This is a genomic window from Microbacterium sp. 4-7, assembly GCF_014332665.1.
Taxonomy (GTDB): Bacteria; Actinomycetota; Actinomycetes; order Actinomycetales; family Microbacteriaceae; genus Microbacterium.
Map to the genome: position 1 here is coordinate 167,980 of NZ_MCRH01000003.1, position 57,671 is coordinate 225,650.

Annotated in this window: 46 protein-coding genes and 1 tRNA gene (2 of these 47 only partly in view); 26 read left to right on the forward strand and 21 right to left on the reverse strand. The window is 68.4% G+C overall.

Annotated features, from left to right (window positions below; genetic code table 11):
* Positions 1–1,218, reverse strand: partial view of an aminopeptidase P family protein gene (locus BEP68_RS04920; RefSeq protein WP_072591008.1) — the 5' portion only. 204 nt of this gene lie to the left of the window's left edge; the window shows 1,218 of its 1,422 coding nt (coding positions 1–1,218); its start codon is at positions 1,216–1,218; its stop codon lies off the left edge, out of view.
* Between the two features lie 37 nt (positions 1,219–1,255).
* Positions 1,256–2,275, reverse strand: coding sequence for an endonuclease/exonuclease/phosphatase family protein (locus tag BEP68_RS04925; RefSeq protein WP_187249397.1), 1,020 nt, complete (start codon positions 2,273–2,275; stop codon positions 1,256–1,258).
* A gap of 88 nt (positions 2,276–2,363) precedes the next feature.
* On the opposite strand from BEP68_RS04925, the gene BEP68_RS04930 reads away from it, so the two are divergent.
* Positions 2,364–3,239: a PHP domain-containing protein gene (locus tag BEP68_RS04930; RefSeq protein WP_187249398.1), complete on the forward strand. Its 876-nt coding sequence runs from the start codon at positions 2,364–2,366 to the stop codon at positions 3,237–3,239.
* 73 nt (positions 3,240–3,312) lie between these two features.
* Here the strand turns inward: BEP68_RS04930 and BEP68_RS04935 are convergent, their stop codons facing one another.
* Positions 3,313–4,836, reverse strand: coding sequence for a DEAD/DEAH box helicase (locus BEP68_RS04935; RefSeq protein ID WP_053095593.1), 1,524 nt, complete (start codon positions 4,834–4,836; stop codon positions 3,313–3,315).
* Between the two features lie 167 nt (positions 4,837–5,003).
* On the opposite strand from BEP68_RS04935, the gene BEP68_RS04940 reads away from it, so the two are divergent.
* Complete coding sequence (locus BEP68_RS04940; RefSeq protein ID WP_187249399.1) at positions 5,004–5,717, forward strand: ferritin-like fold-containing protein; 714 nt, start codon at positions 5,004–5,006, stop codon at positions 5,715–5,717.
* 22 nt (positions 5,718–5,739) lie between these two features.
* On the opposite strand, the gene BEP68_RS04945 is transcribed toward BEP68_RS04940, so the two are convergent.
* Positions 5,740–6,027: a hypothetical protein gene (locus BEP68_RS04945; protein ID WP_187249400.1), complete on the reverse strand. Its 288-nt coding sequence runs from the start codon at positions 6,025–6,027 to the stop codon at positions 5,740–5,742.
* Positions 6,028–6,034: 7 nt separating this feature from the next.
* Positions 6,035–6,259, reverse strand: a complete 225-nt coding sequence (locus tag BEP68_RS18350) for a DUF3107 domain-containing protein (protein ID WP_053095596.1) — start codon at positions 6,257–6,259, stop codon at positions 6,035–6,037.
* Positions 6,260–6,445: 186 nt separating this feature from the next.
* Between BEP68_RS18350 and BEP68_RS04955 the strand changes: the two genes are divergently transcribed.
* Together BEP68_RS04955 and BEP68_RS04960 are read left to right on the forward strand one after the other, a co-directional pair.
* Positions 6,446–9,679, forward strand: a complete 3,234-nt coding sequence (locus tag BEP68_RS04955; protein ID WP_187249401.1) for an ATP-dependent helicase — start codon at positions 6,446–6,448, stop codon at positions 9,677–9,679.
* Positions 9,628–13,122, forward strand: coding sequence for an ATP-dependent DNA helicase (locus BEP68_RS04960; RefSeq protein ID WP_187249402.1), 3,495 nt, complete (start codon positions 9,628–9,630; stop codon positions 13,120–13,122). The genes BEP68_RS04955 and BEP68_RS04960 overlap by 52 nt, the downstream gene beginning before the upstream one ends.
* On the opposite strand, the gene BEP68_RS04965 is transcribed toward BEP68_RS04960, so the two are convergent.
* Positions 13,068–14,417, reverse strand: a complete 1,350-nt coding sequence (locus BEP68_RS04965) for a phosphotransferase (protein WP_222839156.1) — start codon at positions 14,415–14,417, stop codon at positions 13,068–13,070. The genes BEP68_RS04960 and BEP68_RS04965 overlap by 55 nt on opposite strands.
* 64 nt (positions 14,418–14,481) lie before the next feature.
* Between BEP68_RS04965 and nudC the strand changes: the two genes are divergently transcribed.
* Positions 14,482–15,381 carry an NAD(+) diphosphatase gene (nudC, locus tag BEP68_RS04970; protein WP_056278120.1) on the forward strand — a complete coding sequence of 300 codons (900 nt, stop codon included), beginning with the start codon at positions 14,482–14,484 and terminating at the stop codon, positions 15,379–15,381.
* A complete protein-coding gene (locus tag BEP68_RS04975) occupies positions 15,378–17,099 on the forward strand; it encodes an ATP-dependent helicase (RefSeq protein WP_053095601.1) in 1,722 nt (573 codons plus the stop codon). Before nudC ends, BEP68_RS04975 begins: the two co-directional genes overlap by 4 nt.
* A 789-nt stretch (positions 17,100–17,888) precedes the next feature.
* Here the strand turns inward: BEP68_RS04975 and BEP68_RS04980 are convergent.
* Complete coding sequence (locus tag BEP68_RS04980; protein ID WP_187249403.1) at positions 17,889–19,295, reverse strand: zinc-dependent metalloprotease; 1,407 nt, start codon at positions 19,293–19,295, stop codon at positions 17,889–17,891.
* Between the two features lie 117 nt (positions 19,296–19,412).
* Here BEP68_RS04980 and BEP68_RS04985 point away from each other — a divergent pair, with 117 nt between their 5' ends.
* A complete protein-coding gene (locus BEP68_RS04985; protein WP_082586550.1) occupies positions 19,413–20,507 on the forward strand; it encodes a PDZ domain-containing protein in 1,095 nt (364 codons plus the stop codon).
* A 46-nt stretch (positions 20,508–20,553) separates the two neighbouring features.
* Complete coding sequence (locus BEP68_RS04990; RefSeq protein ID WP_053095604.1) at positions 20,554–23,448, forward strand: UPF0182 family protein; 2,895 nt, start codon at positions 20,554–20,556, stop codon at positions 23,446–23,448.
* A 151-nt stretch (positions 23,449–23,599) separates the two neighbouring features.
* Here BEP68_RS04990 and BEP68_RS04995 read toward each other — a convergent pair whose 3' ends face one another.
* The gene (locus BEP68_RS04995) at positions 23,600–24,193 is read right to left on the reverse strand and encodes a hypothetical protein (RefSeq protein WP_187249404.1); all 594 of its coding nucleotides are present in this window, start codon (positions 24,191–24,193) and stop codon (positions 23,600–23,602) included.
* 218 nt (positions 24,194–24,411) lie between these two features.
* On the opposite strand from BEP68_RS04995, the gene BEP68_RS05000 reads away from it, so the two are divergent.
* On the forward strand, positions 24,412–25,731 hold the full coding sequence (locus BEP68_RS05000; RefSeq protein ID WP_053095606.1) for a hypothetical protein: 1,320 nt from the start codon (positions 24,412–24,414) through the stop codon (positions 25,729–25,731).
* A 4-nt stretch (positions 25,732–25,735) separates the two neighbouring features.
* Complete coding sequence (locus BEP68_RS05005) at positions 25,736–26,203, forward strand: hypothetical protein (protein ID WP_053095607.1); 468 nt, start codon at positions 25,736–25,738, stop codon at positions 26,201–26,203.
* Positions 26,204–26,323: 120 nt separating this feature from the next.
* Here BEP68_RS05005 and BEP68_RS05010 read toward each other — a convergent pair.
* A tRNA-Met gene (locus BEP68_RS05010) sits at positions 26,324–26,397 on the reverse strand.
* A 79-nt stretch (positions 26,398–26,476) separates the two neighbouring features.
* Between BEP68_RS05010 and BEP68_RS05015 the strand changes: the two genes are divergently transcribed.
* Entirely contained in the window at positions 26,477–27,298 is an 822-nt protein-coding gene (locus tag BEP68_RS05015; RefSeq protein ID WP_187249405.1) for a carbon-nitrogen hydrolase family protein, read from the forward strand.
* A gap of 10 nt (positions 27,299–27,308) precedes the next feature.
* Here the strand turns inward: BEP68_RS05015 and BEP68_RS05020 are convergent, their stop codons facing one another.
* Positions 27,309–28,508, reverse strand: coding sequence for an aminotransferase class I/II-fold pyridoxal phosphate-dependent enzyme (locus BEP68_RS05020; protein WP_187249406.1), 1,200 nt, complete (start codon positions 28,506–28,508; stop codon positions 27,309–27,311).
* 100 nt (positions 28,509–28,608) lie between these two features.
* Between BEP68_RS05020 and BEP68_RS05025 the strand changes: the two genes are divergently transcribed.
* Genes BEP68_RS05025 through BEP68_RS05035 form a run of 3 tightly spaced genes read left to right on the forward strand, consistent with a single transcriptional unit; the run spans position 28,609 to position 32,941 of the window.
* Positions 28,609–30,201 (forward strand): S1C family serine protease, encoded by a 1,593-nt coding sequence (locus tag BEP68_RS05025; RefSeq protein WP_072591023.1) that lies wholly within the window; start codon positions 28,609–28,611, stop codon positions 30,199–30,201.
* A gap of 53 nt (positions 30,202–30,254) precedes the next feature.
* Positions 30,255–31,508 (forward strand): CDP-glycerol glycerophosphotransferase family protein, encoded by a 1,254-nt coding sequence (locus BEP68_RS05030; RefSeq protein WP_187249407.1) that lies wholly within the window; start codon positions 30,255–30,257, stop codon positions 31,506–31,508.
* Positions 31,505–32,941 carry a CDP-glycerol glycerophosphotransferase family protein gene (locus BEP68_RS05035; RefSeq protein ID WP_187249408.1) on the forward strand — a complete coding sequence of 479 codons (1,437 nt, stop codon included), beginning with the start codon at positions 31,505–31,507 and terminating at the stop codon, positions 32,939–32,941. The genes BEP68_RS05030 and BEP68_RS05035 overlap by 4 nt, the downstream gene beginning before the upstream one ends.
* A 21-nt stretch (positions 32,942–32,962) precedes the next feature.
* On the opposite strand, the gene BEP68_RS05040 is transcribed toward BEP68_RS05035, so the two are convergent.
* Entirely contained in the window at positions 32,963–33,988 is a 1,026-nt protein-coding gene (locus tag BEP68_RS05040) for a glycosyltransferase family 2 protein (protein WP_187249597.1), read from the reverse strand.
* Positions 33,989–34,141: 153 nt separating this feature from the next.
* Here BEP68_RS05040 and BEP68_RS05045 point away from each other — a divergent pair, with 153 nt between their 5' ends.
* The 6 genes from BEP68_RS05045 to BEP68_RS05070 all read left to right on the forward strand — a co-directional run bounded on the left by BEP68_RS05045 (position 34,142) and on the right by BEP68_RS05070 (position 40,038).
* The gene (locus BEP68_RS05045) at positions 34,142–35,425 is read left to right on the forward strand and encodes a CDP-glycerol glycerophosphotransferase family protein (protein ID WP_072591026.1); all 1,284 of its coding nucleotides are present in this window, start codon (positions 34,142–34,144) and stop codon (positions 35,423–35,425) included.
* Position 35,426: 1 nt separating this feature from the next.
* Positions 35,427–36,191 (forward strand): biotin--[acetyl-CoA-carboxylase] ligase, encoded by a 765-nt coding sequence (locus BEP68_RS05050; protein ID WP_315985271.1) that lies wholly within the window; start codon positions 35,427–35,429, stop codon positions 36,189–36,191.
* 57 nt (positions 36,192–36,248) lie between these two features.
* Entirely contained in the window at positions 36,249–36,803 is a 555-nt protein-coding gene (locus BEP68_RS05055; RefSeq protein ID WP_056278146.1) for a PH domain-containing protein, read from the forward strand.
* 82 nt (positions 36,804–36,885) lie between these two features.
* Positions 36,886–38,010, forward strand: coding sequence for a 5-(carboxyamino)imidazole ribonucleotide synthase (locus tag BEP68_RS05060; protein WP_187249410.1), 1,125 nt, complete (start codon positions 36,886–36,888; stop codon positions 38,008–38,010).
* Positions 38,011–38,119: 109 nt separating this feature from the next.
* On the forward strand, positions 38,120–38,587 hold the full coding sequence (gene purE, locus BEP68_RS05065) for a 5-(carboxyamino)imidazole ribonucleotide mutase (protein WP_053099056.1): 468 nt from the start codon (positions 38,120–38,122) through the stop codon (positions 38,585–38,587).
* Between the two features lie 80 nt (positions 38,588–38,667).
* Positions 38,668–40,038 (forward strand): LCP family protein, encoded by a 1,371-nt coding sequence (locus tag BEP68_RS05070; RefSeq protein ID WP_222839157.1) that lies wholly within the window; start codon positions 38,668–38,670, stop codon positions 40,036–40,038.
* Between the two features lie 189 nt (positions 40,039–40,227).
* Here the strand turns inward: BEP68_RS05070 and BEP68_RS05075 are convergent, their stop codons facing one another.
* On the reverse strand, positions 40,228–40,809 hold the full coding sequence (locus BEP68_RS05075) for a hypothetical protein (protein WP_072591030.1): 582 nt from the start codon (positions 40,807–40,809) through the stop codon (positions 40,228–40,230).
* A 143-nt stretch (positions 40,810–40,952) separates the two neighbouring features.
* On the reverse strand, positions 40,953–42,713 hold the full coding sequence (locus tag BEP68_RS05080; protein ID WP_187249411.1) for a DUF4012 domain-containing protein: 1,761 nt from the start codon (positions 42,711–42,713) through the stop codon (positions 40,953–40,955).
* Positions 42,714–42,822: 109 nt separating this feature from the next.
* Between BEP68_RS05080 and BEP68_RS05085 the strand changes: the two genes are divergently transcribed.
* Entirely contained in the window at positions 42,823–43,896 is a 1,074-nt protein-coding gene (locus BEP68_RS05085) for a glycosyltransferase (protein WP_187249412.1), read from the forward strand.
* 49 nt (positions 43,897–43,945) lie between these two features.
* Here BEP68_RS05085 and BEP68_RS05090 read toward each other — a convergent pair whose 3' ends face one another.
* Positions 43,946–44,689: an ABC transporter ATP-binding protein gene (locus BEP68_RS05090; protein ID WP_053095621.1), complete on the reverse strand. Its 744-nt coding sequence runs from the start codon at positions 44,687–44,689 to the stop codon at positions 43,946–43,948.
* A complete protein-coding gene (locus BEP68_RS05095) occupies positions 44,673–45,593 on the reverse strand; it encodes an ABC transporter permease (RefSeq protein ID WP_082297772.1) in 921 nt (306 codons plus the stop codon). The genes BEP68_RS05090 and BEP68_RS05095 overlap by 17 nt, the downstream gene beginning before the upstream one ends.
* A 144-nt stretch (positions 45,594–45,737) precedes the next feature.
* Between BEP68_RS05095 and BEP68_RS18355 the strand changes: the two genes are divergently transcribed.
* The 4 genes from BEP68_RS18355 to BEP68_RS05115 are packed head-to-tail and all read left to right on the forward strand — an operon-like array spanning position 45,738 to position 51,143.
* On the forward strand, positions 45,738–47,423 hold the full coding sequence (locus tag BEP68_RS18355) for a glycosyltransferase (protein ID WP_187249413.1): 1,686 nt from the start codon (positions 45,738–45,740) through the stop codon (positions 47,421–47,423).
* A complete protein-coding gene (locus BEP68_RS05105; protein ID WP_187249414.1) occupies positions 47,417–48,319 on the forward strand; it encodes a glycosyltransferase family 2 protein in 903 nt (300 codons plus the stop codon). The genes BEP68_RS18355 and BEP68_RS05105 overlap by 7 nt, the downstream gene beginning before the upstream one ends.
* Positions 48,316–50,256, forward strand: a complete 1,941-nt coding sequence (locus tag BEP68_RS05110) for a DUF6541 family protein (protein ID WP_187249415.1) — start codon at positions 48,316–48,318, stop codon at positions 50,254–50,256. Before BEP68_RS05105 ends, BEP68_RS05110 begins: the two co-directional genes overlap by 4 nt.
* Complete coding sequence (locus BEP68_RS05115; RefSeq protein ID WP_187249416.1) at positions 50,253–51,143, forward strand: glycosyltransferase; 891 nt, start codon at positions 50,253–50,255, stop codon at positions 51,141–51,143. Before BEP68_RS05110 ends, BEP68_RS05115 begins: the two co-directional genes overlap by 4 nt.
* A 31-nt stretch (positions 51,144–51,174) precedes the next feature.
* Here BEP68_RS05115 and BEP68_RS05120 read toward each other — a convergent pair whose 3' ends face one another.
* Complete coding sequence (locus tag BEP68_RS05120; RefSeq protein ID WP_261987725.1) at positions 51,175–51,948, reverse strand: glycosyltransferase; 774 nt, start codon at positions 51,946–51,948, stop codon at positions 51,175–51,177.
* A complete protein-coding gene (locus BEP68_RS05125; protein WP_072591035.1) occupies positions 51,941–53,203 on the reverse strand; it encodes a lipopolysaccharide biosynthesis protein in 1,263 nt (420 codons plus the stop codon). Before BEP68_RS05125 ends, BEP68_RS05120 begins: the two co-directional genes overlap by 8 nt.
* Positions 53,204–53,313: 110 nt before the next feature.
* Between BEP68_RS05125 and BEP68_RS05130 the strand changes: the two genes are divergently transcribed.
* Complete coding sequence (locus tag BEP68_RS05130; RefSeq protein ID WP_187249417.1) at positions 53,314–54,315, forward strand: glycosyltransferase; 1,002 nt, start codon at positions 53,314–53,316, stop codon at positions 54,313–54,315.
* Positions 54,316–54,342: 27 nt separating this feature from the next.
* Here the strand turns inward: BEP68_RS05130 and BEP68_RS05135 are convergent, their stop codons facing one another.
* The 4 genes in view from BEP68_RS05135 to BEP68_RS05150 are tightly spaced (at most 37 nt apart) and all read right to left on the reverse strand, a layout consistent with a single transcriptional unit that may run on beyond the window.
* The gene (locus BEP68_RS05135) at positions 54,343–55,272 is read right to left on the reverse strand and encodes a glycosyltransferase (RefSeq protein WP_187249418.1); all 930 of its coding nucleotides are present in this window, start codon (positions 55,270–55,272) and stop codon (positions 54,343–54,345) included.
* Positions 55,269–55,667: a DUF2304 domain-containing protein gene (locus BEP68_RS05140; protein WP_053095630.1), complete on the reverse strand. Its 399-nt coding sequence runs from the start codon at positions 55,665–55,667 to the stop codon at positions 55,269–55,271. Before BEP68_RS05140 ends, BEP68_RS05135 begins: the two co-directional genes overlap by 4 nt.
* Positions 55,664–56,419 carry a glycosyltransferase family 2 protein gene (locus tag BEP68_RS05145; protein ID WP_053095631.1) on the reverse strand — a complete coding sequence of 252 codons (756 nt, stop codon included), beginning with the start codon at positions 56,417–56,419 and terminating at the stop codon, positions 55,664–55,666. Before BEP68_RS05145 ends, BEP68_RS05140 begins: the two co-directional genes overlap by 4 nt.
* Before the next feature lie 37 nt (positions 56,420–56,456).
* Positions 56,457–57,671: the 3' portion of a hypothetical protein gene (locus BEP68_RS05150; RefSeq protein ID WP_187249419.1), read on the reverse strand. The gene runs 1,071 nt beyond the window's last position; the window shows 1,215 of its 2,286 coding nt (coding positions 1,072–2,286); the start codon falls outside the window, past its right edge; it ends in the stop codon at positions 56,457–56,459.

Here is a 57,671-nt window from a genome sequence, read left to right on the forward strand (position 1 = left end):
GATGCCGTCGTAGTACATCTCCCGCCGGGCCTGCGCGCAGTCATGGACGTCGATGCCGAGGTGGTGCGATGTGCCGTGCACCATGTAGCGGCGGTGCTGCCCGCCGGTGTCGCCGTCCAGCGCCTCCTGCGCGGTCACGGGGAGCATTCCCCACTCGGCGACGCGCGCGGCGATGACGCGCATGGCCGCCTCGTGGACCTCGCGGAAGCGCACCCCGATGCGAGCCGCGGCGAACGCGGCATCAGCGGCCTCGCGCACCGTCTCGTACACCCGGCGCTGGACCTCGGTGAAGGTTCCGGAGACGGGGAGCGTGCGGGTGATGTCCGCGGTGTACAGGCTGTCCGCTTCGACGCCCGCGTCGACGAGGATGAGGTCTCCCGGCACAACCGTGCCGTCGTTGCGGGTCCAGTGCAGGTAGCAGGCATGGGGACCCGATGCGGCGATCGTGTCGTAGCCCTCGCCGTTGCCGTCCTCGCGCGCGCGGCGGTGGAAGACGCCCTCGACGACGCGCTCGCCGCGAGCATGAGCGATCGCGTCGGGAAGCGAACGGATGACGTCCTCGAATCCCTGCGCGGTGATGTCCACCGCTCGGCGCATCTCGGCGATCTCGTACTCGTCCTTCACGAGCCGCAGCTCCGAGACGAAGCGGGTGAGGTCGTCGTCCTCGTCGAGCACGAGCTCTCCCTCGGCGGCCGAGAACCTCTCGAGGTGGTCGGTCGCGATGTCGAGGTCTGCCGCGACGCCGGCGAGAGACGGGCGAGGGCCGATCCAGAATTCACCGACCGTGGCGTCCGCATAGAACTCCGTGGTGGTGCGATCGGCGCGCTCCCGGAAGTACAGCGTCACATCGTGGCCGGACTCGGCCGGCTCGAACACGAGGATCGAGTCGGGCTCGGCATCCGAAGCCCATCCCGTGAGGTGTGCGAAGGCCGAATGCGCACGGTACGGGTAGTCGGTGTCGTTGCTGCGCTGCTTGAGCGAGCCGGCAGGGATGACGAGTCGCTTGCCGGGGAAGGCAGCGGACAGGGCGGCGCGACGCACGGCGGCGAACGGCGCCTGCGCTCGCGGCGCGGGGATCGACTCGGGGCGCTCCGCCCATCCGGTCGAGATCGTGTCGAGGAATCCGCGGGGGAAGGGCTGCTTCCGATTCGTGGTGGTCGTCTCGGCGGGAGTCTCGGTCGTGGGCTCTGCGATCGTGTCGCGCTCAGCGGTGCTCATCCCTCCAGTCTGTCACCTGAGCGACGGCCACGGCATGTCAGCCTGCGGGTTCGAGCTGCACCACGAGACCGCGGTGGTCGCTTCCCGAGCCGCCGATCACGACGGAACCCGTCGTGGACCAGCTCGGCGACGCCATGACGTGGTCGATCGGGGTGCTCAGCAGCGCCGGCAGCGAGCTCGGCCATGTGCCGCTGAATCCGTTGCCGGAGCGGCTCGCGCCGTCGCGGCAGTACCCCATGTCGCCGCCGTCGACGCCGAGCCCCGCCATGTGGTCGATCGTCGCGTTGAAGTCACCCGCGAGGATGAAGTTCCCCTCGGGGCACTGGTCGGCGATCCAGCGCAGGTCGCTCTGCCACTGCGCCATGTCCTCCATCCGGGGCGCGACGGCGTGCACCGCGACGATCGTCGGACCCTCGCCATCGACCGGCATCAGCACCGCGCTGGGCACCGAGCCGGTGTTGTTGGAGCCGTCCTCGGACGACTCGATCACGGAGTACTCGCCGAGGTCGGGGGAGACGAGGACGGTCGTGTGCCAGGACTTGGGGCCGTCGACGACGTCGGGCTTGAACTGCACATGGTGCACCCACATGGGGTGATCCTGATCGCGAAGCAGCACGGCGATCTGCTCGCCCACCTCTTCGGTGGTCTCGGGCAATGCGACGACGTCAGCGCCACGCTCGAGGATCTCCCGCGCGATCTCCTCGGCGGACACCTCGTCGCCGGCGGTGTTCCAGGTGAGCACCCGGATGCTCGAATCGGTGGCGGCGGGGAGCGTGTCCGCGCCGAACCCGCGCATGAAGCCGATGGCTCCCGTCGCACCGGCGCCGAGCAGGGCGACGATCAGCACGGATGCCGCGAAGCCGCGCAACGGCTTCGCGAACAGGAGCAGCAGCGAAACGGCCGCGACGAGGAGGAATGCCGCCAGGACCACGCCGCGGGCGGCGACGATCTGCGCGAACGGATAGGTCTGCTCGAGATGGAAGAACTGCGGCCAGACGACGACGGCCGTCGCGATCGCGAGCAGCACGGTGACGAGGATCCCCAGTAGTCGAAACATCCTCTTCAGCCTAGAAGTCCTCTCTGTGAAGTCCCTAGAGCGACAGGCGTGCGCGGCCGACGTCCACGGTCGTCGGTACGCTCGGAGCATGGCCACCGCTCGATCCCGCCGTTTCGCCGGTCCGTCCGACCTGCACATGCACTCGAACCACTCGGACGGAACGGAGTCGCCCGGCGATGTCGTGCGCCAGGCACACCGGTTCGGGGTGCGCACGATGGCGCTGACCGATCACGATCGCACGACGGGGTGGGACGAGGCGGCGGCGGCGACGGCCGAGCTCGGGATGACGTTCATCCCCGGCATGGAACTCTCCGCGAAACACGAGTGGCGCAGTGTGCACGTGCTGGGCTACCTCTTCGATCCGCTCGACGAGGCGCTCGGATCCGAGACCGATCGCATCAGAGGCGACCGGATCGGTCGTGCCGAGCGGATCGTCCGCAGCATCGGTCGTGACTACGACCTCGACTGGGACGATGTCCTCGCCCAGACCACTCTCGACGCGACGGTCGGCCGTCCGCACATCGCCGATGCCCTTGTGGCCCGCGGAATCGTGCGCGACCGCACCGAGGCGTTCGACGGGATTCTGCACCCCAGAGAGGGTTACTACGAGCCCCACTACGCGCCCGACCCGCTCACGGCAGTGCGTCTGATCACCGAAGCCGGAGGGGTGGCGATCATCGCGCACCCTGCCACGATCGGCCGCGACCACATGATGCCGGTGCCGTTCATCGAGCAGCTCATCGCCGCAGGCCTGGGCGGTTTCGAGATCGATCATCGGGAGAACACCGCGGCAGGCCGGAAGACGCTGCACGCGATCGCCGCGAAGCACGATCTCATCGTCACCGGCTCGAGCGACTATCACGGCACCGGGAAACCCAATCTGCCGGGCGAGAACACCACATCCGACGAGATGGTGGAGCGACTGATCGAGCGCGCGACCGGCTCCGCGCCCCGCTACGCCTGACGCCGGGACGGCAGAGGGGCGGATGCCGCAGCTGCAGCATCCGCCCCTCTGTGAGTCCCTGAGGTGGAGTCGATCAGGCTCCGACGACCGGAGCCGCTCCCGCGCCGCCCGAACCCCCGCGGCGACGACGGCGACGACGGGCCGGGGCCGGCTTGCCGTCGTGGTGCTCCTTGCCTGCGCCGTCGTGGGTGCCGGCGCCCTCGGCGCCGCGGTCCGCTGACGGCGAGGACTGAGAGTCTCCGGGTGATGCGTCGGCAGCGCCCTCGGCGAACGTCGAGCCCACCGGGGTCGAGCCGCCCCGACGACGCCGACGACGGCGGGTGCCGCCCTCATCCGTGCCCTCGGCCGCGGCATCGGCCGCACGCTCGGGGCGCGGTGCGCGCTCGGTCTTCACCGACTGGGTCTTGGGAGCCGAGACGAGACGGCCCTTGGTGCCTGCGGGGATGTCGAGGTCACTGAACAGGTGCGGGCTCGAGGAGTAGGTCTCGACCGGGTCGGGCTGCCCGAATTCGAGGGCGCGGTTGATCAGCGCCCACTTGTGCAGGTCCTCCCAGTCGACGAAGGTCACGGCGATGCCGGTCTTGCCCGCACGGCCGGTGCGACCGGCGCGGTGCAGGTACGTCTTGTCCTCGTCGGGGATGGTGTGGTTGATGACGTGCGTGACATCGTCGACGTCGATGCCGCGGGCGGCGACATCGGTCGCGACGAGGACGTCGCGCTTGCCGGCCTTGAACGCGGCCATCGACCGCTCGCGCTGGTCCTGTCCCATGTCGCCGTGCACGCCGCCGACGTTGAAGCCGCGGTCGCTGAGCTCGTCGACGAGGCGCTGCGCGGCGCGCTTGGTACGGGTGAAGATCACCGTCTTGCCGCGACCCTCCGCCTGGAGGATGCGGGCGATGATCTCGTCCTTGTCGAGCGAGTGGGCGCGGTACACCAGGTGCTTGATGTTCGCCTGCGTGAGACCCTCGTCGGGGTCGGTCGCGCGGATGTGGATCGGGTTCGTCATGAACCGACGAGCCAGCGCGACGATCGGTCCGGGCATGGTCGCGGAGAACAGCTGGGTGTGACGGACGGCCGGGACCTTCTGGAAGATCTTCTCGATGTCCGCGAGGAATCCGAGGTCGAGCATCTTGTCGGCCTCGTCGAGCACGACCTCGGTCGCGTTGGAGAGGTCGAGCAGACGCTGGCCGGCGAGGTCGATCAGGCGACCGGGCGTGCCGACGACGATCTGGGCGCCCGCCTTGAGCTGGTCGATCTGGCCCTCGTATGCCTTGCCGCCGTAGATCGCGACGACGCTGGTGGAGCGGTTGCTCGTCAACAGGTCGATGTCCTCGTACACCTGCACCGCGAGCTCGCGCGTCGGCACCACGATGAGCGCCTTGACGCCGTGCTCGGGGTCGAGGCCGAGCCGCTGCACCACGGGGATGCCGAAGCCGAACGTCTTGCCTGTTCCGGTCTTGGCCTGGCCGATGATGTCCTGGCCCGGAAGGCCGAGGGGGATGGTCTGCTCCTGGATCGGGAATGCGTCGACGATGCCCTTGGAGGCGAGAGCGTCGATGATGTCCTGATCGATTCCGAGATCAGCGAAGGTTGTCAATGTTCAGATGCCTGTCCGGCGACCTGCGAGGATCGCCATGTTCACGGATCCACGCCGTCTCTTGTGCCACAGGCGCGGGCCCCGCTCCGACGGCGGGGACAGGGACAGCCTACCCGAGGGGGTGGCGACGCCCGGGAATATCGCGTCCCCCGGGTAGTGTGAACCCCGTGGTGAACTGGTTCTGGAAGCGTAGGACGCCCCGGCGCACGATGACGTTGCGCAGTCGGGGCGATCAAGGAGCGGCGACGCGGGTCGACTTCGCCGAACTCGCGCCGGAGCTGCCGCGATTCCTGGGACAGGCGGCGTACCTCCAGCTGGGGTACTTCGAGACGCTCACGCGGCTGATCAGGGCGACTCCGGAGCTCTCCGAGAAGGAGGCGCTCTCCCGGGCAGCCGGTGCTGCGCTCACCAAGCATCGGGCGATAGTCGAACTCATCGCGGAGCGCGGAGACGATCCGACGCAGCTCATGCTCCCGTTCCGGGAGAACCTCGACGCCTTCCGGCGCAAGACCATCGGCGCGCGTCCGCGGGAGACTCTCCTCGCCGTCTACATCACGGCAGGGATGCTCGACGACTTCTACTTCGCACTCGCCTCGAGCTACGGCGACACGGGGGAGAGGGTCGCGGAGATCCTCTCCGAGGACGATGCGCGACACGAGATCGTCGCCATCATCCAGGAGACGATCGACGGCGACGGCGAGTGGCGGTCGCTGCTCTCGATGTGGGCGCGCCGGCTCGTGGGGGACACGATCCTGGTGTGCCGGTCGGCGCTGCGTCAGCCCGAGCTCGTCGCGATGAGCGAGGACCGCGTCGAATTGGTCTACACCGAGCTGATGGGCGCGCACGCACGCCGCATGGATGCGATGGGCCTCGCGTCCTAGTCGACGGACCCGGCCGACGGCATCAGATGCCGAGTGCCGCCTTGGCCGCGGCATCGCTGCGTCGGCGCGACGCGACGATCGCGACGGTGACGACTGCCGCGATGCCGACGGAGCCCACGACGCTCGCGAGCCATAGCCAGATGCTGTCCTCGCCCACGCCGAGCCACTGCAGGCCGGTGTAGACGACGGCCGCGAGGGCCGTGGCGACAGCGGGGGTGAGAGCGACCCCGCGCAACTCCCGCCCACCGATCATGTAGTGGGCCGCGATGCCGAGCGCGCACGCCCCGACGAGAGCGAGGAGGATGTACATCGTGGGGTCAGGCGAAGAAGCCGACGCGACGAGACTCCTCGGTGCCGAGCTCGATGTACGCGAGGTTCGCGGTCGGAACCAGGTAGGAGTTGCCCTTGACATCGGCGAAGCTCAGGTGAGAAGTGTTCTGCTCGAGAGCCGAGGAGACCTGCGTGCGGACCTCGTCCGCGCTCGATGCGGTCTCGAAGCTGAGCTCACGGCCGGTGTTGATGATGCCGATGCGGATTTCCACGCGTACTCCTGTTTTCCAGTCGACGATGCTGTGGTCGAGTCGACCTCGGAGGTCGACGACTGAGCCCAACTCTACCGGGCGGCGAGGTGACGGGATCCGCGGATCGGGCCGGTTTCGCCCTGAGCGCACACCGTCGCGAGACGCCGACGCCCGGTGATGTCGGCGCGCCGCAGTAGCGTGGAGGACATGACAGAGGATGCCGCGCAGAACGCCGTGATCGGTGCAGACGCCTCGGCATCCGGCGTCATCATCGGGGCGCCCGGCACAGGCAAGACCCGCACTCTCACCGAGCGCGTCGTCCATCTGCTCGACACAGCGCGGATGCGTCCGGAGCAGGTCCTCGTCCTCACTCCCAGCAGGCAGGCAGCGACCGCGCTGCGGGACCGCATCGGGGTCAGGATCGGTCAGGCCACTCCCGGGCCGCTGGCCAGATCGCTCGGGTCGTTCGCATTCCAGGTGGTGCGCGGAGCGATGGTTCGCGAAGGGGCGGAGCCACCGGCTCTGCTGACCGGCGCAGACCAGGACCGCCTGATCGCCGAGCTCCTCGCCGGCGATGCGGAGGACGAGCGCATCGACTGGCCGCAGGCGCTGAGCCCCGCCGTACGCGCCTCCAAGGGGTTCCGCTCCGAGCTCCGTGCCTTCCTCGCGGAATGCGTCGAACTGGGGGCGCAGCCCGACGAGCTGCGCACGTCCGATGTCCCCGCCTGGTCGTCCGTCGCCGAGTTCCTCGTCGAATACCGCGCCGTGCTCGACCTGGCACGGGCATCCCACCGCGACGCGGCAGACCTGCTCGCCGAGGCGTGCACGATCCTGCGCACCGCCGAGCCGAGTGCCCTCGGCCCTCTCGCCGACCTCAGGGTGGTGCTCATCGACGACGCGCAGGAGCTGACGCGCGGTGGCATCGCGGTGGTCGAGGCGCTCCGTGCGCGAGGCACGGCAGTGCTCGCCTTCGGCGATCCTGACATCTCCTCCGGAGCTTTCCGCGGCGCGAGCCCCGAGTTGTTCGCGCAGCTCGCCACGGCGCTGGGCGAGGTCCACGTGCTCGATGTCCCTCATCGTCAGGCGCCGGCGCTCACCGCGCTGACCCGCACCGTCACGCAGGCGATCGGCGTGTCGGGTCGCGTCGACCACAGGCGCGCGCCCGAGCCCGTCGCCGCGCACAGCCCGGGCGCCCCCGGCGACGTGAGCACCTTCATCGCCCCGTCACCGCATGAAGAGCTCGACCGCATCGCGGGTGTCATGCGCGAATGGCATCTCGTGGATGACGTCCCGTGGGATCGCATCGCGGTCATCGCACACGACACCAGGCAGGTCACGCAGCTCGACGCAGAGCTCGCCGCGCGGGAGATCCCGACGAGAGCCGCGGGCGTGCAACGTCCTCTCGGCTCCGAGCCGATCGTGCGCGACATCGTCGGCATCGTGCGCCTGGCCCTCACGCCGGCCGAGGAGCGGACTCCCCAGGACTGGGAGGAGGCGCTCCGCACGCCCTTCGGAGGCATGGATGCGATCGGGCTCCGACGCCTTCGCGCTCGTCTGCGCCATATCGAGCTCGACCTGGGGGGCTCGACGCCCGCACGGGAACTGCTGCGCCAGGCGCTGGCATCGCCCGACCACTTCACGCTCATCGACGCCCAGGAATCGCGCCTGGCCGCGCGCTTCGCCGCGACGATCGCAGATGTGGCCGCCGCGGCTGCCGACGGCGAGACGATCCACGATCTCCTGTGGCGGGTCTGGGACCAGGCCAGAGCGGTCGACGGGCGCAAGCTCCAGATCGCCTGGCGTGAGATGTCGTTGCAGACCAGCGGCGCGGAGACGGCGCGAGCCCTCGATGCGCTCGTCTCCCTGTTCGGTGCGGCCAAGCGATTCGTCGAGCGCACCCCGAACGAGAAGCCGGAGGTCTTCGTGCGCGACATCCTCGACAGCGAGGTGCCCGAAGACTCCCTCTCGAGTCCCGACCGGCCGGGCCGTGTGACCCTGCTCACACCGGCGACCGCACTCGGAACGGAGTTCGACGCGGTCGTGGTGGCCGGAGTGCAGGACGGAATCTGGCCGAATGTGCGGCTGCGCGGCGGGATGCTCCAGTCCTGGCGTCTCGCCGACGCACTGCTCGCATCCCGCACCGGAACCGCCGAGCACCCGCCCGAGGCACTCGACAGGCGCCGCGCCGCTCTGCACGATGAGCTGCGGCTGTTCGTCCGCGCCATCTCTCGTTCGCGGAGCAGACTCCTCATCACCGCGGTCGATGACGACGACATGACACCCAGTGCGTTCTTCGGCTTCCTCCCGCCGCCCGACCCGCCCGAGCTGCATGCCTCGGCCGAGCACCCGCTCACGCTGCGCGGTCTCGTCGCGCGTCATCGTCGGGTACTGACGACCTCGAGCGTCCGTGCCGCCCGAGACCACGCCTCCGCCCAGCTGGCGGTGCTCGCGCGGGAGGGAGTGCCGGGTGCCGATCCGGACGAGTGGTACGGAGTGACGCCGCCGACGACCGATGCACCGCTGCACGACCTCGCCGTCGACGCCGCCCGGGTCTCGCCGTCGCGGATGGAGTCCTTCGAGGAGTGCGAGCTGAACTGGGCGGTGTCCGCCCTGGGCGGCGACACCGTGATGCCGCCGTCGGCCGGAATCGGCACGATCATCCACGAGGCGATGGAGCAGGTGCCCGACGGCGAACTGGACCGTCTGCGTGACGTCCTGGCCGAGCATTGGCCGGAGCTCGATTTCGAGACGGCCTGGATAGGTCGCAAGGAGAGGCGCCGCGCCGATCTGTACATCGATCGACTGCACAGCTACCTGTCGGACGTGTCGGACGAAGGCGGTCGAGTGATCGCCGGCGAGGTGGAGTTCCGGTTCGCGGTCGAGGTGCCCGAGCAGGAGGGCATCGCGCCGGGCGTGCGTGTGGCGAGCGTCGACGGCGACCCCCATCCGCACCATGCGATCGTGCACGGGTTCATCGACCGGGTCGAGGCGTATACCGCGGGTGGTGGAGAGCATGCGAAGGCGCGGGGACAGAAGTGGACGCGCATGGCCGATGCGCAGAGCGGGGAGCGCGTCGTGGTCGTGGACTTGAAGACCGGCAAGTACGAGCCGGAGAGCGAGCAGAAGGTGGCGGACCACGCCCAGCTCGCCGCATACCAGGTGGCGGTGCAGGAAGGACTCGTGGCGGGAGCGGATCCTGCGGCCCTCGCCGGCGCGCGCCTGGTCCTGGTCGCCAAGACCCTGGCCGGCAGCGATTTCCGCGTGGCGCACCAGCACACCCTCGCCGGTGAAGAGCGTGTCCAGTTCCTCGGGCGGATCGCGGAAGCCGCCCGAGGGATGTCGGCGGCGAGCTTCACGGCCCATGTCGAGGCTCACTGCGCGGATACGCAATGGCGAGTCCAGCCGTGCCGCATCCACACCGTCGCCGCGGTGAGCGCGTGACGGCGTGGACGGGAGCGGGGAACGGGATCTCTGCTCTGGACGTCGCCGCCGCGCTCGGTCTCCCCGCACCGACGGAGGCCCAGCAGCGGGTGATCGAGTCGCCACCGGCACCGGCCCTGGTGGTCGCGGGCGCGGGCAGCGGAAAGACCGAGACGATGGCCGGCCGCGTCGTCTGGCTGGTCGCGAACGGGCATGTACGACGCGATCAGATCCTCGGCCTGACCTTCACGCGCAAGGCCGCGGGTGAGCTCGCGGAGCGCATCGGCGTCCGTCTGGCGCTCATCGACGAATACGGGAGACGAGGACTGCTGCCGCACCTGCCCGAGATCGTGGCGAGCGGTGCCCTCGATCGGGTGTCGAGAGCCGCGAACGCCAGACAGCGCGAGGTCGTCCGATCGCAGGTGCTCGACGAGCTCGTCGCACGTTTCGGCACCGGGGCGGTCTCGACCCCCCGTTCGGCCGAGGATCTGTTGATCCGTCCGAAGGTCTCGACCTACAACGCGTTCGCGGATGGCATCGTGCGCGAGCACGCGGCGCGCATCGGGCGCGACTCCGACGTCGCCATGCTCAGCCAGGCCGCATCCTGGATGCTCGTGCGCGACGTGGTGCTGCGCGCCGACCTGCCCGAGCTGGAGGAGATCGACCGGTCGGTGGCGGGGGTGGTCGACGCGGTTCAGAGATTGGCCGGCGACTCGCTCGATCACCGGGTCGATCTCGACCGCGCCGATCGCATCGCGCTGCGCCAGGCAGAGGCGTTCGAGCCGTACCTCAGCAACGCGGAGGTCGCGACCGCGGCTGCGAACCTGCGCGCTCTTCCCGCTCTGTCCGTCCTGGTGCGCGATTACATCGCCGAGAAGGAGCGCCGCGGAGTGCTGGACTTCGCCGACCAGGTCAGCGGCGCCTACGACATCGTGGAGTCGTCTCCCGACGTGCGCGAGGACCTGCGGCAGCAGCATCAGGTGGTGCTGCTGGACGAGTACCAGGACACCTCGGTGATCCAGACGCAGTTCCTCGCCCGACTCTTCCGCGACACCGCGGTGATGGCGGTCGGGGATCCGCACCAGTCGATCTACGGATGGCGAGGCGCCAGCGCGGACAATCTGCACGCCTTCGCGCGCACCTTCTCCGAGCACGAGAGCGTCGGCAACTACAGTCTGATGACGAGCTGGCGCAACGACCGGAGCATCCTCGGTGTCGCCAACCGCATCCTCGGTCCGCTGCGCAGACCCGGATTGGATGTGCCACCGCTCGAGTCTCGTCCCGGCGCCGGCCCCGGGGCGGTCGAGATGAGCTTCCCGCTCACCGTCGATGACGAGGCTCGCGCGGTCGCCGAATGGTTCGCGGCGCGTCGCGCGGAGCACGACGACCTCGCGAAGCCGCATACCGGAGCGGTGCTGTTCCGGTCGAAGCGGCACATGCAGACGTTCGCGGCGGCCCTTGCCGCAGAAGGGATTCCGCACCGCATCCTGGGGCTCGGGGGACTCCTGGCGACCCCCGAGGTCGTCGATGTCGTGTCGACGCTGCGCGTGCTGCACGATCCGACGGCGGGCTCTGCGTTGATCAGGCTCCTCGTCGGTCCTCGATTCTCCGTCGGTGTCGCCGACATGGCGGCGTTGCAGCAGCTCGCGGCTGAGCTCTCCCGTCGGGACAGCGGGCTGCTGCCGCTGGACGACGAGCTCCGCAAACGCATCCGCGCGTCACGGGGGGCGGACGAGGCGCTGTCGATCATCGACGCCGTCGACGTGCTCCGCGGTCTCAGCGACGACTACCGCCTTCTCGCCGGGATCACGCCGGACGGGCGTTCTCGCATCCGTGCCGCGGGCGAGATGCTCGAACGCCTCCGACGGGCGTCGTCGCTTCCGCTTCCCGATCTGCTGAGGCTGATCGAGCTCGAGCTGCGTTTGGACATCGAGCTCGCAGCGAACGAGACCAGAGGGCCGGCGCGTATCGCGGCGACGCAGCTGCGCGCGTTCACTGACGAGGTTCGGTCGTTCCTCGCCGCAGACGAACGGGGGACCATCTCGAGTCTCCTCGCCTGGTTGGAGAAGGCCGAGAGCACAGACGAGCTGGTGCCGCGGCCCGAGCCGCCCGAACCCGGGGTCGTCCAGCTTCTGACGATCCACGGATCCAAGGGGCTGGAGTGGGATGCGGTCGCCGTCGTCCGTATGGTCGAGGGCGAACTGCCGTCGCGCCCGACGGACACCTCAGGATGGTTCGGCTTCGGAGTGCTGCCGTTCGCTCTGCGAGGCGACAGCGCGGCCCTGCCGACCTTCAGTTGGATCGCGCCTTCGGACGAAGAACTCGATGCGGCGAAGCGGCTGAAGGCAGGTATCGCATCGCTGACCAGCAGGAGCAAGACAGCGCCGGGCGCGATCACGGTCTTCAAGGACGCCTACCGCGAGTATCAGCAGGAGGAGGAGCGCCGACTCGCCTACGTCGCCGTCACCAGGGCGCGCAGTCATCTGCTTCTGACCGGGGCCCACTGGGCGGGGCAGAAGCAGCCGAAGAAGCCGAGCCCCTATCTGACCGAGGCGATGGAGATTCTCGGAATCGCTCCGATCGAGCCCGTGGATCCGGACGAGAACCCCTACGACGGCCCCGGCGCAACGCTCACCTGGCCTCTCGACCCGCTCGGCGCTCGGCGTGGAGTCGTCGAGGCAGCCGCCGCCGCCGTGCGCGCGGCAGCCGACGGGGAGCCGGAGGCCGCTCCCGAACTGGCGCGTCTGCTCGCCGAGCGCGCCGCCCGATTGCGTGGCACCGACGCATCACCGCCCACCCGGGTGCCGGCCTCCCGCTTCAAGGACTACGTCACCGATTTCACCGGCACCGTGTCTTCCATCGTCCGTCCGATGCCTGAGCGGCCGTATCGGCAGACCCGGCTGGGCACGCTGTTCCACGCATGGGTCGAGCGGCGGAGCGAACTCGTCGGCGTCGGTCAGCGCGTCGACGAGGCGCTGTGGGAGGTCGACGAGGATGATCTCTCGTTCGTCGAGACCGTCGGCGGAGCGGAGGTCTCGTCCGCCGACGCCGCCGACCTCGAGACCCTGCAGTCGATCTTCGAGGCCAGCGAGTGGGGAGCGCTCAAGCCCATCGCGGTCGAGATCGAGATCGACTTCGCGCTGGGTGGCGCTGTGCCGGGTGACGAACGCCATATCGTCATCTGCAAACTCGACGCGGTCTATCGACGCGAAGATCGCGGCGGGCGCATCGAGATCGTCGACTGGAAGACGGGCAAGGCCCCACGCACACCTCGGGAACGGGAGGAGCGGATGCTGCAGCTCGCGCTCTACCGTCTCGCCTACCACCGTCGTTTCGGAGTGCCCCTGGAGGAGATCGACGTGGCGCTGTACTACGTCGCGGACGACCTCGTCATCCGCGGTGACCGCGTCTACTCCGAGTCGGAGCTCTTCCAGCGCTGGAGCGCTGCTCGGGCAGCCCGCTGAGCCTCGTCCTCCGGCGATCCCTCGTCTGAGCCGTCCGCTCGTTCAGTCCGCGCCGGGTCATCGACCGGGCGTCGCTCCGCGGTGGGCTCCTGCGCGGTGTGCCTGCGCACGCCTGAAAGATCTTCCGTCTCGAGACCGCCGACCTCGAGACGACGAGCGGCGTCCGCGGCGGCGTCGCTGAGATCGCTCGTCGCCTGATCGTCGGCATCGCCATCAGGACCGTCGGCGTCGTCGTCGCGCCACAGCTCGTTCGGGTTGTACGCGTCGGTCTGCATCGACGTGTCGGCCCCCGCCGAGGCGCGTGCCGGCACTCTGTCGAGCGCGTCCAGGGCGGACTCGACGCCCTCGTTGCGCGACGCGATCACGCCGAGATCGTCGCTGTGCAATCCTTCGGCGAGTGCCTCGAGAAGGGCGGCGGCGTCGTCGACGATGTCGGGTCGGTGCAAGGAGTCGCCGTGGACGAGCCATCGGGCGAATTCGAGCTCGGCGAGCAGGCGTGCGCGCACCTCGAGAGCGCCGTCCGGCCCGCGGTCGGCGGCCCGAGCGTACGCGGCATGGACGTCGTGCGCCGCATCAGGGGCGGTGGACAGCCACGACAGATCGATCGCCGGATCTCCGACGGAGAGCGAATGCCAGCCGATGAGTCCGGTGACCTCGGGACCGAGATCCGGGTCGTCCCGGAAGATGAAGGAGGTCGACTGCACGCCGCCCAGCACGACCGTCGATTCGAACCGCCAGAGATCGTCATCGGCGACGGCGTCGCGCCATCGCACGGTGAGCCGCGCGGGGACGCGCCCGGTCGATGCCGCGGAGTCGATCAGTCGAGCGAGTTCGTCGCGGCTCTCCTGCGCAGACCGCGTCGTCAATCCGGCGCCTCTCACGACGGAGGTGGGCAGGGAGTGCACTGCCGCGATCGCCGCACCCATCGATTCGGCGGCGCCACGGCCGGCCGGCACCATCGCCGCCTCGATCTGGAATCCGGGCAGCAGCTCCGTCACGAGCGCGCGGGCGTCTGCGAGTCGCGTCTCGCCGATGTATTCGGGGGCTCGGAAGGGGAGCATCGCCCGCGCACCGGCCGTCAGAGCCCGCAGCGCGAGGGCCTCGGCGGCCAGCTCGCGTGAGGTCTCGTCGTCATCGGCGACACGGATCGCGAGCTCGCGCCCGTCTGCGAGAGTGGCGATCGCGGAGTCGAAGCGTCCGTCACCGTCGGCGCTGAGCGTGCGGGCCCCGATCACCTCGGCGCCGGGCAGTGCGGCAGTCACCGCCGCGGCTAGAGTGAATGGAGAGCGTCCCATGCCTCCAGGGTAGGTGGACGTGGGGGTGGTCCAGCTTCCGCCACGCCCGTGAGAGAGGGAGACGATGATCGCCGGCAGCAGCACATCCCTCGATCGCGCAGCGGATCTGCGGGTCGAACCCGGAGTCCTCGATCGTCTGCGCGCCGACGAGGCGACGCGGGTCATCGCCGTACGAGACGGCCGCGTGCGCATTTCGGGCGCCGACCTCGAATCGGCCACGCTGCTGCGGGTTCCCGCCGCCGAGATCGTCGATGCGACCTGGGCGCTCCTCGGGCGCGAAGGTGACGGTACCGCCGTGCTTCTCGCCGTTCTGCAGCCCGAGGGCGACACCGTCGACACCGCACCCGACGAGGTGTGGCTGGGACTCCGCGACCTCGGCGCGCGTCTCGGCTCGGGTGACACGGAGCTGCTCATCGAGGCGCTCGCGCTGGGAGGCTGGCTGCGGGACGCACCGTTCTGCCCCCGATGCGGCGGAGGGACGGAGCTGCGCCAGGCCGGATGGTCGCGCCGCTGCCTCGTCTGCGGTCGCGAGCACTTCCCTCGGACGGACCCAGCTGTCATCGTCGCGGTGGAGAGCTCTGACGGCGAACGGCTCCTGCTCGGGGCGAACGCCAACTGGGGCGGCCGGATGTACTCATGCTTCGCCGGATTCACCGAGGCGGGCGAGTCGTTGGAGTCGACCGTGCATCGTGAGCTCGAGGAGGAATCCGGCGTCCGGCTGGCCTCGCTGCGTTACGTCTCGTCTCAGCCGTGGCCCTTCCCTCGCTCGCTCATGCTCGGCTTCCGTGCCGTCGCTCTGGATGAGCACGAGCTGCGGCCCGACGGGGAGGAGATCATCGACGTCCGCTGGTTCACCCGTGACGAGATCGGGTCCGCTCTCGCCGGTGACGGACCCGTCGGCCTCCCCGGACCCGCGTCCATCGCCCGCGCACTGATCCTCGACTGGTTCGAGGAGCGCGCGTGAGCGCGCTCGAAGCCCTCGACGATCGACAGCGGGAGGCGGCATCCGTGCTGCGCGGTCCCGTCGCCGTGCTCGCAGGTGCGGGAACCGGGAAGACCCGAGTGATCACCCACCGGATCGCCCATGGCGTCGACACCGGTGCATACTCGCCGTCGCGCGTCATGGCGGTGACCTTCACGGCCAAAGCGGCGGGCGAGCTCAGGGGTCGTCTGCGCGCGCTCGGCGTCGAGGGCGTGGCCGCGCGGACATTCCACGCCGCCGCCCTCGCCCAGCTGAACTTCTTCTGGCCCACACTGGCCGGATCACCCGCTCCGTCGATCATCGACAACAAGGTGAGGCTGCTCGGCCAGGCTGCCGACGCGATGCGACTGCGGCCGAGCACCGCGACGCTTCGCGACCTCGCCTCGGAGATCGAGTGGCGCAAGGTGTCGATGTTGTCGATCGAACAGCACGCGTCGCTCGGCCGCACGTTGAGCGGCGTCGACTCCGCTCAGTTCGTCGAACTGCAACAGCGCTATGAGGCGTTGAAGGACGAGCGGCGCCAACTCGATTTCGAGGACGTGCTGCTGGCCTGCGCCGGGATGCTCGAGGCCGAACCTCGCGTCGCAGCGTCCGTGCACGAGCAGTATCGGCATTTCACGGTCGACGAGTACCAGGACGTCTCTCCGCTCCAGAACCGCCTGCTCGAACTCTGGCTGGGCGATCGCAAGGACATCTGCGTCGTCGGTGACGCGAGTCAGACCATCTACTCGTTCGCCGGCGCCGAACAGCGATTCCTCCTCGAGTTCGAGCGGCGGCATCCCGATGCCACGGTCGTGCGACTCGAGACCAACTACCGTTCGCAGGCCCCGATCCTCGAAGCGGCGAACGCCCTGATGAAGGGGCGGCCGGGCGCCCTCGAACTCGTCCCGGCGAGAGAGACGTTCAACGCGGATTCGCCCACGGTCACGGCGTACGACTCCGAGCGCGACGAGGCAGAGGGGATCGCCGCCGCCGTGGCGGCGCGGATCGAGTCAGGGGCGTCGCCCTCAGAGATCGCCGTGCTCTACCGGGCTCATGCGCAGTCCGCGGTGCTGCAGCAGGCGCTCGCCGCCGAAGGCATCGCGACATCGGTGCTGGGTGGAACCCGGTTCTTCGCGATGCCCGAGGTGCGACAGGCGATCCTGGCCCTGCGGGCCGCCGCGGTCGCGCCGACCGAGCACGGTTTCCTGCCCGGGGTCCAGAGGGTCCTCCGCGAGCTCGGTCTCTCCGACGAGCCACCGGCGGCCGGGGGAGCTCAGCGCGACGGCTGGGAGGCTCGGCGGGCGATTCTGCGTCTCGCCGAAGACGCCGGACCCGATGAGACCCTGCGCACCTTCAGCGACGCGCTCATGGCGCGCGCGAAGGACCAGCACGAGCCCACCATGCGCACCGTGACTCTGTCGACGTTGCACGCCGCCAAGGGTCTCGAATGGCCGCATGTCTACCTCGCGGGGTGGGCGGAGGGTGCACTCCCGATCTCCTACGCCACCGGCTTCGAGGCGATCGACGAAGAGCGCCGACTCGCTTACGTCGGCGTCACGCGGGCCGCGCGTACTCTCTCGCTGTCGTGGTCGCGCTCAGCGGGACGCGGGGAACGCGCCCCGTCGCGGTTCCTGGCAGAGATGGGAACGACTGCTCGCGGCACCGGCATTCTTCGTGAAACGTCACCGAGCGCCAGTCGCGGCGCCCCTCGCCGCTGACCTCCACGAACGAGCCCGGGGCCGCGCTCACTGCGAGCAGCCGCGCGACGAGCGTCGCCGCCTCCGTGATCCGCGCGGCACTGATCGGACCCGCGCCGCGCCCGATGAGTTGGGCGTGCATGCGGGGCCAGGCATCGTCGCGCTCGCGTTCATGCTCGTCGCGGCAGGTCAGGCAGGCCGATTCGCCGGGCACCACCAGGGGTCCGACCGTGATCCGTCCTCGCTCGAGCGCGACCGGCAGGTGCGAGGTGTCGTCGCGAAGGTAGCGTGCGAAGTGCAGCGCGGCCGCCGCACCTTCGACCAGCACGATGCCGATGTCGCGGGGATTCTCCCGCTCGCCGACGGCGATGCCCTCGTCGAGGAGCGCCTCGCGCATGCGGAACTCGCATCGCGCGTCGGCGACGTCGATGCTCTCCACCCACGCAGCCGGGGGAGCGGGAGAATCGTCGACGAGCAGCGGCTCGAGCCGCGACAGGAGCATCCGCGCCTCTGCGCGCGGGGCGCCGGCGGCATGTGCCACGACATCGAAGCCCCCGCGCCGGAATCCGGCGGCCATCCGAGCGATCAGACGCTCGACCCACGGCTCCGAGGCGGCGATGCGCAGTGTCCCCTCGATGCCGATCTGCAGGGTCTCACCGTCGCGCCAGAGCAGCGGAACCGCGGGATCCAGGCGAGTGATGGTCTTGGGTGTCAGAGGAGACATCCCTCGATTCTGCGCAAAGCCGAGCTCCCGGTGGGGGAGTCGCGGGCATCCGTGGAAAAGTCCTCGCGCCTCTGCCACCCCGTCGGTCACACGGGTCGGTCGCCCCCTGGGCCGTCGTCACCGTCGGTGTCCTGCTCGCCTTCGGGCGTCTCCGGCTGCTCTCCCGAGAAGTCGTCGCCATCCAGCAGACGTGCCAGCGCCTCGTCGAACTCATCGGCGACCGGCTGCTCTCCCCGCGCGCTCGCCTGCAGTCGCGCCACGAGCGCCGACGGGTCGTCGATGTCGTCCGACGTCGGCATGAGGTCGGGGTAGTCCCACAGGGAGTCGCGCCCGGCGATGCCCACGGCGTCTGTCACCGCCTGCCACATGGCCGACGCCTCGCGCAGACGACGGGGCCGCAGCTTGAGTCCGACGAGAGCGCCGAGTGCGTCCTCGGCGGGACCGCCCACCGCGCGGCGGCGGCGAGCGGCTTCGGCGATGCGGGCACCGTCGGGAAGACGCGAGGTGGCCTGCGCGGTCACGACGTCGACCCAGCCGTCGATCGTCGCGACGAGGTTCTCGAGTCGGGCCAGTGCCTCGCGCTGCGCGTCGGTCTGCGTGGGAAGCAGCGCACCGCCTTCGATGGCCGCGCGGAGCTCTTCGGGGTTGGACGGGTCGAGACGGCTTGCGACGTCCTCGAGTGCATCCACGTCGACCGTGACCCCGCGGGCGAAATCGGTGATCTGCGCCATGACGTGCAGGTGCAGCCACTTCGAGTGGCGATACAGCCGGGCGTATGCGAGTTCGCGGGTCGCGAGATAGAGGGTGATCTGGTCTTCGGGGATCTCGAGACCCTCGCCGAATGCTGTCAAGTTCTGGGGGATGACAGCGGCAGTGCCGGCCGGAAGCACCGGGATGCCGACGTCTCCGCCCGACACCACTTCGAGTGCGAGGTTGCCGAGGACCTGGCCGAACTGCGCCGCGAAGACCGAGCCGCCGAGACCGCGCATGAGCTTGCCCGCGCCCTGCACGACGTCGCGCATCTCTTCGGGCACCTGCGTGTCGAGCGCGCTGGTGAGCGCATCGGCGATGCTCGTCGACACGGGGCCGGCGATCTCCTTCCACACGGGCAGGGTCGCTTCGACCCATTCGCCGCGCGTCATGGCCTTCGGCGACTCGCCGAGTTCGGAGATCGTGGTCGCCTCGCCGAGCCAGAGGTCCGCGAGGGCGAAGGAGTCGACGAGCGAGGTCCGCGAGCCGTCGGTGATGCCGAGACCGTCGCGGTTGGCGATGTGCAGCGCCTGCCGCAGCGCGTTCTCCCAGGGATCGCCGCCGAACGCACCCTGCAGCTGCGACATGATCGTCTGCATCATCGCCGGGTCGATCTGGATCCCATCCATGCCCGCGAAGGCGTTCTGCAGCGCCTCGGGGTCGATGTCTCCGGCACCCTGGCCGGACATCATGCGTCGGAGGAACTCTTGGAAGTCCTCGGGGGTGGGGTCGTTGTCTGACATGTCGCTCGCCTCTCAGCACGCCTAAAGCCGTGGCATCTACGCTAGTCACAGGATCGGCCGCGAGACCCCGAAGCGGGCAGATCGCTGTACGCCGCCCGCGAACGACGGAGGAACCCTGTGGATCGAACCCGGTCTGTCAAGCTCGGACTGGGAGTCTGGGCGCTGGTCGTCGCGTTGATCGCGCTCGTCGTGCTGACCTTCCTCCCGACGCCTTACGTGATCCAGCGCCCGGGCCCGGTCTACGACACCCTCGGCACCGCGGCAGGAGCCGACGGCGAGCAGGTTCCGCTCATCCAGGTCGACGGCGCCGAGACGTTCGAGACCGGAGGGACTCTCGACCTCACGACCGTGCAGGTCGTCGGAAACCGTGAGCGCACCCCGAGCTGGTTCGAGCTCGCTCTCGCGTGGATGGACTCCTCACGAGCGGTGGTGCCTCTCGACTCCGTGTTCCCCGAGGGGGTCACGACGGAGCAGCGCGACGAACGCAACGCGACACTCATGGTGGACTCGCAGCACGAGGCGACCGCGGCAGCGCTCAACGAGCTGGGCTACGACACCGGAGCCGAGGTCGTCGTCCAGGAGGTCGTCGAGGATGCACCGGCCGAGGGAGCGCTCGAGGCGGAGGACGTCATCACCGCCGTGGACGGCGCCGCGGTGACCTCCGCGAAGCAGCTGCGTCAGGCGATCCAGGATGGGGAGGGCGCGCCGGTCTCGCTCACCGTGCAGCGCTCCGGCGAGGAACAGGTGGTCGAGGTGACGCCCGTCGAGCAGACCGACGGTGACGTGACGACGTGGCTGATCGGTGTCACGTTGCGCACGGACTACGATTTCGAGATCGATGTGACGCTCCAGCTCGACAATGTCGGTGGACCCAGCGCCGGGATGATGTTCGCGCTCGGCATCATCGACACCCTCACCGAAGGGGAGTTGAACGGCGGCGAGAACGTCGCCGGCACCGGCACGATCGAGGCCGATGGGACGGTCGGGCCGATCGGCGGCATCCGTCAGAAGCTCTACGGTGCCCGTGATGCGGGGGCGGAGTACTTCCTCGCTCCGTCGACGAACTGCGACGAGGTCACCGGCCACGTGCCGGACGGACTGACCGTGATCAGCACCTCGACGCTGGAGGAATCGCTCGACGCGCTCGAGGTGATCGCGAACGGCGGCGACGTGGGATCGCTCCCGACCTGCGACGTCGTGACCTCCCCGTGACAGGTATGACAGCCGCAGCACAGTAAGGCGTGCCTAGGATGGGAGGGTGACCTCGACTTCTGCACCGAACCCGGCCACTCCCCGAACCTCGCGAAGAATCTTCGGTATCTCGCTGGCGATCATCGCCGCGCTGATCGCCGCCTTCTTCGTCTTCGCGTCGCTCTACACCGAATTCCTCTGGTTCGACCAGGTGGGCTTCGCGGGAGTGCTCACCACCCAATGGTTCGCCACGGCGGTGATGTTCGTCGTCGGATTCCTCGGCATGGCCGTGCCGCTGTTCGTCGCCATCCAGCTCGCGTACCGACTGCGCCCCGTCTACGTGCGGCTCAGCTCGCAGCTCGACAGGTACCAGGAGGTCATCGAGCCGCTCCGCCGCCTCGCGATGTGGGGCATGCCGATCTTCTTCGGCCTCTTCGCCGGCTTCTCGGCGGCCAGCCAGTGGAAGACCGTCTGGCTCTGGGCCAACGGCGTCGCGACCGACGCCACCGACCCGCAGTTCGGCGTCGACACCGGCTTCTACATGTTCGCGATGCCGTTCTACTCGATTCTGCTGGCTTTCGTGTCTGCGGTCCTGCTGCTCACCCTCATCGTCACCGCGCTGGTGTCGTACCTCTACGGGTCGGTCCGCATCGGTCAGGGCGAGCTGCGCATCTCGAAGCCCGCACGCATCCAGCTCGCTGTGATCGCGGGGCTGTACCTTCTGGTTCAGGCGGCGAGCCTGTGGCTCGACCGCTACAAGACCCTCGTCGCACAGGACGACCGCATCGTCGGCCCGGCCTACACGGGCGTCAACGCCACGATCCCCGGCCTCGCGATCCTCGCGATCATCGCCGCGCTCGTCGCCATCCTCTTCTTCGTCACGGCCGTCATCGGCCGGTGGCGGTTCCCTCTCGCCGCGACCGCGCTGCTCATCGTCGCCTCGCTCGTCGTCGGCGTCGGATTCCCGTGGGCCGTCACCACGTTCCAGGTCCGCCCGAACCAGAACGCCTACCAGGCCGAGTTCTACCAGCGGAACATCGACGGCACCAAGGAGGCGTACGGGGTCGCCGACCTCGAGACCACCCCGTTCGAAGCCGAGACCGATGCCGAGGCCGGCCAGCTGCGTGAGGACGCCGAGACCACCGCATCGATCCGCATCGTCGACCCCAACGTGATCAGCCCCGCCGTGCGACAGCTCGAGCAGTACCGCGGCTACTACCAGTTCCAGGAGAAGCTCGACGTCGACCGCTACGAGATCGGCGGTGAGATGCAGGACACGGTCGTCTCCGTCCGCGACCTCGACATGAACGGCGTCGACGTCACGAACTGGAACAACCGCGCCGCTGTCTACACGCACGGCTACGGCTTGGTCGTCGCAGCGGGCAACCAGCGCACGCCCGACGGCGAGCCGGTCTTCCTCGAGCGTGGCATCCCGTCCGACGGCTTCCTCACCCAGCAGGAGGAGTTCGAGCCGCGCGTGTACTTCGGCGAGAACTCGCCGGAGTACTCGATCGTCGGCTCTCCCGACGGAACCGATCCTGTCGAGATCGACTATCCGCGAGGCAAGGACGGCGCCAGCGAGACCAAGACGACGTTCGAGGGCGACGGCGGACCGAAGATCGGGAGCAGCTTCACGAAGCTGCTGTACGCGCTGAAGTTCCAGTCGGAGCAGATCCTGTTCTCGAACCTCGTGAACGACGACTCGCAGATCCTGTACGACCGCGATCCCAAGACGCGCGTGCAGAAGGTCGCGCCGTACCTCGAGCTCGACAGCGACCCGTACCCGAGCGTCGTGGACGGCAGGATCGTCTGGATCGTCGACGGATACACCACGAGCTCGACCTACCCCTACTCGACGAACGTGAGCCTGTCGGATGCGATCGCCGACTCGAACCTCCCGTCGCCGACGCTCGCGATCGACGAGATCAACTACATCCGCAACTCGGTCAAGGCCACGGTCGACGCCTACGACGGTTCGGTCACCCTGTACGCTTGGGACGACCAGGATCCCGTGCTGCAGACCTGGCAGAACATCTACCCGTCGACGCTCAAGCCGGTGAGCGACATGTCGGCCGATCTGATGAGCCACGTCCGCTACCCGACAGACCTGTTCAAGGTGCAGCGCGACATCCTCGGCACCTACCACATCGACACCGCCGGCTCCTTCGCGCAGCAGGACAACCGCTGGCAGACGCCGAACGACCCGCGCAGCGAGCAGGTCCTGCAGCCGCCGTACTACCTGACGATGCAGATGCCGGGTCAGGATTCCCCGCGCTTCTCGATGTTCTCGACGTTCATTCCTTCGGCGCAGGGCGGCAGCAACCGCGACGTGCTGATGGGCTATCTCGCGGTCGACTCGGATGCCGGATCGGAGGCCGGCGTGAAGGCGGAGGGCTACGGCCAGCTTCGGATGCTCGAGATCGACACCGATACGACCGTCCCAGGCCCCGGCCAGGTGCAGAACACCTACAACTCGGACACGGCCGTGGTGCCGCAGCTCAACCTGCTGCAGCAGGGCGAGTCCGAGGTGCTGTACGGAAACCTCCTCACTCTGCCCGTGGGCGGCGGTCTGCTCTACGTGCAGCCGGTGTACGTGCAGTCCTCGGAGGGCACCAAGCTGCCGCGTCTGCAGAAGGTCCTCGTGGCCTTCGGCGACAAGGTCGCGTTCGAAGACACGCTGACCGCCGCGCTCGACACCCTCTTCGGCGGAGATGCCGGTGCGACCGGTGGAGACGATGAGGTCGAGCCGACCGAGCCCGACCCGGACACCGGTGAGGTCCCAACCGAGCCGACGGTGCCGACCGACGCCGAGGCCGAGGCTCTTGCAGCCGCGCAGCAGGCGCTGACCGACCGAGAGGCCGCATTGAAGGCAGGCGACCTGACCAAGTTCGCCGAGGCCGACAAGCGCCTCACGGATGCCGTGAACACGCTGCTCGGACTGGAAGCCGCCTCGGGGGAGTAACAGCCCCGGCCCCGTCTGCACACGATGCCGTCCCTCGTTCGCGAGGGGCGGCATCGTCCGTTTCTGCCGACGCTCGCGGAGGCAGGCGCCGGGGGCGACGAGCAGTCCGCTGACGCCGCCTCGATCCGCCCGGGCCGATCAGTCCGGTCGGTCAGTCCGCGTCGTAGCGGCAGGTCACGGAGCCCGTGCCGCTCTGCTCGACGACCAGCTCGTCGTTCCACAGAATCTGACAGCTCACGGTCGCGTCCGTGTCGTCGTCCGGGGCGGTGACGACGATCTCCGCCGAATCGCGGGTCGTCGTGTACTGCTTCCAGCCGCTGGAGGCCCACTCCTCGTCGTACGCCTGTGTGTCATCGGCGAAGGAGACCGTGAATGTGGGTCCGCCCGTGGCACGCACCTCGACGTGGTTGAGGCCGTTGCCGGCGAGGACGCCGACTGCCATCACGACGACGAGAATGAGATCGACGATGAGGGCGACCGCTGCGACGACGACGGCCGCCGTTCCCGTGCGAGCGACCGCGGAGCGTCTCGCTCGACCGGCCAGCAGGAGAGCGACGATCGCCAGCAGCGCGGCGGCTGCTGCGACCGGGAGCAGGGCCGGTACGGGCACGAGGAGCACGATCAATGCGACGGAGATCAGCAGAGCCACGGCGCCGATCCAGAGGCTGACGATCGCGCGCCGCGATGAGCCTGATGCGAGCGCGGGACGGTTCCCCGCGGCGCTGTCGGGAGTCTGCGTCATCATGGACCTCCGGGTCATTGTTTCCACCGACCGCGCCGCCGTCGACGGTCGCGCCGTTCGGTGGGACAGTCTAACGAGTGGATCCGAGGGCGATGCGGGTGTCGTCCGGTCGCGAGCGAAGGAGTCCGGGAATCGATTAGTCTCTCGGTGGAGCCGCCCCGACGCGTCGAGAGATGTCCGGGCGGCACTTCACGGAAATCGAGACTGGAGGGGATCGAGATATGCCTGACTATTCGGAGTTGCCGGACATCATCGGCAAGATGAAGCGCGCCGCGATCGACTGTTTCATGGCGGACCAGGGCTTTCACCCGAACTGGGGAAATGACCAGATCTACGCGAAGTGGGGCTTCATGCTCAACTTCTACAACCGGCCGAATGCCGCAGGCGAGGGCGGGGGCGACGGCAACGGCGTGAACCACTCGGTCGCACCGGCTTTCGACGACATCCGGGCCGCGATCGATGCCCGCGTGTCGAAGTGGCTTGATCTGCCGGACGGCGGCGACGCCTGCGAGGCACCGGCGAGTGCGACCTCGGCGGCAGCCGCGATCCTCGGCACCTCGGGCGCGGGTGCGTCGGTGCAGAACACCGGTGCGATCGGCACAGCCAACGACTCGGTGCACGAGATGATGGCGAACAAGATCGAGGGCAGCTTCAAGCCCGCGTTCATCGACAAGTACTACATCCAGTTCCAGTCCGTCACCCACGGCCTGGGGGACGCATGCGTGATCCTCCAGCTCAACTACAGCGCTCAGGCCGCCATGTGGCCCGCCGCGCGACAGGACGTCGTGTCGATCTGCGACAGCGCTCGCGCCGCCTGGGACCAGAAGGCGGGGAACGCCGCTGCGGCCAACGGGACGCTCGTGCTGACCGTCGTCGGAGCGGTGGCGGGCGTCGTATCCGCGATCGTGACGGCCGGCACGGGCACGGTGGCCGCAGCAGCCGTGCTCTCGGGAATCGCCGGCGCGGCCAGCAGCGCCGTGCAGGGGATCGCCCGCAACGTCGTCATCGAGGGCAACACCTATTCCGACATCCTGTCGTCTCTCGACGAGGCGCTCGGCAATCTCGATAAGGCGCTCGAGAAGCAGGAGAACGAGCTCAACGACGCGATGACCGAAGCCGCGAGCATCATCCGCTCCGACAACGCCACCTACAATCTGGACGCGTTCGCTCTCGGCCCGTACCCGGTCGGTGACGGCACGATGAGCATGGACAGGAGCAATGCGACCGTGGTGTCGAACAGCATGGGCCGGATCGATACGGAGCTCGCCAGTGCCGCGGCGGCGCTCGGCAGCGCGCCGGCGTCGAACCCGACTCCCCGCGGCGCCGGCGTCGGGCGCTCGTCGAACGGCACGCATTACGCGGCGAGCGACCTCTACGCGCTGACGGCGCGCTGCCTGGCCCTCACCGTGGCCGAGTATGCCCGAGGGCATCAGCTGTTCGACGCGACTGTCGAGGACTTCTTCTCGTCGGATTCCGCGGCTTCGCAGGAGGTCTCGCGCCTCCTTGCCGAAGAGATCCTCAGCGCGAATCTGGGGGTGTGAGCTGATGGAGAGCCGTCATCTCGGACAGATCACCCTCGACGGCGGAACCGGAGGAGGCGCGATGAACGGCTCGGTGCCGTTCGACGGAGACGATGTGCAGGTGCGCATCGAGATCGACTATCCGGACCGCTTCGACGAGTCCGTCCTCAACGACGTCGATATGGTTCTCGACAATCTCGCCTTCCTCGACGAGATGGCGCGCACCACCATCTCCGAGGGAGTGCAGCGCGACAGCTCACCCGCGGCGAGCGTCTTCCGCACCTGGGAACAGGGCCGGGTCGGGGGCGCCTCGGCGGGTGACTTCGTGGACGCGCTCTCGGTCGCGCGCGTTCTTATCCTGCCGGACGGCGGAACCGCGAACAGGGACCGCGTCGTGATGAGCTACGTCGCGGCCGGCGCGGCGGCGCTGGGCAGCGTCCGAGTCAAGTTCGTCGAGCCGACCGGTCCTGAGCTCACACTCAGCTACCGCTGATCCTTCGCAGCCGAGCGATCTCGATGTCGCTCGGCTGCGAGGCCGGCGTGAGGTACACATGCGAAAGGCCCCTGATCGGAATATCTCCCGATCAGGGGCCTTTCGTGTGTCGCATTCTCGTTGCGGGGACAGGATTTGAACCTGCGACCTCCGGGTTATGAGCCCGGCGAGCTACCGAACTGCTCCACCCCGCGGCACGATCAATAGCCTAACACGCGAATCAGGAGTGCGCGAATCGAGGCCGCGAGGACGCGTGTGCGAGAGGATGGGAGCATGCCAGAGACCCCCGCCGTGCCCGTCGCTGTGCCCGTCGCCGTCTGTCAGTTCGCCCCCATCGCCTCCCGTGCGGCCAACCGGGATCGGATCGCGGAGCTGACGGCGGAGGCCGCCGCACGCGGTGCCAGGCTGGTCGTGTTCCCCGAGTACTCGAGCTACTTTGTGGATCCGATGGACGCCACTCTCGCCGAGAACGCGGAGCCACTCGATGGTGAGTTCGTGTCGACACTGACTGCGCTGGCCTCCGACTACGCAGTGGTGATCGTGGCGGGGCTGGCCGAGCAGGCCTCGGACGCCGCTCATGTGAGGAACACGGTGGTCGCGGTGCGCGGCGACGGCATCCTCGCGACCTATCGCAAGCAGCACCTGTATGACGCCTTCGGCCAGACCGAGTCCGACTGGGTCGAGGCGGGGGAGGTCGGGGGAGCGGCGACGTTCGAGCTCGCGGGCATCCGATTCGGACTGATGACCTGTTACGACCTGCGATTCCCCGAGGTGTCGCGCACTCTGATGGATGCCGGCGCCGACGCCCTGGTGGTGCCGGCCGAGTGGGTCCGCGGTCCGCTCAAGGAGCACCACTGGACCACGCTGCTGGCGGCACGCGCCATCGAGAACACCGCGTACGTGATCGCCGCCGACCACCCGACCCCGATCGGCGTCGGGCACTCGCAGATCGTCGATCCGCAGGGCGTCGTGCTCGCCGGGGTGGGAACGACCGAGGGCATCGCGGTCGCGACAGTCGAGCGGAGCACGATCGATCGCGTGCGGGCAGCGAACCCGTCCCTGCGCGTGCGCCGCTACGCCGTCGGTCCGCGCTGAACGGGCGCGTTCAGAAGCTCGTCGCGAGCCTCGTCGCCGCGTCCTCCAGGATCTCGACGCGTTTGCACGCCGCGAAGCGGACGAGCCCGGCGTACTCGCGTCGGCGCGACTGCGACACGAAGGCGGTCAGCGGGATCGCCACCACTCCTGCGCGTTCGGGAAGTGCGCGGCAGAACTCCGCGGCATCCGCTCCGCCGATCGCTGACGCGTCGGCCACCGTGAAATAGCCGCCCTGGGGCGGATGCACGGTGAACCCGGCCGCGCGCAGGCCGGCGCCGAGTATCTCGTGCTTGCGCGCCAGCGTCGACGCGGCATCCGCGAAGAACGCATCTCCGAGGCGCAGACCCACGGCGATCGCCGGCTGGAACGGCGAGCCGTTCACGTATGTCAGATACTGCTTCACGGTCAGCACAGCGGTGATGAGATCGGCGGGGCCGTGCACCCAGCCGATCTTCCAGCCGGTCGCGGAGAACGTCTTGCCCGCCGACGAGATCGTGAGCGTGCGCTCGGCGGCACCCGGCAGGGTGGCGACGGGGGTGTGCGGGATCTCGAACGCGAGATGCTCGTAGACCTCATCGGTGACGATGATCGCATCGTGCAGATCGGCGAGACGGACGACCTCCGAGAGCACCTCGCGACCGAAGACGGCTCCGGTGGGGTTGTGGGGGTCATTGACCAGGATGATGCGCGTGCGGTCGGACACCACGTCCGCCAGCTGCTCGAGATCGGGCTGGAAGTCCGGAGCGCGCAACGGCACCGTGCGCAGTCGCGCGCCGGCGAGAGCGACCGCCGCCGCGTAGGAGTCGTAGTACGGCTCGAAGACGACGACCTCGTCGTCAGGACCCTCGATGAGGGCGAGCAGCGTCGCGGTCAGCGCCTCGGTGGCACCGGCCGTCACGATCACCTCTGTGGAGGGGTCGACCTCGAGCCCGTAGAAGCGCCGCTGGTGTTCGCTGATCGCGGCGAGCAGGTCGGGGTTCCCTCTTCCGGGCGGGTACTGGTTCACCCCGCGGGAGATCGCGTCCCTGGCAGCGTCGAGCACCTCTGCAGGACCGTCCTCGTCGGGGAAGCCCTGGCCGAGATTGATCGCACCGGTTCGGGCCGCAGCAGCGGACATCTCTGCGAAGATGGTGGGCGCGACGGTTCCGTCTGGTGCGAGCAGACCGGCTCCCGCTGCCGTGCGCCGCCATGCGCCGGGGATGACACTCATGAAGAACAGGCTAAGGCCATAGGTGAAACTCATCTTCGCCATACGAAACGCACAGATACAGGCGTCACTCTGAGAGGGCGTTGTTGAAGGAGCACACACCATGAACGAAGACAGCACCCAGGACCACACGGCACCTGCGTCGAATGACGCAGCGCCGTCCACCGAGGCAGCAGAGGTCGTCGACCGTTCGACGACGGATGCCGCCGCTCAGACCCCCGGCATCGTCGCCGCCCCGGGGCCATATCAGGGACACCACGTTCCCGCGACGTTCACATCGTCACCCGCGCCGGCATTCGAGGCGCCGGCCGCCCCGGTGGCGCCGGACGCCCAGACCGTCCCGCAGCAGTACCTCGGAGCGCCGGGACACCACCCTGGCCACGCATCGGGACCGGTCGGCGGACCGGCCGCGGCCTCTCCCGGTGCGGCGTTCGGTCTGCACACCGGAGCGCAGCCCGGGCAGCCGGTCGACGGCTCCGTCAAGGTCAAAGAGCAGAAGCCGCGCGCCGGAGTGAAGTTCGCCGCGATCGTCGTGGCGGCTGCGCTCGTCGGCGGTGTCGCGGGCTTCGGCGGCGGAGCGATCCTCAACGGGATCTCCGACCAGAGTTCGACGGGCGTCGCCCAGGGTCCCGAGACCATCACCGTCAACAACCCCGGCTCCGTCAACGAGACGACGGCCGTCGCGACCGCGGCGCTCCCGTCGGTCGTCACCATCGAGGTGGCCGGCTCCGATCAGGGCGGCAGCGGATCGGGCGTCATCATCAGCGACGACGGCTACGTGCTCACGAACACTCACGTGGTGACGCTCGGCGGCGCAGTCGCCGATCCCACGATCCGCGTCACCACGTCGGACGGCCGCATCTTCTCGGCGACCGTCGTGGGGACCGACCCGATCTACGACCTCGCCGTCATCAAGCTCGAGGACGCGACAGATCTCACCCCGATCGACTTCGCAGACTCCTCCAAGCTCAACGTGGGGGACACCGCGGTGGCTCTGGGCGCGCCGCTCGGCCTGTCGAACTCGGTCACGACCGGAATCGTCAGTGCTCTGAACCGCAGCATCCAGATCGCGTCGTCGGCGCTTCCGGACTCGTCCTCGGAAGATGCTCCGCAGAACGAGCAGCAGACGCCTGAGGAGGGCGAGGGCCCGTTCCAGTTCGATCTGCCCGGCAACACCTCGCAGCAGACGTCGGAGTCGATCTCGATCGCCGTGATCCAGACGGATGCCGCCATCAACCACGGCAACTCCGGCGGCGCGCTCGTGAACAGCAAGGGCGAGCTCATCGGCATCAACGTCGCGATCGCGAGCTCCGGGAGCTCGGAGGAGTCGGGATCCATCGGGATCGGCTTCGCCATCCCCGCGAACATCGCTCAGCGGGTGTCGGAGGAGATCATCGCCGACGGCGCAGCCACCCATGGCCTGCTCGGGGCGTCGGTGCAGGATGCGGCCAGCGTCAAGGATGCCGACGTGTCGGGTGCCTACATCGCGGATGTCACCGGTGGCGGCGCCGCCGCGGCCGGCGGGCTGAAGGCCGATGACATCGTGACCGCGTTCAACGGCGTGCCCATCACGAGCGCCAGCGACCTCACGGCGCAGGTGCGGGCGGCAGCCGGGGGCAGCGACGCGAAGGTCACGTACATCCGTGGCGGCAAGGAATACGAGGCCGATGTGACCCTGGGCGACCTCGCCGGCTGACTCCGGCAACCGTGCTCACCGAGAAGGACGCCACCCCGCGATAGGCTCGCGGGGTGGCGTCCTTCTCTTTCGGCTCCGGCAATGCGGCCAAGCTGCTTCGGATACCGCTCTATCTCGCCGGACGCGCCGGCACCCTCGTGATTCCGCGAGGCGCCCGATGGGTGTTCGGGTGCGGTGCAGGCGTCGGGGATGGGGCTCTCGCCCTGCACCGTGTCGCCGCAGTTGAGGGGCACGACACCGTGTGGCTCACGTCCTCCGATCGGGAAGACCGCGATGCCGCGGCGCTCGGCCTCCGCACGATGCGCAAGGGCAGCCTACGAGGGTGGTGGGCGACGGCGCGTGCCCGCGTCGTCGTCGTCACGCACGGCCTCGGCGACGTCAACCGGTATGCGGTGTCCGGTGCCTTCGTCGTGCAGCTCTGGCACGGCATCCCCCTCAAGCGGATCGGATTGGACTCACCCGCGACCACGCAGGTCCCGGACGTCCCCGGTGCGCCGCTGCTGCGTCGTCTCGTCGGCTTCCTGTACCGCCGAGCCGCTCAGCGGATCCGAGTCTTCCCGGCCGCATCCCACCGGTCGAGGGGTCGGCTCGAGTCGGCCTTCGCGCTCGGCGACGGCCGCGTCGTCGTCACGGGCGAGCCGCGCGTCGACGTGCTGTCCGCAGGCGACCCGACCGAGCGTCGGGCCGTCGCGTCCGATGCGCTGGCGCGCGTCGTCGGCGAATTGCCGACCGCATCTCGGACGATCCTCTACGCCCCGACCTGGCGCGACGGAGCCGATGATCCGGCAGTCCCGTCGGCGACTCAGTGGGTGCGGATCATCCAGATGCTCGAGCAGCGGGATGCCGTGCTGCTCGTTCGCTCCCACCCGCTCGGAGAGGGCGGGTATGCGCCTCCGCTGCCCAGCAGAAGGGTGCGGATGCTCGGCTCCGGCCTGCTGACCGACGTCACGCCGGTGCTGCCGGCGATCGATGTGCTCATCACGGACTACTCCTCGATGGCGTACGACGTGGGACTCTTGAGAATGCCGGTGCTGTTCCTCGCTCCCGACGCCGAGGACTACGCGCGGACGAGAGGCTTCTACGGTCGGTTCCAGGACGTCGCCGGCGACGACGCCGCGACCGGCTGGGACTCGCTCTTGCCGCAGCTGTCTGCACTTCTGGACGACGAGGACCTCTTCTCTGCACGCGCCGAGCGTTCGGGTACGCTCAGCGCGGAGATGCACGCCTTCCGCGACGGCGGCAACACCCGGCGCGTCTACGAGACAATCCGTGCGCGGGGGATCCCCGCGCCGAAGGGAGCAGCATGACCACGGCCCGGATCGATGAGGCGGCAGAGACGCTGGTCATCGCAGGCGCCGGCCAGCGCCCCACCACCGCCGAGCTGATCGGGCCGCGCGCCCGGGTCGCCGCGCGCATCACCGGCGGAGGCAAGACCTGGAAGGCGACGTTCCCGCTGCGCGCGGCACGGTGGGGCGGCCCTGAGCTCCCCCTGCCGACTGGGGACTACGAGCTGCACATTGCAGACGTGGAGCTCGGTGATCTCCTCGTCGCAGCGGAGGTGCTGACCGGCGTGCGCGTCGCCGTCGACGGGACGACCGTGCGCATCGCGGCCCCGATCGATCCCGCCTATGAGACGAGCGAGGGGCAGGCGACGCTCGAGGGCCGCTACCTCGCGCATCCCGGGGCGACCGAGAACGCCGTCTTCTTCGAGAGCTTCTACGGACGTGCCGTCGGCTGTAACCCGCAGGCGATCGATCGCGCCTTGTACGCGCAGGCGCCGGACGTCACGCGCTACTGGAGTGTGGTCGACCTGTCGGTGGCGGTTCCCGACGGGGCGATCGCGGTGGTCGAAGGCAGCCCGGAGTGGTGGCGTGCCCGCGCGGCATCCCGCCTGCTCGTGGTCAACGACTGGCTGCGCCGTCGCTTCGCCCGCAAGCCCGGCCAGAAGGTGCTGCAGACCTGGCACGGCACGCCCCTGAAGCGGCTGGCGCTGCACCGTCCGGGGTTCGCTCCTCGACGGATGGCGGCGGTCATCAAGGAGTCCCGACGCTGGGACGTGCTTCTGGCACAGAACACCTACTCCGAGCGCATTCTCCGCAAGGCATACGCATTCTTCGGACGGCCCATCTGGGTCGAGGGGTATCCGCGGAACGACGCTCTGGTCACCGGGGATGCCGCAGCGATCCGCGCGGACCTGGGCATCGCTGACGGCGAGCGCGTGCTGCTGTATGCGCCCACCTGGCGCGACGACCGGCCCGAAATGGTCGACTTCATCGACGCGGAGGAGCTCGCCAGGCAGACGGACTCCGTCGTGCTCGTGCGCGGCCACTCGCGCACGATCGACACGGGACGGGACCGAGCGGGCGCTCGCGTGATCGACGTCACCGGATACCCCGAGACCTCGCAGCTTCTGCTCGCCGCCGACGCGCTGATCACCGATTACTCCTCGGTGATGTTCGATTTCAGTGTCACGGGCAAGCCGATGTTCTTCCTCGTGCCCGACCTCGACCACTATCGCGGAGAGCTCCGTGGGTTCTACTTCGATCTCGAGACCCGCGCCCCCGGCCCTCTGGTCCGCACGCAGGATGAACTGGTCGCGGCACTCGCCGACGGCGAGCACGGGAACGTCTATGCCGAGCGATATCGTGCCTGGCGGGCGCAGTTCAACCCGCGGGATGACGGTCGCTCCGCCGAGCGGGTCGTCGCGCGGATCCTGGACCAGGGGTACGTCACCCGGTGAGCCGGTCGGCGGTGCGGCGCGTCAGGGGAGTGGCGTGTTGCGGGTGCCGAGTCGGGACGCGTCGACCGTGTCGCGAGCGCCGCGCAGCACGCCCTCGATGAAGCCGAGGCCCCAGGAGAGGTGCATGGTGGGCAGAACCAGCAGTGTCCACAGTCTCTGGCGCAGCCCGCCACCGCCGGGGAGGCAGGCGACGCCCACCACGAGCAGCAGATACGCCACCAGCGGCAGATAGACCACGGCCCCGACGACGAGCGAGAGAGCGCCGGAGAGGATGCCGGTCAGCTGCAGGACGCCGGTGAGGAGAGCGGCCGAGACGAGGACGACGAGCGCCGGGGGAGCGAAGTACCGGATGCCGTTGCGGCGTCCGTATCGTCGCACGAGTTCGCCGCGCCACGCGCCCGTGGCCCGGAACTGACGGGCGAGCCGCAGCCAGCTCTCGCGAGGCCAGTAGGTCACCGAGAGATCGGGATCGAACCAGACGAGATGTCCTGCCTGGCGGATGCGGAGGTTGAGCTCCCAGTCCTCTCCGCGGCGGATCGACTCGTCGAAGAGCCCGACCTCGTCGAGCACCGACCGACGCATGACGCCGAGGTAGGCGGATTCGGCCTCGCCCTCGTGGGTGCCGCCGTGATAGGCCCCGCCGCCGAGGCCGACGGGGGAGTTGTAGAGGCGCGCGACGGAGGTCTGGAACGGCGTGCGCCCGTCAGCGCGCATCACACCGCCGACGTTCGCGGCACCCGTGCGTTCGAGAGTCGCGAGGGCGAGGGCCGCATAGCCCGGAGCGAGTTCGGAATGGGCGTCGACGCGGACGATCGTCGCGAAGCGGCTGGCCCGGATCGCGGCGTTCAGCCCGACCGGGATGTGAGCTGCGGGGTTGTCGACGAGCCGGATCCGCGCGTCCCCGGCGGCCAGGCGTTGGGCGAGCTCCGTCGTGCCGTCGGTGGAAGGCCCGAGCGCGAGCACCAGCTCTGCGGGGACAGTGAGCTCCTGCTGGAGCACGGAGGCGACTGCGTGCTCCAAATAGGCGCGCTCGTTGAGCACGGGCATGACGAAAGACACTCCGTTCTCCGGGGCGGCGATGTCGTTGTCAGGCACATGACGATCATGGCATGCGCTTCTCGCGCGTTCGCTGATTCCCGGCACCGGTGATCTCGGAAGGCGTCAGGCGGGGCGAGCCGCCGCACTCGGTATCCTGGAGGGATGGGTGCTGTGTCCGATGCGAAGAAGGCCTACCGTCTGCTGAAGCGGGCGCTCGCCTCGCGCAAGGCTGTGCAGCGAGTGCGGCGGCGCCTCGCCGAGCGCGAACCGCACCCGCCGGAGCACTACCAGGTGGCGGTGTACTTCGCCGACGGCGACGTGAACATGTACCAGATGCGGCAGTGGTATCGCCCTCTCGTGGAGCTGTCGAAGCACTGGCCCGTCGTCGTGCTGTCCCGGTCGGCGACGGGCGCCGACAAGCTGCTCGACGAGGCCGGTCCTCCCGTCGCCTTCGTCCCGACGATCCGTGATCTCGAACGCTTTCTCAGCACGCAGGACATCCGTGTCGTCCTCTACGTGAATCAGAACACCCGCAACTTCCAGATGTTCCGCTACGGCAGGCGCTGGCACGTGTTCATCAATCACGGCGAGTCGGACAAGATGTACATGACGACCAATCAGTACAAGGCGTACGACTACGCCCTGGTCGCAGGACAGGCTGCCCGTGACCGCCTGTCACGGACTCTCTGGGACTGGGACATCGATCGACGGACGATCGAGATCGGCCGGCCGCAGGCCGACCACTACTCGGGCACGCTGCCGTACGTTCCGGACGAGCGCACCGTGGTGCTCTACGCCCCGACGTGGGAGGGCGACCGCCCGAGCGCGCACTACGGGTCGATCGCCACCCACGGCGAGACCCTCGTCACGACGCTGCTCGCCTCGGAGAGGCACCGCGTGATCTACCGCCCGCACCCGCGAAGCGGCGTGATCGACGACGCGTACGGTGCCGCGCACCGACGCATCATCGCCGCCATCGCGGCCGCCAACGCCGCGGATCCGTCCGCACAGCACGTCTACGACGACGGCGCGGAGCTCGGATGGCAGCTGGCCGCCGCCGATGTCGCGATCGTCGACATCTCGGCGATGGTCTACGACCGCCTCGCAGTAGGCAAGCCGCTGATGATCACACGGCCGGCCGACGAGAGGGCATCGATCGACACCAACGGCTACCTGTCGGACTGTGAATGGCTCGACGCCGGCGCTGCGGGCGACATCGTCGCCGAGGTGGAACGCGTGCGTGCCGACGAGGTCGCCATCGCGAGGCTGCGCATGTGGGTGCAGCACTACTTCGGAGACACGACCCCCGGAGTGGCCACGGAGAAGTTCCACGCCGCGATCGCGCAGCTCATGCAGAAGTGGGATCGTTGGCAGGCGAACGAGATCGGGGCAGTGCGCACCGATGAGGACGATGACGACGAAGAGGCCGACGAAGAGGAGGTCTGACGTGGACCTTCCACTCACTGCCGCGGTCGCCTCACGTCTCGAGGTGCGGACCGAAGCAGGCTCGACGAACGACATCTTGAGCGAGCGAGCGCGCGATTCGCCGTCGACGCCGCACCTGTCCGTTGTCCTCACCGACAACCAGACGGCGGGGCGCGGCAGACTCGGCCGCTCCTGGACATCCGCACCTGGCGCATCGCTCGCCGTCTCCGTGCTGCTGCGGAGGCTGCCCTCGGCGGCGGATTCGCGAGGCTGGATCCCGCTCGCGGCCGGAGTGGCGATGGCGGATGCGATCGCCGAACAGCTTCCCGACCACGACGTGGCGGTCAAATGGCCGAACGACATCTTGGTCGACGGTCGCAAGATCTGCGGAATCCTGGCGCAAGCGACTCAGGATGCCGTCGTCGTCGGAACCGGTGTGAACACGGCGATGACAGAGTCGGAGCTTCCGGTGCCGACCGCGACGTCCTTCGCGGTCTTGGGCGTCGAGGCCGACGCCGACAGACTTCTCGCCACCTACCTGCGCGCACTCGATCAGCTGGTCTCCGAGCTCGCGGGAGCGGGCGACGCCGTCTCGAGCGGTCTCCACGCCGCCGCGACCGAGCGGTGCGCCACGATCGGTCTCGACGTCAGGGTCTCCCTTCCCGGCGATTCCGTCCTCGTCGGAAGAGCCACCGGACTCGACGTGGACGGTCGGCTCGTCGTGCAGGCGGAGGGCTCCGACACGTCGATCTCTGCCGGAGATGTGGTGCACGTCCGTCCGGCGTGAGTCTGACACGCCCGGCGCGCGAGCCGCGATGTCAGCGGTTGCGGGCACAATGGAGGGGTGACTCAGCCCGTGACTCTCGGCGGAAGGCCGACGATGCCACCGCCGGGTGCGCCCGCGGAAGAGCTGCTCATCGCCCGGTTCCGCACTCACGCCCGGAGGCTCTTCTGGTCGGCGCTCGTGCTCATCGCCGTCTTCGGTGCGACGTCCTTCTTCTACGACAACCTCCCGGCGCCGTTCGAGAACTGGATGCTGCTGAGTGCAGCCGGAGCGATCGTCCTCCTGTTGGTCGTCGTGCCCTGGGTCATCTGGTACTCGCGCTCCGTTACTCTCACCACGCGGAGGGTCATCGTCAATCACGGTATCGGCGCCCGCAACAGGCGGGAGATGTCGCACGCTCGGGGATACACGATCGGCGTCCGCCGCGGCATGATCCAGCGGATGTGGGGCGTCGGAACGATCACCCTCTCGAACGGGGTCGATGCGCCGTTGCGTCTGCCCAATGTCCCGAACGTGACGCTCGTGCACGAGACACTGGCCGATCAGATCGAGGTGAGCCAGATCCTGGCGCACCGCGATGCGCAGTCAGGTCACGACGGCACTGCCGGATTCTGAGCGCGGTACCGCGTCGGGCGGGACGCGTGAACGGCGCCCGCGCTGATGCGCGAGAATGGTCAGGACGAAATGGAGGCGGCCCATGGCGCTGCGCGTTGGTGTGATCGGTGGAGGCCAGCTGGCTCGGATGATGATCGCTCCGGCGGTCGAACTCGGACTCGATCTGAGGGTGCTCGCTGAGGACGAGGGGATGTCCGCGCAGCTCGCCGCGACGGCGGTCGGCGACTACCACGACCTCGAGGTCGTCCGCGCGTTCGTCCGCGACGTGGACGTCGTCACCTTCGACCACGAGCACGTGCCGCAGGAGGTGCTGCGGGCACTGGTCGCCGACGGGGTCGCCGTGCACCCGGGGCCGGACGCCCTGCAGTTCGCCCAGGACAAGCTCCTGATGAGGGCGAGGCTCGAAGAGCTCGGGGTTCCTCAGCCGGACTGGGCGCCGGTGCGCGACTCCTCCGAGCTGCAGGCATTCCTCGACGAGCACGACGGGCAGGGTGTCGTGAAGACCCCCCGCGGCGGATACGACGGCAAGGGAGTCCGCGTGGTCCGAGAGGCCGGCGAGGCTCAGGACTGGTTCGACGGGCTCGCCGACGGCGAGGCGCTGCTGGTCGAGGAGCTGGTCGGATTCGTGCGCGAGCTCGCGCAGCAGGTGGCTCGTCGTCCGGGCGGCCAGATCGTCGCCTACCCGGTGGTCGAGACGGTGCAGCGCGGGGGCGTGTGCGCAGAGGTGATCGCGCCGGCGCCTCATGCGGCCGAGCGCCTCGTCCGGGTCGCCGAGGAGATCGGTCGATCGATCGCGGAAGGACTCGGGGTCACCGGGATGCTCGCGGTCGAGCTCTTCGAGACCGACGATGAGCGCATCCTCGTGAACGAACTCGCCATGCGTCCGCACAACAGCGGCCACTGGAGCCAGGACGGCGCGGTGACCGGGCAGTTCGAACAGCACCTGCGCGCTGTCGCGGACCTGCCCCTCGGCGACACCGCGCCTCAGGCGGCGTGGTCCGTGATGGTGAACATCCTCGGAGGGCCGCAGACCGGCACGCTCGGCGACCGTTTCGCCGGAGCCATGGCCGAGCATCCGTCGGCGAAGATCCACACCTACGGAAAGAGCCCGCGACCGGGTCGCAAGGTCGGGCACGTCAATGTGACGGGCGACGACCTCGACGACGCGGTGTACGTCGCGCGCGCCGCGGCGGCGCACTTCGACTGAGCGTGCGGTCAGGGGTGTGCCGTTCGGGGTTTCTCCCAGCACCAGACCGTAGCCTGAGTGGGTGACTGAGCCACTGCACTCCTCCACCGCGCCCCTCGTCGGCGTCGTCATGGGTTCCGACTCCGACTGGCGCGTGATGAGCGACGCCTCTCAGTCGCTGAGCGACTTCGCTATCCCGCACGAGGTGGAGGTCGTCTCGGCGCACCGCACCCCCGACAAGCTCATGCAGTACGCGCGGGAAGCGCGCGGTCGCGGCATCCGTGTGATCATCGCAGGTGCCGGCGGGGCCGCTCATCTTCCCGGGATGCTGGCCTCGATGACCGCGTTGCCGGTCATCGGAGTCCCCGTTCCGCTCGCGTACCTCGACGGGATGGACTCGCTTCTCTCCATCGTGCAGATGCCCGCCGGAATCCCGGTCGCGACGGTGTCGATAGCGGGAGCGCGCAACGCGGGCATCCTCGCGGCGCGGATCCTCGGCACCTCCGACGACGACCTCGCTGATCGTGTCGAGGCCTACGCGCTCGACCTCGAAGCGCAGGTCGAGGAGAAGAACGATCGGCTGAAGGGGTCCCTGTGACCCTTGCGCCGCCGCGAGGTACGGCGCGACCACTGATCGAGAGCCGCCCGATCCGGCATCCGAACACCGCCGATGCGGGGATGATGACCAAACGCGGGTGGTGGCTGGTGCTGCTCAACCTGCTGGTGCCCGGTTCTGCCCAGGTTCTCGCCGGCAATCGCAGGCTCGGACGCTTCGGTCTCGGGGCGACGCTGACCGCATGGCTGCTCGTGATCGTGGGCGCAGGGCTGGCGTTGTTCGCTCGTCCTGTGCTGCTGTGGCTCACGGTCGGCGGAGGCTGGTTCTCCGCGGTCATCCTGACTCTCGTTCAGGTGCTGCTGATCGCCTACCTCGTGCTGTGGGTGGTGCTCACCTTCGATGTGCTGCGGCTCGTCCGACTGGTCAGGGTCCCGGGCCCGTCCAAGTTCGCGATCCCACTCGTCGCCCTGCTTCTGCTCGGTCTCGTCGGAACTGGAACGGCATACGCGGCGTCGTACGTCGGCACAGCCCGGGGAACGATCAGCACGATCTTCGGACAGAGCGGGCCCAGCCTGCCGCCGAGCGAGGGGTATTACAACATCCTGCTGCTCGGAGCGGACAGCGGCGAGGGCCGAGACTCGATGAGGTTCGACAGCATCTCGGTGGTCTCGGTGAACGCGACCACCGGCGCCGTGACGATCACCGGGATCCCGCGCGAGCTGCCCAATGCGCCCTTCAGCGAGGGAAGCCCGATGCAGGCTCTGTATCCCAACGGCTTCGAGGGCCACAGCTCCAGCGCGTGCGGCTGGAACGGCTGGATGAACCACGTGCGCAATGCCGCAGAGATCTGCCGTGACGACAACGGCACGGGCCTGTACCCGGACGCCGCATCGCACGGTTCCGATCCCGGCATCGAGGCGACCAAGGATGCGGCGGAGGGCGTTCTCGGCATCGAGATCCCGTACTACGTCTTCGTCGACATGCACGGCTTCGCTGCGCTCGTCGACGCGCTCGGCGGTGTGGACATCACTGTGACGGAGCGGCTGCCCAAGGGTGGCCCACCCGAGGGCACCGACCCGTATGACGTCGACGCATGGGCGATCGGGTGGATCGAGGTCGGCGAGCAGCACATGGACGGTGACACGGCGCAGTGGTATGCGCGATCGCGGTACACGACGAGCGACTGGGATCGGATGAAGCGCCAGCGCGAACTGCAGGAGGCGATCCTCGCGCAGTTCACCCCGCAGACGGTGCTCACGCGCTTCAACGAGGTGGCCGCCGCGGGTACCGCGCTGATCAGCACCGATCTGCCTCAGGACAAGCTGCCCGAGTTCTTCGACCTGATGACGAAGGCCCGGGAGCAGACCGTCGCCACGATCGAGCTCACTCCTGACAACGGGGTGGACGAGCACACCCCTGACTACGGGTACATCCACGAGCTGGTCCGGCAGACGCTGCACCCGCCGACGGAGACGCCGACGCCGACTCCGTGATCGGTGACGTCGATCGGGATGTTCTCCCTCGAACGGCCGGTGCACATGAGTGAGCCCACGGCCGCCACCTGAGAGTGAAGGTGGCGGCCGTGGGCCTCCGGTTCAGGACCGGATTCACCAGACGACGGTGATCGGAGGGGGAGGGATCACCGTCGTCCAGTCGGTTCCCGCTGAAAGCGGGGACCTGACCTAGGCGCGCTTACGGCGCGTGACGCCTGTGGCGACGAGAACTCCACCAGCCACCAGAGCAGCTGCCCCACCTCCGAGAACCCACGGCGAGACGCTGCCGCCCGTGAGGGCGAGCTCGAGCCCGCCGCCGGTCAGCGGAAGCTCCGTGCCCGCGGCCGCGACACCGGGATCGTGGTCGCAGCTCACCGCTGAATCGTGGCCGTGCGAGACGGTGATCGTCGCCGTGTACGACCGCGACCCGTCGAAGGCGAGTGCGTAGGAGCCCTCGCCGTCGGACGGCGGGCGGAAGGTGACGACGAGGCTGCCGTCCGCCGCGGCCGTGTTGCCCGAGACAGCGGAGTCGCCCGCGTTGAGGCCCGAGACCGACACTCCGACGTTCTCAGACGGCAGGAAATAGCCTGCGCCGAAGACGACGGTGGACACTTCGCAGATGTCGATGATCGGATCATCGACGCTCACCCGCGGCGTGCCGGCGTACGAGTCGGACTCGGTCGGAACGACCGGCGAGGCGGAGGCGACAGCAGGTGCCATGAGCACGAGTACGCCAGCGGTAAGGCTGATGGCAGCCAGTTTCTTCAGCATGATTCTCCCCAGAAATACACGCGGAATCGCCTTCGGATACACCCCTGCATCCGACTGCGTGAGCTCTTCCTGTCCCCACGACAGAATTGCAGAACCCAGATATTCCCCAGTGAGAATGACCCTACATCATCGAAACAGGAAAGTCACGACGCGCAACGCAGTTGTTCGCGGGACACGTCAGGCGCGGTGACCATGGGCGTGTGGTCGACCACCGTCAGTCGTTCTCCGGCGCCGGTTCCCTGATATTCGACGGTGATCGTCGACGATTCGCCCGGAGCCAGCAGCACCTCGTGCTGAACGGCGGAGCGGGAGCCGAGCAGAGCGGTCTGCACACTGACCTCTTCTCCGTCGCGATCGATATGAGACGGGGTCGCGCCCTCGGGGCCGTACACGGTGATCAGGGTCCTGGTCGACCCGGCGGGTACTCCGTAGAACCCGTTAGCGGTCACGTATGGCGGCAGCGCCGTCCCGGCGTCCGCGGGCGCGTCGTTCTTCCAGGTCACCGTCACCTGCGTGGTCGGTTTGCCGTCGCACGTGCCGATCGACGTCGTGATGGCCGCGTCCGCGTAGAAGTCCATCTTCCCGCCGGTCGTGTCGTTGAAGAGCACGCCGACGTGGGTCTGGGGGCCGTCCTCGGGCAGCGCCCCGCCGAGCGTCGACGCCGACAGGATCGCCTCCTCATCCTCATGCGCGCTCCAAATGCGGATGCGTCGCTCATCGGCAGACTCCGCGAGAGCGGCGACGAGATCCTTCGGGGCGGCTTCCGTGAGCGCGGCGGACAGAAGCGCTCCCGCGGCCTGCGAGAAGACCTCGTCCTGCGCGGACGGGTCGGGCACGCTCGCGTAGATCTCTGAGAGCAGCAGGTTCACGACGGTGTCCTCCGTGGCGGTGAACGGCCCGAACGCGAGCGGACCCGTGGCTGCGATCAGGTCTTCCGTCATCACCGCGTCGACCGCGATGACGCCGTCGACAGATTGCCCGAAGCGGTTCTGCCAGCGCGTCGCGATCGCCGGCCCGGCCTCGGTGAAGTCGGGGATGCTCGTCAGGTTCTGCAGGTATCGACCGGGGCGGTCCTCGAAGAGGGCCACGGTCGATTCGCTGAGCGGGATCGGCGTGTCGAGGGCCGGGAAGTCCTGCGTGGAGGCCTGCTGGACGAGCGTGATCCGGCCGTTCTCGGCGTGCAGCAGGGCGATCGCCCCGATGATTCCGCCGGACGATCGCAGCTCCGCATTGTTCTGCATCGCGAGCACATAATTGCGGGGGCCCTCTCCGCCGAGCATGCTCGGCAGCAGCGCGGACGCTCCATGCAGCGCTCCCACGACGGTGGCAGCCTGCGTGACGGCCGATCGCATCTCTCGCACGGCATCGGCGAGCGGAGGAATCGTCGCGCCCGCGTCGATGTCGAGCGCTCGCGTCTCCGCAGAAGTCAGCGTGGCACTCGCCTCAGCCAACGGGGGCTCGATCTGCGCGAAAGGCGTGAGGTCCACGACGCCGCCCGAGAGGCCCAGACTCGCCAGATCGAGTTCCTCAGCGGCGGCCAGCACCGGAACGAGCGCGTCCGACGCGACGTCGTCGGCGATCTCGGCGACGTCGCTCACCGCTGAGAAGTTCGGTCCGAGCCAGGGCAGCAGACCGAAGCCTGACCAGATCGGATCTGATGTCAGGTCGTGCGCGGACCCCGCGTGGTGAGCGATGCGCGCAGAGAGCGCCGCGGCCGTGTCGAGGTCGCCCTGCCCGATCGCCTGCTTGAGCTTCGACGACGCCGCGGAGACCTGCTGCAGATCGTTCACAGCACCGATTCCGCGGATGCCGACCCAGCCGATCGCGAGCACGACGAGGGTCACGATCACGCCGATGGTCCACCGCAACCATCGACGACGCACAGGCAGACGTCCGTCACTCACCCCTGCATTCAAGCACGAAGCGAGATATCGGCGGCGGACGGCCCCGCAATCCTCCGCGCACCCGGTGCTGCTCCCAGGTTCGGGGCGGGTGGGCGATTACTGTTGTCGCATGGGTGCTCGGCTGCGTGTTGTTCTGGATCAGCTGACGCATGTCGTGCACGCGGACCACGCCTCAGCGGCGTCGGACCTCACCGCTGCGCTCATCTCGACCGCCCCCTCCGGGTGCGAGGTCGAGGCCATCGTCCCGTCGGGCGTCGACGTGCAGATCCCGGGTCTGGTCGACGTGCGCAGACTGTCACTCGCGCGGCGCGAGCTCGCGGCGTCCTGGCAGTTGGGCATCGTCCCCGGGGTGGGCGGGGGGCTCATCCACTCGCCGACCCTGATGGCTCCGCTGGTGCGTCACGACCGCCTGCACGACCTCGATCAGACGACAGTCACGCTGTGGGATCTGCAGGCGTGGGACGAGCCGGATTCGCTTACCAAGTCCGTGGTCGCCTGGCAGCGGGCGATGCTGAAGCGAGCCGTCAAGCACGCGGATGCCGTCGTGGTGCCCTCCCACTCGGTCGGTGAGCGACTGGCGGAGATCGCGAAGCTGAGCGGACGGATTCGCGTCATCCCTGGGGCCGCCCCAACTGCTCTGGTGATGCCCCTCGACGCGCGAGAACGACGAGCCGCTCTGTCCCTGACGGAAGGGTATGTGCTGCTCACCGGATCCGCGCAGTCGCTCGAGCACGGCTTCCGGGCAGCTGTCGCATCCCACAGGGATGCCGTCGTGCTCGACGCTCCGGAGGGGGCAGAACCGCGACTCGTCGAGGTCGCAGTGGCCGCAGGGCTGCCTGAAGCACGGGCCCACATCCGTGGCGCTCTGTCGACGGAGGATCGGGCGGCCGTCTTCGCCGGGGCGTCGGCGCTGGTCGCGACCAGCCCACGCGCTGCGTGGCCATGGCGTGCGGTCGAGGCCATGACCCTCGGTGTGCCGGTGGTCGCCGTCGACAGCGGAGTCCATCAGGATGTGATCGCTGACGGGGGCGCGATCGTGCCGTCGACCGAGATGGCCGAGGCCGTCGTCGATGCGGTCGGAGACGGCGCACGGCGTCTGAGCGTGCTCGGCGCGGATCGATCGAGGTCGTTCTCCTGGCTCGGCGCGGCCGAGCGTGTGTGGGGACTCCACGCGGATCTCTGAGACAACCATCACCGCTGTCGTCGAGCTCGCCGACAGCGTCAGCGGGCTCTCAGGAGCGCATGACCTCGACGGCTTCCGCGCTCGGTCCGTCGAAGCGCACTTTGCCCTTCTGAAGCAGGATGCCGCGGTCGCACAGGTTCGAGACCATGTTGAGGTCGTGGCTGACCACGACGAGCGTCTTCCCCTCAGCGTGCAGTTCGCGCACGCGAGCGAGGCACTTCTTCTGGAACGGCTCGTCGCCGACCGAGAGGATCTCGTCGATCAGCAGGACGTCCATCTCGGTGTGGATCGCCACGGAGAACGCGAGTCTGAGGAACATGCCGGACGAATAGTGCTTCACCTCGGTGTCGATGAACTGCTCGATCTCGCTGAACGCGACGATCTCGTCGTACCGAGCTTCGGTCTCCTTCTTGCTCATGCCGAGGATCGCGGCGTTGAGGAAGATGTTCTCGCGTCCGGACAGATCGGGGTGGAACCCCGCGCCGACCTCGATCAGGCCGGCGATGCGGCCGCGAGTGAGCACGGTGCCGGCATCGGGCTCGAGAACACCCGAGATCAGCTTGAGCATCGTCGACTTGCCCGATCCGTTGAAACCGAGGAGAGCGACGGACTCGCCCTGCTGGATGTCGAACGACACGCCGTCCAGGGCGTGGAAGTCGGTCGTCAGCGGCTTGCGACGGATCGCGGCGAGAGCCGTCTCCTTGATCGAATGCGTGTGCCGGAGCTTGAACGTCTTGTGGACGTCGTCGATGATGATCCGCGGAAGTGGCTGCGCATCAGAGATCTTGGGCAAAGCGGCCCTCCAGTCGGCGGAAGACGAGCTGGCCGATGACCAGCGCGATGAGAGACGTCACGAGGGCGATGAGCCCGTACATCCACACGTCGGGGAGCGGGGACGCGTCAGGCCCGAGCGGGAACCAGACGCCGTAGTGGAAGAGCTCCACGGCGGCGGTGATGGGGTTCAGTCGATAGAGGACGAAGAGCCAGTCGGGTACGACATTGGCGACCTGCGTCCACTCGTACATCACGGGGGAGGCCCAGATCGCGACCATCACGATGATCTCGACGAAGCTCTGCGCATCGCGGAACGTCACGTTGATCGACCCGAAGAAGAGCCCGAGGCCACTGGCGAGCACGGCGATGATGACGAGTGCGAGAAGGATGGCGCCGAGCGAGGCGAAGGTGGGCGCCCACCCGAAGAACAGCGAGATGGCGATCACGACGATGATCTGCGGCACCGTGTTCACGGCGGCGATCATCATGCTGGCGATCGGGAACATCTCGCGAGGCAGGTAGATCTTCTTGATGAGCGCCGCGTTGTCGACCAGGGACCGGGTGCCGTTGGAGAACGCCTCGTTGAAGAAGGTGACGACGGTGATGCCCGAGAGCAGATAGATCGGGAAGTAGTCGACGCGGTCGTTCAGGCCGAGGAACACGCCGATCGCGACGAAGAACACCACGAACTGCACGAGTGGCTTCACGTACGACCACAGCCAGCCGAAGATGGAACCCCGATACCGGATCTGGACTTCCTTGCGCACGATGAGCGAGAGGAGATGCCGTTGCCGGAAGACCTCGAGGAGCCCTCGATTCGCGCCAGGAGTCGTCATTCTCTGGTCGTCGGCTGTGCGAGCCTGTTGCACCGCGATTCCACCTTCCGAGGCGCCGACGGTCTCGGGCGCACCGAGAGCAATCATACGATCCTCCGCGCGGTGTCCCTGGCAGATCGATGGGGATGCGTCCGAACGCGCGGCACAGGCGCAACCCAGGGTCAGGGGCTGGGCCGCTGGTAGGATCGCGGAGGTCTCGTGCGTCCGTCGATCCGAAAGCAAACTGTATCCGTGACACCTCTTCAAGCTCTCGATCAGCCTGCACTCTTCCGCTTCGAGGACCCGCAGACGGGCGCCGATCTGTCGGAGCGCGAACGCCGCCTTCTCGTCGGCGCGTTGAACTTCCACGCGCTCATGGCACCTCAGCGAAAGCTGCGGATCCATCTCTACGACGGCTCGGTGGAGACGACGCCTCGACTGACCGACGACAGCACGTTCGACGGACTCTCGAGGAACAACCGACACCGCATCGGGAGCTTCGACATCGTCAGCTCCGTCTCCGTCGAAGAGCGTGAGCCCGAGCGTGCGGAAGCGGCCTCGGCCCGTCTCGTGGCGTCGCCCGCCAGGCATCTGCACGTGTCATCCGACGATGTGCTCGACTCGGACCCTTACCGCCCGCAGCGTCCCGGCCTGGTCGGCCGGATCGCACGGAGCGTCAAGTCGCGCGCGCCGCTGCTCTACGACGACGCCCGGGACCTCTCGCTGCTCAGATTCCGCCGCAAGCTCACGACGGCCATCGAGCCTCGCGATTACGAGGCGGAGTTCCGTCCGGGGGGCGCACACGAGGACGACGTGATCGTGCCGGCCGGCCCGGTTCTCGACGGGGCGCCGAAGGCCGTGATCATCGGACTCCACTGGTTCGAGCTCGGTGGCGCCGAACTCTGGGCGTTCGAGACGGTGCGTCTGGTGCGCGAGGCCGGCTTCCTTCCCATCGTGCTGACCAATCGGGACTCTCACCAGCCATGGGTCACGCGGCCCGAGCTCGACGGAGCGCTGCTCATCCCGTTCTCCGAGCCCACCGTCACCTCGCAGACCGCCGGCGTCGAACCGCTGCTCCGCTCGCTGCTCCGCACCTTCGACGTGCGCGGTGTCGTCATCCACCACAACCAGTGGCTGTACGACCGGGTCGCCTGGATCGCCGCATCGCGTCCCGGTATCCCCATCATCGACAGCACTCACATCGTCGAGTACACCGGCGGCGGGTATCCGCTGAGCAGTGCGATCGCGTCCCGATCGATCACGACGCATCACGTCATCTCGCCGAGCCTCGCCCGCTGGATGACCGATGTGCAGCGCATCCCTGCTGACCGTGTGGTCATGGCACCGCTCGGCGGACTCACCGTGAAGCCGAAGGATGCCGTGTTCCGTCCGCGGACCGCGGGTGAGCAGTTCACCGTCGCGTTCATCGGCCGGATGGCCCGGCAGAAGGCGCCCGAGGTGTACATCACCATGGCGAGGCGGTTGAAGCGCCAGGGATACTCGCTGCGTTTCATCCTTCACGGCGGCGGCGAGCTGTCGAGCTGGGTCGATGACATCATCCGTGCCGAGGGGCTGGGGGAGGACATCGTCCGACGCAGCTCGGACACCCCTGTCTCCGAGACGCTCGATGAAGCGCATGTGCTCGTCGTCGCGTCGCACAATGAGGGACTCACGCTCACGACGCTCGAGGCGATCGCACACGGCGTGCCGGTGATCTCGACGGATGTCGGGGCACAGAGCGACATCATCCCCGAATCCGCTCTGGTTCCGCGTCACGCACGTCTCGCCGCTCGTCGGCTCGCCGAGGCGGTGGCCCCGCTCGTCGACGACGAGGAGTCGAGGGAAGCGCTGTGGCGGAAGGAGCGCAAGGCGGAGAAGAAGTTGCTGTCCCAGCAGTCCGCGAGTTCATGGTTCAAGGAAGAGGTGGGCTCATGGTGAGTGTCGCTGGAGTGGTCGTCACGTTCAATCGGCTCGAGAAGCTGAAGACGGTGATCGCATCGATCGAGGCGCAGACGCACGCCGTCGAGACGCTGTTCGTCATCGACAACGCCTCGACCGACGGCACGGCGGAGTACCTGGCATCCCTCGAGACGTCCGTCCCCCTCGAAGTCGTGACCATGTCGACCAACTCCGGGGGAGCGGGTGGCTTCTCCGAGGGGATGCTGCGCGGATACGCCTCCGGCGCGGACCACGTGTGGATCATGGACGATGACTGCTATCCGAAGCCGGAAGCGCTCGAGAGCCTCATCGCCGGATTCGACGGGGCCGTCCAGGAACTCGGCGGCGACGTCCCCTTCGCATGCTCCGTCGTCGAGTTCACCGACGGCAGCATCTGCGAGATGAACAACCCCGTGACGACGTGGGACTGGGGTCGTCTGCTCGTCAAAGGCCAGAACAATGTCATGGTCACAGCGTGCTCGTTCGTCTCCGTGCTCATTCCACGCTGGGCGATCGCGGAGTACGGGCTTCCCTACTCCGAGTACTTCATCTGGTTCGACGACCGCGAGTACACCCTTCGCCTCACCGCTCGTTGCCCCGGCGTGCAGGTGCTCGACAGCGTCGTGGTCCACGACATGGGCGACAACCGCGGAGTGAACTTCGCGATGGTCGACCGCAAGAGCCTCTGGAAGTTCTCGTACGGCGTGCGCAACGAGGCCTCCTGGCAGCTGCACCATCGCGGATTCCTGTACTTCATCGAGTTCGGCGCACGGCTCTTCGTGAGCCTGCACCGCGGTCGCGTCCCGCTGGATCTGCGCGCGAAGCTGCTCGGCAAGTGGCTGAAGGGCATCACCTTCAATCCGAAGGTCCGCTACCCGGAGGGTGAGGCGGCGTGAGCTGGGTCTCGATCCTGCCCGCACTGATCGTCACCGGAGCTCTTCTCTTCCTCCCGGGACTCCTGCTCGGCTTCCTCCTCCGCCTGCGCGGAATGAGACTCCTCGCGCTGGCACCGGCGCTGAGCGTCTCCCTCGTCGCGGTCGCCGCCATCGCAGCGCCTTTCGTGGGAATCCGATGGAGCATCCTGCCCGTCCTCGTACTCACCGCAGTGGCGTCGCTCGCCGCCTTCTTCTGGTCCAAGCACGTCGGAGTCCCGGCGCGACCACGCACGCACGTGAGCGCGAGGCAGCTGGTCGCGATCATCGTCTCCATCGCAGTGCCCGCTGCGCTGATCGCGTTCGTGCTCGTGCGGAGCATGCACGAACCAGAGTTCTTCTCACAGCGTTACGACAACTTCTTCCATCTGAACGCTGTGCAGTACGTCCTGGACACCGGGAACGCATCGCCGCTGTGGCTGGGAAGCATGACGTCGCCGGCCGGCGTCCCCTTCTACCCGTCCGGATGGCACGCGCTCGTCTCCATCGTCGTCGCCCTGAGCGGAGCATCCGTGCCCCTCGCCACCAATGCGATGATCATCGTCGTCGCGGCGGTCGTCTGGCCGATCGGCGCGGTGTTCCTCGTGCGCGAGCTCCTGGGACGAAACCAGATCATGACGGTGATCGCGGGCGCTCTGGCTGCCGCCTTCCCCGCGTTCCCCTTCCTGCTCCTGCACTACGGGGTGCTCTATCCGCTGTTCCTCGGCCTGGCCGTGGCTCCGGCCGCGATCGTCGTCGCCTGGTGGCTTCTCAGGCCCGGGCGAGTGTCACGTCGCCAGGACTGGGCCCTGCTGTTGGTGCTCGTCGTGCCGGGCCTGGGTGTCGCGCACCCCGGGGCTCTCATGGCGGTCGTCGCTCTCACGGTGCCCTTCGTCCTCGCCAGGCTTCTGCATCAGATGAGGGCTCCCGGACGCCCGCGGGTGATCGCGATGGGCCTGCTCGTCGCCTACGCCGCCGTCGGCGTGGTCCTCCTGCAGGTCGTGCGTCCCCCCGGAAGCCAGATCTACTGGCCCATCATCAACACCGTGCCCGACTCCATCGGAGAGGTCGTCGCGGCGAGCGTGTACGGCTACCCGAGTTCGCTCGGGATCACCGCCCTGATGATCATCGGCGCGTACAGCGTGATCCGCCGAGGCACCTATGCGCGGTGGTCGGTCCTGGCGATGGCGGTCATCTCCGCCGTGCTCTACATCATCGTGTCGGCGTCACCGTATGAGACGCTCCGATTCTGGTTCACGGCCCCGTGGTACAACAACCCGCCTCGTATCGCCGCGTTCTGGGCGATCGGAGTCCTCCCGCTCGCTGCGCTCGGCGGCATCGTGCTGGTCACATGGCTTCTTCGCCAGCGCCTGCTCGCGCCGGTGCGGCGCTTCTCCGAGCGTCTGCCGATCGTCCTGATCGCCGTCGTCGTGATCGCACTCGTCGGAGTCACCCAGAACGCCGCGATCCGGCAGGCCGCAGCAGATATCGAGTTCACCTACGAGCTGCGACCGGGTGGGCCGATCCTGTCTCCAGACGAGCTCGATCTCATGGAGGATCTCGACGAGCTCGTTCCTGAGGATGCCGTCATCGCGGGAGACCCGTGGACCGGAGCGTCCTTCGCCTATGGCGTGAGCGGACGACGCGTCCTCATGCCGCATCTCCTGATGGATCTCACCGACGACGCCGAGGCGATCAACACGAAGCTGAACACAGACGGCGACTCTCCGCAGGTGTGCGACGCCCTCGAGGACACCGGTGTCGCGTACGTCCTCGACTTCAGCGCCGACGGCGACTTCCAGGAGAACGACGGCGACTACTCGGGACTCGACGACCTCGAGAGCTCGCCTTACGTCGAGCTCGTCGAGCAGCGCGGAGATGCGAAGCTCTACAAGATCGTCTCGTGCGGACTCGGGTCATGACGTACGAGATCTTCGTGCCTTTCTGGGGAGACCCCGAACAGCTCTACGAGACCGTCGAATCGGTGCGCGCCCAGACGGACCCGGACTGGCGGCTGACAGTCATCGACGACTGTTATCCCGATGACTCTGTCGCGGCGCACTTCGACGAGGAGTCGGACGAGCGGATCATCTACACCCGGAACGAGCACAACGTCGGGATCACCGAGAACTTCCGGGAGTCGGTGCGCCGCGCGTCCGGGGACTTCGTCACGATCCTCGGCTGCGACGACCTCCTGCACCCGAACTACGTGGCGGTCGTCCGCGCCGCGGCGCGTGCCGTGTCCCACGCGGATGTGATCCAGCCGGGAGTCCAGGTCATCGATGAGCGCGGCGCGGTCGTGCTGCCCCTCGTCGATCGGATCAAGCAGCGCCTGCTCACCCCGAAGGGCCAGGGGATCACCGTGTTCAACGGCCCTGACATGGCCACGACGCTGATCCGGGGCAACTGGCTGTATTGGCCCTCGCTCTCGCTGCGGGTCGAGACGCTGCGCAGGATCGACTTCACGGATGACCTCGCCGTCATCCAGGATCTCGCTCTCCTCATGGACATCGCGTTCGACGGGGGCACGCTGGCGTATACGCCGCCGCTCGCGTTCTCCTATCGGCGTCATCTGGCGAGCGCGTCTCAGAAGACGCTGCTCGACGGCAGTCGTTTCCTCGACGAGCGTCGGTACTACCGCATCGCGCGTCGATCGGCCGCTGCGCGGGGATGGAGTCGCACAGCGCGGACCGCGAGAGTACGTCTCATGTCCCGTCTGCACGGGATCGCCGCGTTGCCCCTCGTCCTGAGGCATGGCACGGCGCGGGGTGTGCGGTCGGCCCTGGCGCACGTCGCGGATCCCCGCTGAGGGTCGGCACGGAAAACTGCTCAGCCGCTGTCTACGGGGCTGAGCGGCCTCGGCTGAGTCGCCGTGCCGCGGCGACGCGACGTGATGCCTCGCGCCAGGCACGGAGAAGCATCCACCGCGACTGCAGAGCCTTGCGGAGACCCCGTGGCCTCGGTGCCGACGCATTGGCATCGTGCAGCCGACGTCGCAGAACCGGGCTCTGCACATGCGCGAGCACACGGGCCGTGTTGCCGACCGTCGCGATCCACAGGTCGTGGGACTCGACCAGGAACCCCGGGAAAGGCAGGATCAGCTCCGAGGCCTCACGTCGGATCGCCATCGCGCAGCCGTAGTAGGGGGCATCGCCGGCCAGCAGACGCAGCTCATTCGCCAGCGACCCGCCCGAGGGCAGCGGAGCGAGGCGCCAGGGTCGTCCGGTGAGCGGCGAGCTCAGTGGCGAGTCGTCAGGGAGCAGCACCAGGTCGCCGGCGGCGATCGAGCGGTAGCGGAGTGCCTCGACCAACAGGTCGCGACGCCCGGGGACCCACTCATCGTCCTGGTCGGAGAGGAAGATGACGTCACGGTCCGCCAGCGACAGCGCACGCTCGAACGTCTTGACGTAACCGAGGTTCTTCGGGTTTCTGTACACGGTCACGCGCGCATCGCGGTATGTCTCGAGAAGGGCGACGGTGCCGTCGGTACTCGCGTCGTCGACGATGACGACCTGATCGTCCGGCCGCAGTCCCGCGAGGATCGAGTCGAGTTGCTCGCGCAGATACCCTGTGCCGTTGTACGTCGCCATGCATACGCACACGGTCTCAGTCATGTGCGACTCCTCCCTCAGACGGTGCCACGAGAGCGAAAGCCGCCCGCCTCTCCCGCAGCAGATGATGTGTTCCGGCCGACCCGACGACGGCGAGGATCACGAGCTCCGAGGCGGCGAGGCCGGCGATGATCCCGCTGAGACCCCACTGGGACGCCCAGATCATGAGCGGCACTCCGACGACAGCGGCGCCGAGGGTGCCGTAGAGCACGTAGCGGTTCAGGCCGGCCGGCACCAGGACGTTGCGGATGAAGGGGGTCGTCAGGCTCGTCAGCGCGAAGGTGGCGCCGAAGCCCAGGAACACGGCGATCTCGGGCGTCGCCGCGCGGCCGAACAGGAGCGTGGACAGCACAGGGCCGAGCAGAGCCAGCGCCGTACCGCCGAAGAGAGCGAGGGCTGTGTGGAGGCCGAATGCCACGAGATGGCGGCGCGCCCGGCCATGCGCATAAGACACTTCGAGCACCCACTTCTGCAGAGTGTTCGACAGCACCGTGACGGCGAAGAGGGCGATGCGGAAGAACTTGTCGGCGGAGGTCGCCTGACCACTGGCCGTCGCGCCGAGGAGGCCCTGGGCGAGCGGGATGGGTGCAGAGGTGTAGGTTCCGCCGATCGTCTCGGCCGCGGCGACCGAGACGTTCGCGCGATATGCGCGCAGGATGCGCCGCCCGGCGAACGGAGGCACGGGTCGTCGGTAGAGGCGGAGGTTCAGAAGCAGCGGGCCGGTGAGGAAGCCGATCAGAGTGAGGACCGGATACCACAGCAGCTGCTCGGTGAGCAGGAGGAGCGGGATCGCGAGAGCGACGCTGAGGCTCACCGGCACGGTCTCGAACAGCAGGACGACCCGCGCATCCCCGACGCCGACTGCGTACCAGACGACGGTCATGGCCGCGGCGGTGGTCGCCAGCGTGACGAGGGCGGCGACAAGGCGGAACTCGGGGGGAACCAGGGCCGAGCTGAGGGCGGCACCGACGAGTCCCGCCGCGACGACGAGCAGTCCGCGGCACCAGAACGAATCACCGAAGAGCTGACGTCGGGCGTCGTCGTCGGCACTGAGCGCGATGCGCGCTCCGCCCGAGATGTTCCAGCCGAATCCCGCGACTATCGCGCAGACGGTTCCCACGGCCTGAGCCGTGCCCACGGAGCCCCACGCCGCCAGACCGAAGACGTTCGGGATGATCGGCAGCAGGAACAGCGGCGCGATGAATGAGATCAGAGGAACGGCGCTGAAGCCCGCGAAGCGTGACAGCAGAACCTTCATCGATGGGACTCCTCGGACCATTGCGGCCCGACACCATTCCGGATGGCGCGGACGTGAACGCGTGCGACCCTAGACTACTTGAGTCGGCGTGAACGAGAGGTCAGGGTCCCATGGTTGGTGTCATCGTGCTCGCCGCCTACCGACCTTCCCGGGAACTCTTCACCCGCCAGCTCGCCTCTATTCGCGATCAGACGGTCACCGACTGGGAGTGCATCATCTCCGTCGACGGAGAACTGGAGACCGTCGAGGAGGTCGTCGCCGAGGTCGCGGCCGGGGACGAGCGCTTCCGCATCGTCGCGGACGGCAGACGCCTGGGTTTCTACCTGAACTTCGAGAGGGGTCTCGCAGCGGTGCCCGCCGAGACCGAGTGGGTGGCGCTGAGCGACCAGGACGACTTCTGGTATCCCGACAAGCTCGAGAAGCTGCTCCCGTACCTCTCGGATTCGGCGATCGTCTCCGGGCAGGCGCGTCTGGTGTCCCATCCCGGTGACGAGGTGCTCGGATTCACCGACCGCCGGCAGCTCGACCTTGCATCGACGATGATCGTGAATCAGTTCACCGGTTCGTTGTGCCTCTTCCGCCGAGACCTGCTGACGACGGCGCTGCCGTTTCCCCGCCTCTCCTCACACACGGTCGCGCACGATCACTGGCTCGCTGTCGTCGGGATGGCGCAGGGAGGCGGTCGCATCGTGGATGAGGTCGTGCAGGACTACGTGCAGCACTCCGCGAATGTGTTCGGCGACCCGAGCAGGCTGAGACTCGGACCGATCGCGACTCTGCGGAGAGCCTGGGGCAATGCCGTCACGTTCGCCGTGCGGTACGAGGGGGCGGCGACGCCGTCCGCGATGACCCGGATGCTGTTCTGGATCTATGTGGGGTGGCGCCAGCTCATGGCGCAGACGCTCCTGGAGCGTGATCCCCGCGCGGCACGCGCGATCGAGTTGGATCGGCTCTTCGGCTCGGGTCGGCGACTGCCGGTGACTCTGGGGATGTTGCGGAGGGTTCGCCGCGCGCGGGCCGTCCCGACGCCTTTCGTCATCGCCTATGTCGCGAGCTGGGCAGCGGGGTGGCTGATCCGGGGCCGGCGGCGCACTCCGACGGTGGCACGCTGAGCGGTCCCTTCGCAGATCTCGCGCCGGTCACACAGGGCGCGCGCGCCAGGTGACTCGAGCGGCGTCAGCGGCGAGTTCCGGGCTCATCCTGCCCAGGCGCTCAGCGCGTCCGTCACGGAACCCCGCGATGAGCAGCTTGCGCATGGTGGATCGGGGCCTGGCCAGCATCCACGCGATGAGGAAGTACGCGTAGTCGGCTCGCGCGTCGCGACGCAGGCGCGCCCGATGACGCGGATGCCGCCGTCCCACGACGATCCGATTCCTCGCCCTGTAGTAGTACCGGAACGGCGTGCTCAGCGTGAGGGTGGGAAGCACCGCTCCGAGCGGGCCGGGTACCCGGTAGCGTGCACCCAGGCGGTGGGGCAGGCGGAGGCCGGGGGCGACGATGCACGGCAGGTCGGCATCCAGGCAGCGGATCTCGAAGTCCGTATCCACGAGGTCGATGAAGAGGGCTTCGTCCATCAGCCCGACCCGTTCGAGCACCTCTGACGGAAGATACATGCCCGACTGGATCGCGTGGGCGGCGTGGACCACTCCCTGCGGCGTCGATGACCCGGCCTGGGAGACGTCTGCGAAGAACTCCGGAACCACGGGGCCCGCGGGAACGCCGTGCGCGCGCGCATGCTCGTGCGTGGCGCCCAGAGCGGCGACGAAGCCGGGGGCGATGGTCGAGTCCTGGTCGAATGTCACGACCGCGCTCGCGCCGTGTTCGATGGCGCAGCGGATGCCGTGATTCAGTGCCGCACCGATGCCGCGGTTGCTCTCCAACGCGATCACCTGCGCACCGGTCGATGCGATGTCCGCGCGGATCACGTCGAACTCTGCACCGCTGCCGTCATCGACCACGATGATGCCGGTGACTTGCGGAGCGAGATCTCCCAGAAGCGGAGGCACCTGTGCCGGGCGATGCACGGTGACGACGCCCCAGACATCGGCGCTCGGGGCTCCGGACGTCATGCCGGGGGAGCGCTGTCGGCGTCGCGGCCGCGGTGCTGAGCCTCCAGAGCGGCGATGCGGCGATCCAACCTGTCGATCTCGGCGCGCGACAGCGCCGCTTCCTCCGCGACGCGGCGGATCTCGTCCTCTGCCTGGGAGAGCTCCCAGGAGAGGTGCAGCGCGACTCCCAGGAGCAGGGTGATCGCGAGAGCGAACAGCAGGTTCGCCGGCACTTGCACACCGAGCAGCGATGTCGCCCAGAGCAGGAGCTGGGGGAAGATCCCGAGCAGCAGGACGCTCAGCGCGATGACGATCCACATCACCGCGTACTTCTCGCGAAGACGTCGCGTCAGCAGCATCCAGAAGACCAGGGCGAGGATGACGAGAGCGAGAGCGATCCCGACGATGACGATCATCGTGCGACCTCCGGTTCGCCCACGGATGTGGACCGACTCGTCGAACCGGGTCGTCGCAGCATCGCCAGGCCGAGGGTGAACACCGAACGCAGCAGGTAGATCGATGCTCCGATCGGGCCCTGACTCGGGGTGCCGTGCACGCGCGGCCGCATGGCCACCGGCACCTGCGTCACCGTCAATCCGGCGTGGCACGCTGCGACGAGCGAGTCGATGGTGTCGCCGAGGTACTCGGCGGGGTAATAGCGGACGTACTGTTCGATGGCTCTGCTGTTGGCAGCGCGGAAGCCGCTCGTCACGTCTGTCAGACGGGTCTTCGCGACCCGGGACACGGTCTTGGCCAGGAACACCATCGCCCAGTGGCGCGGGCCGCGAACCGAATAGTCGCCGACGTCCGCGAAACGTGCGCCGATCGAGATGTCCGCGGTGTCGAGACCGTCGAGGACTCGCGCGATGTCGACGGGGTTGTGCTGGCCGTCGGCGTCGACCTGGATGGCCCGGGTGTAGCCGTGGCGCTTCGCGTACGTGAAGCCGGTGCGCATCGCTCCGCCGACGCCGAGGTTGAAGGGGAGGGAGATGACCGTGGCGCCGGCCTCTCGCGCGACCGCGCTCGTGTCATCGGTCGATCCGTCGTCGACGACGAGCAGATCGAAGTCGGCGCTCGCTGCCCGGATCTCGTGCACGGTGCGTCCGACGTTGCGGGCCTCGTTCCATGCGGGGACGATCACGAGGACACGGTCCGACGACAAGCTCATAGTTCACCGATCCTATCCGATCGGCCGAACGCGACGATCACGTGATCGGAGCGCCCATGGCGTAGTCGGCCTTGAAGGCGGGGGCGAGCTGGAGCACTGCGGGTGCACGCCCTCCACCGAGCCGGAGGAGAACCCCGATCGACGTCACATGTCGGAGCTTGCCGTTCTCGTAGAAGTAGATCTCCGGCGCGCCGGTGAACTGCACGAAGTCGGTTCCGCTGGTCAGCAGAGGGGATCCCACCTTGTATCGCGACAGCTGATCACCCGGGAGCACGTATTCGCGCGGCGCGGTTCCCCCGTTCAGCTGGAGCAGGGTCTTGATGCTGCGGACGTGACGCAACGTCCCGTTCTCGTATCGGTAGATCTCCTCGCGCCCGGTGAATCGCACGAACGACTTCTCGGGCAGGTTCGCCGCACCGGTGCCGAACCATTCGACGGTGGCCGGTGACCAGGGCAGCACCTTCAACGGCCTGGACCCGTTGAGGGCCAGCAGGTCGGCAGGGGACGGCACATGACGCAGCGTGCCGCCCGAGACGACGTAGATCTCCGGGGCTCCCTGCGGCTGGATGAACAGAGGTGCGGAGACCGTGGTCTTCGAGCGGGGCATCGCGCCGCATTCCCCGCTGCCCAGCGTGGTCGGCTTGATGCCGCCATACTGCGTGCCCGACACCGGATGGAGCTTGCCGCCCGCGGCGATCAGAGTGCTGCTGCCGCACGAGACGACGGGGGTGAGCGTCGAACCGACTCTCGTGTTGGCTGCGACCGAGCTGCTCGGCACCACGGTGATGCCGGCAGCGCCGAACTCACGGGCGAGGGCGGTGCTCGGTACGCGCAGCAGGCGGTCGCCGAGAAGCGTGAGGAACACATCCTGTGTTCCCGCGGCGCGGATCAGGCTGTTCGCCTTGATGACGAGGAGCCCGTTGCCGATCGATGCGGCCGCGGACGGCTTCATCGACGCGACGTACCCGGATGTTCCTTTGGAGACCTCGAGCCAGGTCTGCTGGTTGGCCACATGCCTGCGCAGACCGCCCTGGTAGAGGTAGACCTCGGGGTCCGCCCCCGAGCGGAAGAACGAACCGACAGGGGCACCCTCGGAGAATCGGTCCGCAGTGGTGCCCGTGAGGTTGACGTACGAGCTGAACGCGTATCCGAACAGGGCGACTTGAGCCGCGTCGACGAAGCGATGGCGGGTGCCGTCCGGTTCCAGGAGGTACAGCGTCCCCGTGCGAGGGTCGTGCACGTACCGCGTGAC

What these genes read in the sequence shown, in the direction of transcription:
- nudC (WP_056278120.1), top strand. Translation starts at nt 14,482, where the DNA reads ATGATCGCCGGCAGCAGCACATCCCTCGATCGCGCAGCGGATCTGCGG.
- purE (WP_053099056.1), top strand. Translation starts at nt 38,120, where the DNA reads ATGGGTTCCGACTCCGACTGGCGCGTGATGAGCGACGCCTCTCAGTCG.
- BEP68_RS05120 (WP_261987725.1), bottom strand. Translation starts at nt 51,948, where the DNA reads ATGACTGAGACCGTGTGCGTATGCATGGCGACGTACAACGGCACAGGG.
- BEP68_RS05075 (WP_072591030.1), bottom strand. Translation starts at nt 40,809, where the DNA reads ATGCTGAAGAAACTGGCTGCCATCAGCCTTACCGCTGGCGTACTCGTG.
- BEP68_RS05035 (WP_187249408.1), top strand. Translation starts at nt 31,505, where the DNA reads ATGACCACGGCCCGGATCGATGAGGCGGCAGAGACGCTGGTCATCGCA.
- BEP68_RS05040 (WP_187249597.1), bottom strand. Translation starts at nt 33,988, where the DNA reads ATGCCCGTGCTCAACGAGCGCGCCTATTTGGAGCACGCAGTCGCCTCC.
- BEP68_RS05000 (WP_053095606.1), top strand. Translation starts at nt 24,412, where the DNA reads ATGCCTGACTATTCGGAGTTGCCGGACATCATCGGCAAGATGAAGCGC.
- BEP68_RS05125 (WP_072591035.1), bottom strand. Translation starts at nt 53,203, where the DNA reads ATGAAGGTTCTGCTGTCACGCTTCGCGGGCTTCAGCGCCGTTCCTCTG.
- BEP68_RS05135 (WP_187249418.1), bottom strand. Translation starts at nt 55,272, where the DNA reads ATGACGTCCGGAGCCCCGAGCGCCGATGTCTGGGGCGTCGTCACCGTG.
- BEP68_RS05015 (WP_187249405.1), top strand. Translation starts at nt 26,477, where the DNA reads ATGCCAGAGACCCCCGCCGTGCCCGTCGCTGTGCCCGTCGCCGTCTGT.
- BEP68_RS05105 (WP_187249414.1), top strand. Translation starts at nt 47,417, where the DNA reads ATGGTGAGTGTCGCTGGAGTGGTCGTCACGTTCAATCGGCTCGAGAAG.
- BEP68_RS05085 (WP_187249412.1), top strand. Translation starts at nt 42,823, where the DNA reads ATGGGTGCTCGGCTGCGTGTTGTTCTGGATCAGCTGACGCATGTCGTG.
- BEP68_RS04960 (WP_187249402.1), top strand. Translation starts at nt 9,628, where the DNA reads ATGGCGAGTCCAGCCGTGCCGCATCCACACCGTCGCCGCGGTGAGCGC.
- BEP68_RS05140 (WP_053095630.1), bottom strand. Translation starts at nt 55,667, where the DNA reads ATGATCGTCATCGTCGGGATCGCTCTCGCTCTCGTCATCCTCGCCCTG.
- BEP68_RS05070 (WP_222839157.1), top strand. Translation starts at nt 38,668, where the DNA reads ATGATGACCAAACGCGGGTGGTGGCTGGTGCTGCTCAACCTGCTGGTG.
- BEP68_RS04955 (WP_187249401.1), top strand. Translation starts at nt 6,446, where the DNA reads ATGACAGAGGATGCCGCGCAGAACGCCGTGATCGGTGCAGACGCCTCG.
- BEP68_RS04980 (WP_187249403.1), bottom strand. Translation starts at nt 19,295, where the DNA reads ATGTCAGACAACGACCCCACCCCCGAGGACTTCCAAGAGTTCCTCCGA.
- BEP68_RS05045 (WP_072591026.1), top strand. Translation starts at nt 34,142, where the DNA reads ATGGGTGCTGTGTCCGATGCGAAGAAGGCCTACCGTCTGCTGAAGCGG.
- BEP68_RS05145 (WP_053095631.1), bottom strand. Translation starts at nt 56,419, where the DNA reads ATGAGCTTGTCGTCGGACCGTGTCCTCGTGATCGTCCCCGCATGGAAC.
- BEP68_RS05020 (WP_187249406.1), bottom strand. Translation starts at nt 28,508, where the DNA reads ATGAGTGTCATCCCCGGCGCATGGCGGCGCACGGCAGCGGGAGCCGGT.
- BEP68_RS04925 (WP_187249397.1), bottom strand. Translation starts at nt 2,275, where the DNA reads ATGTTTCGACTACTGGGGATCCTCGTCACCGTGCTGCTCGCGATCGCG.
- BEP68_RS05115 (WP_187249416.1), top strand. Translation starts at nt 50,253, where the DNA reads ATGACGTACGAGATCTTCGTGCCTTTCTGGGGAGACCCCGAACAGCTC.
- BEP68_RS04945 (WP_187249400.1), bottom strand. Translation starts at nt 6,027, where the DNA reads ATGTACATCCTCCTCGCTCTCGTCGGGGCGTGCGCGCTCGGCATCGCG.
- BEP68_RS05060 (WP_187249410.1), top strand. Translation starts at nt 36,886, where the DNA reads ATGGCGCTGCGCGTTGGTGTGATCGGTGGAGGCCAGCTGGCTCGGATG.
- BEP68_RS04995 (WP_187249404.1), bottom strand. Translation starts at nt 24,193, where the DNA reads ATGATGACGCAGACTCCCGACAGCGCCGCGGGGAACCGTCCCGCGCTC.
- BEP68_RS05095 (WP_082297772.1), bottom strand. Translation starts at nt 45,593, where the DNA reads ATGATTGCTCTCGGTGCGCCCGAGACCGTCGGCGCCTCGGAAGGTGGA.
- BEP68_RS05130 (WP_187249417.1), top strand. Translation starts at nt 53,314, where the DNA reads ATGGTTGGTGTCATCGTGCTCGCCGCCTACCGACCTTCCCGGGAACTC.
- BEP68_RS04965 (WP_222839156.1), bottom strand. Translation starts at nt 14,417, where the DNA reads ATGGGACGCTCTCCATTCACTCTAGCCGCGGCGGTGACTGCCGCACTG.
- BEP68_RS05005 (WP_053095607.1), top strand. Translation starts at nt 25,736, where the DNA reads ATGGAGAGCCGTCATCTCGGACAGATCACCCTCGACGGCGGAACCGGA.
- BEP68_RS05025 (WP_072591023.1), top strand. Translation starts at nt 28,609, where the DNA reads ATGAACGAAGACAGCACCCAGGACCACACGGCACCTGCGTCGAATGAC.
- BEP68_RS04930 (WP_187249398.1), top strand. Translation starts at nt 2,364, where the DNA reads ATGGCCACCGCTCGATCCCGCCGTTTCGCCGGTCCGTCCGACCTGCAC.